The sequence below is a fragment of the Chryseolinea lacunae genome (assembly GCF_016735595.1).
Taxonomy (GTDB): domain Bacteria; phylum Bacteroidota; class Bacteroidia; order Cytophagales; family Cyclobacteriaceae; genus Chryseolinea; species Chryseolinea lacunae.
The window spans coordinates 1-57671 of the sequence record NZ_JAERRB010000011.1 but is presented as its reverse complement, the minus strand read 5'-3'; the positions used below and the strand labels follow the sequence as shown (position 1 = coordinate 57671).

The following is a 57671-nucleotide window of genomic DNA, read 5'->3' as shown; positions in this document are numbered from 1 at the left end:
AGCATTGAAGTACTTGTTTATGGAGGATGGGACGGCACAAACTATTTCGTAAAGGCCGTATATCTTGGCACCGACGCCTACGCCAACACAGGATTATCTGACATTCTCCAAGAAACGCTGACCAACTACACTAGCAATACAGCGGTGTCTGTTGATTGGGTACAATAGCCCTTAAAGAATGCTGGCGTGCTTGCCTAAGACATTATCTATAAAATAGTCTTCCGCTTTTTTTTACTGGAAGATTATTTTACAGAAGTATGTGGATGATTATTTCTTCTCCTTCTTAAACGCCACCGTCTCAATCTCCACCAGGTTAATCAGGATTCGCTAACCCCGCCACTGCAATTGAAGACTACTTCTGTTACGCTACCACCATTATTCGCAAGAATAAACGATTTAAACGCTAACGGTATTTTATGTTTTAGGCCATTTCAAATGCAGCAATATCATTTTTTTTAACCGGCGGGTAAGAGAAAATAAATGTTAATTTTTTCACAGCTTAAATATCCTGAACCATAAAAAGACTTATACAAATCACAGATCCGATGTGGATCATTTTGACAGGCCTATGTGCATTTGACTAAACGAGTTGCATTCAACTACTTTTCACGTCTCTCGGAAGACTGACCCTAACAAGAATGATTCAATTGCAAATAGCCGATACGCCTTCCTGATCCCAGGCTTCAAATTTCGCCTTCCCATCACATGCCTTAAACAAAAAAAGGAGTTCAGTTTTTTATAAATGCAGCCATTGTTCTGGTGTAATGATTGGACTCAGTGAGCACCAGGCACCGCGCCTAAGAAATAGCACAAACTGCCTTTGCGTGTTCGTTAGCCAATTCGCCGCGCCACCATCTACATACTTAAGTTGAAATACTTGAATTTATCAACAGACAACTTCTTTGCCCGAAGCGTTTGCATAAATTGGGTTGCTAAGCTTATTCACCTGGAAACTTCCTGATTGCCGCTGACTCGTTTCTGGTCAAATGGTAGAGGAATTGGGTGGTACAAGCAAGCTAAATTGATGGTCAGGGCAACACTGCAAAAGATGGACGCCCCCTTCATACATAAAACAAAATCACACGGAACCTGTAGTTTTAATGATTTATTTCCTAGCTTTTTAGAAGCAAACACCTGTATGGAAAGTGCCGACCTTGGGAATCAGTCTAGATATACCGGTATTGATGTTATCGGTAATGCACCGTGGGGTACACATTTCTGTAATTTCTTTTATTCCAAGCAAGACCTGTTGGAAACGCTGGTTCCGTACTTCAAGGCTGGTTTGGAAAACAATGAATTTTGTCTTTGGATAACAAGCGATCCTGTGTCTGTGAAGGACGCTCTGGCAAGCCTTCGCCATGGCATTCCACTTCTTGACCGATATATTACCTCCAACGCCATCGAAGTTTTGCCGCATGCAGACTGGTATTTAAAAGATGATGTATTCGACCCCGCGCGTGTCATTCACGGATGGGACGAGAAACTGAATGCTGCTTTGGCAAGAGGACACGAAGGCATGCGCGTGAATGGCAACGAAGCTTGGCTCGAGCGCCACGTCTGGAAAGATTTCATCGAGTATGAACGTGAACTTAACAATTGGATAACGGGTAAACGTATGATTGTTCTGTGCACGTACCCGCTTGACAAATGTAAGGCGGCGGATGTGCTGGATGTTGCGCATGCACATGAGATGGCTGCTACCATGAGAAATGGGAAATTGGAGATCCTTGAGAAACCAGAACTAAAACGAAGCAAAGCAGAAATTAAAAAATTAAAAGAAGAGGTTGAAAAACTTGTGGAAGAGCGAAACGGTCAACTCCTGCAAGCCCTTCAGGAGGTAAAGGTCTCTGCTGAACGCTTCTCAAGGCTATTTCATCTCAATCCATTCCTTCCAATGGTTCTCTCCGATTTTGATGATGGCAGGTACATCGATGTAAATGCCTCTTTCACAAATCTTTTTGGATTTACGTCTGATGAAGTAGTGGGCAAAACAATCAGAGATCTGGATTTCTGGCTTAACCCAGTCCAAAGAGACGCATTGGTCGAAAATATTAAGCATGGCGGAGTGGTCAATAATGAGGAAGTTAAACTTAAGGATAAGAATGGAAAGCTATTGGATGTCCGCTTCTCAATGATCGCAATCCCAATGAACGATGGCCCGAAAGTGCTGTCGATGGCACTTGACTTTACGGAACAAAAGGTTGCGGAAAGAATGCTAAAGGAAAGCGAACAAAATTTAGATGTACTGATCAATAGTTCGCCTGGCGAAATATGGCTGGCGAGCACGGATCTAAGATTAGTAAAGGCGAATCGAGCATTTTTCAAAAGCTTAAAAAAAATTACCGACTTAGAAATCGCAGAAGGCGACTCTTTGATTTTCCCAGGTCTGACTAAAAAAGCGAAAGATCTATGGGAGCGGCTTTATCGGCAGGCATTAGGGGGAGAAAACGTTGTGGATATCACCCACGTAGTAGAACCGGATGGTTCAGAATTTTATCACGAAATAAGACTGAACCCGGTCAGAAGTGAAGACAATACCATCATTGGAATCGGATGTTTTTCGAACGACATCACGGAGTTAATCCAGTTCAGGAAAGCGCTTGAAGCAAAAGTGCTTCTTCGCACGCAGGAATTACAGAAGGCATTAGAGAAGGAGCAAGAATTGACAGCATGGAAAGCCAGGTTTGGTTCGATGGTATCGCATGAATTCAGAACGCCATTGGCGGCAATAAGAAATACGGCAAACTACGTTCGAAGGTATAGAGATCGTATCGAACCGGAATCTTTAAATGATAAGATCGGAATAGTGCTTGCACAGGTTGACCTCATGAATCGAATGATGGAGGATTTGTTGGTGCTCGGCCGTGCTGATGAGAACAAGATTGCAGTGGTTAAGCGGAAAGTTGAAATCCGATCCTTTTTTGAGTCCCTGAAAAATGACCTGGAAGAAATCAGTAATGGTTCCCACTCCATCCTTTGCCAGTTTGACTTTGAAAGTAAATACATAGATGCTGACGATGACTTACTCCGCAATATATTTGTCAATCTTTTGAGCAATGCGATCAAATTCTCGCCAGGCAAGTCACAGGTTTGGGTACATGTCCACGATCTTGGCGAAAACTTACGGATTGAGATTAAAGATGAAGGCATAGGTATAAACGAAGTGGATTTAATAAAAATATTTGAGCCCTTTGAGCGAGGACAGAATACAAAAGGAATCCAGGGAACAGGATTGGGCCTTTCCATTGCGAAGAAGGCAGTCGACCTGATGGGTGGCACCATTGATGTATTGAGTAAACCGGGAAATGGTTCAGTGTTTTCGGTTACGATACCAGCGAAATGACAACTTGTAATTAAATAAAAGCTCGTGGCACGGATCAAAGTTTTACTAGTCGATGATCACACTATCGTTCGCGATTCAATCGCCATCATGTTGGCGCAGTTCGATGATATACAAATCGTTGGGTCGCTCTCAAGTGGTGAAGAACTGATCAGTAAAATGAGAGATCTTAATCCCGACGTCATCATCATGGATATACACATGAAAGGTATGACCGGAATTGAGGCAACGCGCTGGGTGAAAGAACGCAACAACAAAGTAAAAGTGATTTTACTTTCTATGGAGGTAAAGAAGGAACTTGTATCTGCCGGAATACAATCTGGCATTGACGGCTACCTTCCGAAAGATGTGCAAAAATCCACCCTCATAGAGGCCATTCGCGTTGTGAGTAAAGGCGAGAAATATTTCAATGAAGCGATCACGAGCCTGGTTTTTGAAGACTTCTATAGCAGGGAAGTTTCAGCACGCCAGACAAAACAGCACCTTGAGCTCACAAACCTGAGTAAACGCGAAATGGAAGTTCTTCAACTGGTCGCATCGGGAAAGTCCGACAAGGAAGTGGCGGACCAACTATTTATCAGTACAAAGACAGTGAATACGCATAAAATGCATATCCTTGACAAACTCGGATTAAAAAACACCGCTGAACTGGTCAAGTATGCAATCAAAAATGAATTGATTGAATTTTAAAATACCCGTTTAGCTTAATTGTAGTCTTGATCTTACTCAGATCAGATTTATCTGATGCCTCCGTCTGTCTGGCCGGATCTATTCGCCACGCAAATTTCACTCGCCCTGAACAGGATTAAGATAATTCCTGTAGCCTGCCCACGCACTTGTGCGTGTTCTTAATAGCCCAAGGCGCGATCGTCACTCGCGTCAAGGCATATAATTATCCTTGACGATTCCCATTATCTGATTTTTTGGAATCAGCTATAGCTGATTTTTCCTGCGCTTCTGAGTTGCACTTTAGCCATACTAAACAGCAAAGTTATGACAGCAAAAAGAAGACTCGAAGGCGACAGCCTCACGCGATGGCTGATTGCCATTTTGTGCTTGTTTCTATCGTTCAAGTCGTGTGTGGTAAAAGGCCAGGCACCAACGACCACTATCAAGGAGTATGGTTATACAGCAGAGTCTTACCTGCAGACCGATAGTGTCAGCAAGAGAACTAACAAACCTGTTTACCTGGGATATGAACTTGCCTTGGGCAGACCTATCTACACGCTGAAAAGTAACCTTACCGAACTTAATCACCTCCGCGTAAGCAACCTGGGCGTTATTGTTGGCGGTGTTGTCGCCAATACGTTTGGCAAACTCAAGGTTAATGCAGGGCTCTACTATTCCGATGCCTCCCTTCCTTATAGCTTCGACTTGTTTACGGGGGGCTTGTCCGCTCATGCGTACTTATTGCGAATCAGCAGTCCCAAGCATCACACTGTAGAGCCATACTTTATTGGCGGTATCTCCCAGCAGCACATTAAGTTCTATGGCAACTATCTTGATAAGAACGCCACACGCAACTTTAGTACATCCGAAGAACAGTTTCTGGGAAAAGGAATTACCACACAATTCAATGTTGGCTTGGGTGCTGAATATCAACTAGAGAACGATCATGGAGATTTCATTCATCTGTTTGCAGAAGTTGCGTGCGGTGTTCCTGTGGCAATGCATTGTACCCGCGAGGTATTTGACCACACCCGTATCATAAACCCTGTCTCGATAAGTATTGGAATCAGTTTTGGGAAAATTAAAGAACGCAGCAAATGAAACAGAAAAGCGAAAATAGAATCAAAGAAGAATTGGCACAAAGCAAAATGATCATTGAACGCTTTGCTCGCAGTTGTTCACACGATCTCCGCGGACCATTGGCTTCCATACAGGGATTAACCCAAATAGCCCGCCATGCAAATGCCGACGAGTTGAGTAATTGTCTCAACCTTATTCAATGCTGCGCGAAAAACATGCAGGAGATGATCCGCAATCTGGAAGCCTACATAACACACTCACAACGCGACCTGAGTTGTGATGAATTAGATGCCGGCAACATGGTAGATATTATCCTGAATCAGTACAAACCGGAAATCAGAGACAAAGGGCTTCAGGTTGTAGCAAGCATTGAGCAAAGTCACCAATGGGTTTCTGATCACGATTGCAATTTTCTGATCCTTAAAAATGTGATCGGAAATGCTATTCAATTTTCCGACCATGAAAAACGGGTGAGACAGGTCGATATCCGTGCAAGGTCGAATAAAAGGGGAATGCTGATCAACATTCGTGATAATGGAATCGGTATAGGCAAGGAACAGCAAACATCAATTTGTCAGCCTTTCTTTCGCGCATCGACTCAATCACAGGGTGGCCTGGGATTGTTCCTTGTAAAGACCTTGACAGAAAAACTGGGTGCTGAATTCTCCATTCATTCGCAAGAACACGAAGGGACAACGTGTTCGATCGTTATACCTAATCTGAAAAAAGCAGCATGAAGCGGAAGATACTTTTCTCGGTTCTTTTCGTGACGCCAGCATGGCTGTCGGCTCAGCACGTAGTAGTATCACCAATGGTTGAAAAAACAATCAACAACTATCAATATGGAGGTTCAATCTCACTGGAAGTTCAATCTCAATGGAGGTTTGGAGTTTTCTACCAAACCTCTTTATCAAGGCTGGAACAGACCAGACCACACGACCAATTTTGGGGCATGACCGTCTCCGCTCCGCTGATGAAAGCGGACCGAATAACATTTTACGGCAACAGTCGAGTGGGCTTCGTTAACAAATACTTCCTGGTGTTGTGCCCCGCAGTTGCTACGGAGTTGAAACTTCTAAAGCGATTTCACCTAAACGTTGCCATCAGTATCCGGAAAGGATACCTGTCAGCTCAAACATCCATGAACATTAAAATATAGACTATGAACAAGTCAAATGATTTGCTTGATCCCGGTTATCCAGAGTTGAATAAAATATGGTTTGAACAACGTATGGACCATTGCACCAGAATGATAAAATGGCTTGTCATTGTAAACATAGTTACATGGTCGGCCGTGGCATACATTGTAACTAAATCTTCGTTGGTATGATGCACAAGGGGTTTGGACTATTGGCTTCGTTAGCGCTTTTACTCGGCCAGGGTTGTGAACCTGAAGTGGAGCTCATTAGAACGTTTGTCACACGACAAGGTGAACACTATGCGCTTCCACGAGTGGTAGAAAGTCTTCAAAGCCGGACGTTAGCATTTGATGCTATGTTCAACGAAACTGCGATCTATGATTTTGGTGATCCCGCACTACAGAGTAATAAAAACAAGTTGCTTGGATTTTCAGATTGCAATTCCCTTCATCATGAGAACAGCGCACGATTTGCCTGGCAGTGGCTCAACGGAAGGCTGGAGATTTATGCCTACTGCTATGCAAACCGGGAACGTCTTGAACAATTTGTCGGTGTTGTTGATCTGAATGAATTCAATCATTACCGAATTGAGATCAGAGAAGATCACTACGCCTTCTTTCTAAATAATGACCCCCCGGTATTCATAAAGCGTGGCAACACATGTGAACGTGGTGTGTATTATATGCTTTGGCCGTATTTCGGTGGCCACATCCCTGCTCCCCACAATGTGCAGATATTCATTCGGCTCTATGAATAACCTCAAACAATATGTGCAAGTGAATCATTTTGATATTGCTCCTTGCGCCACGGACACATGATGACTATTGCCGTGCATAAGACACAAGTATTTAAATAAATAAAATGACACATGAAGAGTCGTGCAAAAATAATTTCGGGGCTTCTTTTCGTACTAGCAAACACAGTTGTGTACGGCCAGCCCGGAGTCAAGCGAGCTGAGCCTGTGCCGTTAGAAGGCACAAGTATACTCATTTTCTTGGGCGCGATTTTAGGTATCTGGTTCATCTATAGGCGCAGCAGGAAGACCATTCAATAATTTATAAACGTGATTATGAAGAGCAATTTTTATGATAATGAGGATGAAGAAGCCACTCCGTCCGAAATGAAAAGTATTGTGGCAACATTTGCTATATTGTTGGTAATCACAATTATCATTGTTGCCATTATCGTAATAGCTATTTCTCGAATGTAACGGAAATTCTTTTTTCCCTGGGCACACTACCTCAGGGGTACTCCAGGTGCCCCTTGCCAAGGACCAAGGCATTTGGTGAGTCAACTGGTCAATTTACAGATTCCCTTGCTAGACATTTTACGATGATAATTATTACATTCGAGTGTAGCTACTCAGGGAAGCTTACGCTATCAAAACCCTTCAAAAATCGCCCAAATCAAGCTCCAAATGGGGATTATTGGATGTCTTCTTGATTTCTCAATCTAAAAGTATACAAAAATTGGCTAGCACGGCATACCGCTCCTCCCGGGAACTTTGGGATTTTTGTGGGTTAAAAAAATGTAACGGCTGGCCTAAATGAACTTCACGCCCTCGCTGTGCAGCTTGCGGTATTTGTTCTTGTCGAACACATAATAGAAGGCACCTTTCTTGGACGACGCTTTTTCCTTTTCGTCGAGCTTGTTGAGAATGCCGAGGGCCAGTATTTTTTTGGTGAAGTTGCGCTTGTCCAATTCGCTTTCGTAGATGGCTTCGTAGAGGTTTTGCAATTGGGGCAGTGTGAATTTTTCGGGCAGCAACTCAAAGCCAATGGGATGGTTGGTTACTTTGGCTTGCAGGCGCGCCTTGGCCGTGGCCACCATTTCTTTGTGGTCGAACACGAGGGCTGGAATTTTATCTAACGGAAACCAACGGGCCTCGTGTTCGCTTTGCAATTGTTCGTTATAGTCTGCGATGTTGATGAGCGCAAAATAGGCAATGGAAATGACCCGGCCCGCCAGGTCGCGGTTCACATCGCTGAAGCAATAGAGCTGCTCCATATAGATGTTGTCCATGCCCGTGAGCTGGTTCAGGATTCGGATGGCCGCGTCGTCGGTGCTTTCGTCCTGGTTCACAAAGCCGCCCATGAGCGACCACTTGCCCTTCTCCGGTTCAAAACCCCGTTTGATGAGCAAGGCTTGCAGGTGCTGGCCATCGAACCCGAAGATGATGCAATCTACGGCTACCAGTATGCGATCGTGACTTTTGTATTTTCCAATATCCATTTCGCCCGACGTTGACGTTGCGCTAATATCAACATATTACCAAAACTTCACGTATAGTGCCGTCAACAATAAAAGTGTGACGATGATCAGCACCTGCGTGGTGGCGCTCACCTTAAACATGGACGCGTCGATGGCAAAGGCCTTCGGGTTTACTTTTGGCCCGGCAAGGCTCATCACAATCATCACCGCCATGGTGAAGAAGAACGACAAGCCCATGCAGATGAGAAACGGTATTTCGAACCCGCCCTTTCCATTGGGAAAGGCAGTGTAGAATAGGGTCTCATGCCCCAGCACCTCCGGTGCAAACTGGTTGAAGAACACCGACAACACAAAGCCCGTGATCACCCCCGCAATGGCCGCCGCACCCGTGGTGCGCTTCCAGAACATGCCGAGTATGAACATGGCAAACACCCCGGGACTGATAAAGCCCGTGTATTTTTGAATGAACGTGAACCCGCCTTCGCCACCAATGCCCAACAAATCTTTCCAGGTGAAGATCAAGGCCAGCACCATGGCGCCCAGCACCGTGACACGTCCAACCCAAACCATACCCGTTTCATCGGCCGATGTCTTGATGTATTTTTTGTAGATGTCGAGTGTGAAAATTGTCGAGATGCTGTTGAGCTTTCCGGCCAGCGACGCCACAATGGCCGCCGTGAGGGCCGCGATGGAGAGGCCTTTCAGACCGCTGGGCAGAAAACCAAGTATGGCCGAATAAGCGCCGTCTTTGCTTCCGCCTTCCAGTTGTGGCAGGTGGCCGTTCTTATACAACACATAGGCCGCGATGCCGGGCAACATCACAATGACGGGCATCATCAGCTTGATGAGTCCGGCGAAGAGAATGCCGGTGCGCGCCGTCTGCAGGTCGGCACCCAGCGCCCGTTGTGTGATGTATTGGTTGCATCCCCAATAGTTGAGGTTCACGATCCACTGTCCTGCGAAATACATGGCGATGCCGGGCAACACAAGGTATTTGTTGATGTACTCCTGCGACGCGTCCGGTCCCGGCTTCGAAAGGATCATGTGAAAGTGATCGGGGGCTTCTCTCATCAACACGCCAAATCCCTCGATGGCACTGGAGCCCATTCCAAATTTTTCGCTCACCATCACCAACGCCAGATAGATGGTGGCCAGCCCGCCAATGATCAACACCCCAACCTGAATCACATCGGTGTAGCCGATAACTTTCATGCCGCCCAGGGTGATGACCAACGCAAACACAGCGAGGCCAATCATGAGCATGTGCAGCGACTCCCCTCCCACCAGTCCGTTGATGGCCACGGCGCCGAGATACAAGATGGACGTGAGGTTCACGAAGATGTAGAGGAACAACCAGAACACCGCCATGATCAACGCCACCGTTTCGTTGTAGCGCGTTTTCAAAAACTGCGGCATGGTGTAGATCTTGTTCTTGAGATAAATGGGTATGAACCACACTGCGATGATGATGAGCGCGATGGCCGCAATCCATTCATAGGCCGCCACGGCAATGCCCACAAAATATCCTTCACCGCTCATGCCGATGAATTGCTCCGCCGATATATTCGACGCAATGAGCGACGCACCGATGGCCCACCATGTGAGCGACCCTTCGGCCAGGAAAAAATCCTTGGTGTCGGTCACCGCCTTTTTCTTTCGTTGGTATACCCAGTAGCCATAGCCGGCGACGATAAAAAAGTATACGACAAAGACGGCATAGTCGGCAAATACAAGCGCTTTATTCATAGGGCAAAGGTTGAGGTCTTGGTTTTGGTTTAGGGCTGTGGGTTTGGGCTCTTACTTATAATACACTTCGTTCCAGCGAAGCTCGTTTTTGAAGTCGTAGAGTTTGGTTTCTTTTCCGATGAGCACAAACTCAATGTTGGCCATCTCGGCAAAGTCCTGAAGATGCTCTGCCGTCAGGTTTTGGCTGTAGCATGTGTGGTGGGCACCGCCGGCCAGTATCCACGCGGCACAACCGGTGAGCATGTCGGGATAAGGTTTCCACAACACGCGGGCTACGGGAAGCTTGGGCAAATCGTGTAAAGGCTTCACGGCCTCCACTTCGTTCACCAGCAATCGGAAGCGGTTGCCCATGTCGATGATGGACGCGTTGAGCGCTGCACCGGGGGCGCTGTTGAACACCAGTCGCACCGGATCGGCTTTGCCACCAATGCCCAACGGGTGAATTTCGCACGACGGTTTTCCATCGGCAATCGATTCACAAATTTCCAGCATGTGTGCACCCAACACCATTTGTTGTGCCGGGTCAAAATGATAGGTGTAGTCTTCCATGAACGAGTTGCCCCCTTTCAAACCACTGCCCATCACTTTCATGGCGCGCACCAACGCGGCGGTTTTCCAATCGCCTTCGGCACCAAATCCATAGCCTTCGGCCATGAGGCGTTGCACGGCAAGGCCTGGCAACTGCACAAGGCCGTGCAGGTCTTCGAACGTGTCGGTGAAGCCTTTAAAATTTCCCTGCTTCAAAAATGTGCGCAAGCCAATTTCAATCTTCGCCGCTTCGCGCAGGGAGGCGTGTTGTTGTCCGCCCTTGCGCAAGCCTTCGGCCAACACATATTTTGATTCGTATTCTGCCATGAGCGAAGCGATGTCGCCATCCGACACGGCGTTGATCACACTCACGAGATCGCCAATGCCGTAGCCATTCACGGAGTAGCCGAACTTAATTTCTGCTTCCACTTTGTCGCCGTCGGTAACGGCCACGTAGCGCATGTTGTCGCCAAAGCGCGCAAACTTTGCGCCTTGCATGTCGTGCCATCCGCTGGCGGCGCGCATCCACACGTTCAGTTTTTCCTGCACGCCCTTGTCTTCCCAATGACCCACCACCACTTTACGGTTCAGACGCATGCGCGACATGATGAAACCAAATTCGCGATCGCCGTGCGCGCTCTGGTTCAGGTTCATGAAATCCATGTCGATGTCCTTCCAGGGAATGTCGCGGTTAAATTGTGTGTGCAGGTGCATGAGGGGCTTTTGCAAAATCTTTAACCCGCCAATCCACATTTTAGCCGGTGAAAAAGTATGCATCCAGGCCACGATGCCGATGCAGTCTTTTGCCGCGTTGGCTTCCTGGCAGAGCTGATATATTTCTTCAGGCGATTTCAACACGGGCTTGAACACCACGCGCACGGGTATGCCCGCAGCAGCATCCAATGCCTTGGCAATTTGTTGTGAATGTTCGGCTACTTTCTTCAGTGTTTCTTCGCCATACAAATGTTGACTACCGGTGACAAACCAGGCTTCGAGTTTTTTCAGATCGTTCATGATGATTCTATCGTCAGTTTTAATTTCCTGTAAAAATGTTTTGATGATTGTTATGCCTGGCCGTAATAAGAATCGGGGCCGTGCTTGCGTTCAAAATGTTTCTTGATCAGAGAGTCTTTCAATCGCGGGGCTCTCGGATTTATTTGTTCCGTCAACAACGCCATCTGCGCAACCGACTCCAGCACGGCACTGTTATACACGGCCTTTTCGGGCGTTTTGCCCCAGGTGAATGGCGCATGGTTGCCTACCAGTATCATTTCCACTTCTTCGTAGCGAAGCTTGCGGTCGTTGAGGCAGTTCATGATTTGAAAGCCGGTTTCATATTCATAGTCGCCTTGTATCATGGCATCGTCCATGGGCGGTGCGCAGGGAATGTCTACAGTGTTGTGGTCGGCGTGTGTGGTGCCGAAGATGGGGATGTCGCGCTGGGCCTGTGCCCAGGCCGTGGCATAGGTGGAGTGCGTGTGCACAATGCCACCGATGTGGGCCCAGTGGCGATAGAGCACGGCGTGCGTGCGCGTGTCGGACGAGGGCCGGAGTTTTCCTTCCACCGTTTTTCCTTCGAAGTCCACAATCACCATACTGTCGGGCGTGAGGTCTTCATAAGGAACACCGCTGGGCTTGATGGCGAAAACGCCGAGTGCGCGGTCGGCGGCACTCACATTTCCAAAAGTAAAAACCACCAGGCCTAGCTTGGGCAATTGCATGTTGGCGGCGTAGGCGGCCGCTTTGATATGATCGTAGTGACTCATGTCGTAGGTAAGTCTTGTTTACTGTGCAGCTTCGACAGAAGCTTCCTTGTTTTCGAGAACCGTGCCGAGGTCGAGATATTGCTGATAGCGTTTGGCATACAACGCCGCCGCTTTTGGCTCGGGTTTATATTCCGCATCAAACCCCTGCCCCATCGCATTCATGGCATCGGTAACAGACGGATACAACCCCGCCGCTGTCGCCGCAAACATCGCGGCACCCGCAGCACAGGTTTGCTCCGACTTGTGAATGCGCAACGGCATGTTCATTACATCGGCCATCACCTGCATGATGTAGGGCGATTTTTTTGCCACACCGCCCAGACCAATAAGGCCTTTCACGGGAACGTCTTCGTTGTTGAACCGATCCACAATGGCTTTGGCACCAAAGCATGTGGCTTCAACCCAGGCCTTAAATAATCGCGGCGCATCGGAGCCTAAACTTAAACCGGTCACGGCGCCTTTCAGCAATTGGTTTGCATCGGGTGTGCGGCGGCCGTTCAGCCAGTCGATGGCCAGCTCGTTTTCTTCCGTCAACGGCAGGGCTGCTGCCTGGCGCGAAAGTTCGGGCACCATCTTGTCGGCAATTTCGGCTTTTAGTTTTTCGGCTATCTCGGGAGAGATGAGCGTCGACGATTTCAAAAATGTTTCGGTGGGCCACAGCAGGAAATTCCGGAACCAGGCATAGGTGTCGCCAAAGGCAGACTGGCCCGCTTCAAGTCCCATCATGCCGGGAATGATCGAGCCGTTCACCTGGCCACAGATGCCGCGCACCAGTTTGCCTTCCATGTCGGCCACGGGCACCACCATCATGTCGCACGTGGATGTGCCCATCACTTTGCTGAGGTGGTAGGGTTCTATCTGTCCACCCACCGCGCCCATGTGGCAGTCGAACGCTCCCACACCCACCACAACGTTGGTGTTGAGACCGAGGCGTGTAGCCCATTCGGGGCTTAATGTTCCGGCAGGTTTGTCGGCGGTGTAGGTATCTTTGAAAAGGCGTTCGGTAAATCCTTTCAGCAACGGATCGAGCGACGAGAAAAATACGTCGGGCGGAAGGCCGTTAAATTCAGCGGCCCACAACGCTTTGTGTCCCGCCGAACAAACGCCACGCTTCATGGCGCGCACGTCGTTGCCGCCGGTGAGCAGGAAGGGAATCCAGTCGCAATGTTCCACCCACGAGTGGCATGCTTGCCGCACGTCGGCATCGGCGCGCAACACGTGGAGCAACTTTGCCCAAAACCACTCCGACGAGTAGATGCCGCCCACAAATTGCAGGTAGTTCACATCGAACTTGAGGGCATGCCGGTTGATCTCGGCTGCTTCTTTGGTGGAGGTATGGTCCTTCCACAACACAAACATGGCGTTGGGATTTTTTTCGAACCCGGGTGTGAGCGCCAGCGGTGTGCCTTTGCTATCTACGGCCACGGGTGTTGATCCGGTGGTGTCTATGGCAATGGCTTTGATGGCACTGAGAACCGAAGGGCCCGCCTGTTGCAGACACGCCTTGATGGCGGCCTCCAACCCTTCCACATAGTCGAGCGGGTGTTGGCGGAATTGATTGCGCGAAGCATCACAAAACAAACCATCGCGCCACCGCGGATAATAATAGACGGAGGAAGCTATCTCCTCCCCCGAACGGGCATCGGCAATCATGGCCCGCACCGAGTCGGTTCCATAATCCAGCCCAATCACATAAGCATCGTTCATTCCATTCAATCGTTTGAACGGTGAAGATACATATTATTTTATAAGTGTATAATAAACATTTATAAAAATATCGGGCAATTATTATTCCGGGATCAGGGTGGACAGCCGGGGGTCGGTATAGTCCTTAATAAAGAAGAGAACGTCGGGATATTGGCTGAACTCGGCTGCGGTGTGTATCGTGGTGATTGCCACGGCCTTCATGCCCGCGCGCAGGGCGGCCTCGATGCCTTTGGGAGCGTCTTCAAAAACGAGGCAGTGTTCGGGAGCTACGCCAAGTTGCTGGGCAGCTTTCAGAAAAGGCTCCGGATCGGGCTTGCTTTTTTTAACATCGGCGGCGCTCACCACGGCGCCGAACTGCTTTCGGATGTCGAGGGCATCGAGCACAAAATCAATGTTGAATGGCGGTGCAGCCGAAGCGATGCCGAGCTTGACTTGGTTGCGTGCAATGCGGTCGAGAAAAAGAGGAAGACCTTCAATGAGGCGAAGGTGCGGCCGGAAGCGCTCCTGATATTGTCGCTCCTTCATCATGGCGATGGCTTCTATTTCTTCGGGGGTGTAGCGTCCCTTTCCAAACACGCGCTCGAACAATTCGAAGTTGCTGCCATACATCTGGGCCTTCACCTGCTGCAGGGTTAGGTTGGCGCCGAGGTGGTTCACGATCACGTTATACCACTCTTCGAGGTGGAATTGCATGTCGTCGATCATGGTGCCGTTCAGGTCGAAGATGATGGCTTGGGGTGTGTTCATTTGCGTGGCTTTTGAGCGAGGCAAAAATACGCGAAGTTTTCACATGTGAAATGCAGGTTTGGGTTGGCACAGTTCTTCGATGACTCCTGGAAAGAACGCATTATGAAAATGGAAAGACCAACTGAAATTCCGGTTCCGGGAAGGGAACCTGAAATCAAGCCGGGCCCAACGCCCGAACCCACCGTGTGGCCAAAGAAGGAACCGGAGACCATTCCCGGGCACGAACCACTCACCACGCCCCCGTCGGCTCCTCCGGAAATTCCGAAACGCCCCGACGAATAGTTCCCGAATCGCCGACAAATTGTGTGACGAGGTTTCGATATACGATTGCGTGCACACCGGTGGTTGTAGACATTTCTCGTCATAACGCATCAATGTGAGCAATAGTGACACAATGCAGTCTCACACAACGCCAATCAGCCACTACAATTCGCGTGATCCTGATGTGGCACGAAATTTTGAATAGGATTAATCAAAGCCGTAAACCAAAAAAAACAAAATCGATATGAAAAAGATAATGTTATTCGCCGCCGGCATGCTGTTCGTAGGAACGGCCGCAACCTTCGCTCAAATTGATACCACCAAAACGCAACGCAACGGTGAGCCCCGCGTGCAACCTGCTCCTCCTGAACAACAGCAGCCCGCGCCTCAACAAAGCCAGAACTATTCGAACGATGCCACCAAGGGCATGACGCAAATAAAGACTGCCGAAATTCCTGCCTCGTTGCGTCAAACGTTGCAAAGCCCCGAATACAAGGGCTGGGAAACGAACTCTACGATCTACAAAAGCGACGCTAACTCCGGCTACACGGTTCAGATGATGAATCAGGGAGGACAACCACAGACCTATCGTTTCGACGACAAAGGTAAGCTGGTTCCTAATCCCAAACCGTAACGCACGTTACATTGCTTACACAGTTGACGAGTAATTGTTAGCTGTTTGAAAGCACCCCGACAAGTCGGGGTGCTTTCTTTTTTAAATAGCGTTTGACAATGTTGAATCGGAAGTGTCAACCTAAAAAACGACACGCTCCTTTTTGTCATTTCACCCACACCACTTTCTTTCCAATGGCTTTGAGTCCGTAGGTTTCCCGTTCGGCCGTCACCGTCACCAGGTGTGGGCCGGGGGAAAGGTTTTTCGGGATGGCGAATCTCCACAGGTGCTTGCTTGACGTTTGCTCGTCGGGAATGGGCGAGCCGTGTGCGGATGCAAAGCGGCCCAGTGCCTGAAGTTTCTGCAAGCGCGCAAACAACGGTGCCACGCCTTCGTGTCGTTCCATGGATTGCCATGGGCCGGCATTGTCCCATTGCAGCTTCACCGTGGTGAAGGCGTCGGCGGCATAGATGTTGGCGTATAGCGTGTCGGTGTTTAGCACGTTCAGCACCGTGTCCCATTCGTTTACTTCGGGTGCCCACAAATCCATTTGCTTTTCGGGTGCGTATGATGACGCCTTGTAGTCGAGCGTGTATGTTGATTGGTTGATGTGCATGTACCAATAACCTTTTGGTGTGCCGTCATACATCAGCGCGAATGGAATCCCCTGCACATCGTGAGGGCCTTGCCACCATGCCCCACACACGGCACCGGCCACCAGTTCGTGCACGGGCTTGCGACCCGGGCGCGCATAGTAGTTGTGGTATTGGGTGTGCGTGTGACCACTCCCCACAAACACATTCTCGCGTTCCTGCAAAAGGTCGAGCAAGGCTTGCCGGTTTTCTACAAACTCCAGGGGAATGTGAAGAAAGATGTATACGGGTTTGTCGCGACTCTCCAGCGCAAGCAGGTTTTGGATGAAGTGCATCTGCTGGTCGTCGATGCGGCCTTCATAGGCACGCGCCGAAGTGGGATAGATATCGTTGAGCACCAGGAAAAGGGATGCGCCATATTCAAACGCATAATAGGATGGTCCAAAGGCTGCTTCAAAACTGTCGTCGCGTTCGTGCAGGTGTGACTTGCCGAAGTTGAGGTCGTGATTGCCGATGGTGTAGTAGAGGGGAGAACCAACAAGACCCAGTGTCTTGGCCAGCGGATCGAACATCGACAGGTTGTCGAACGTGAGGTCGCCGAGGGGCACCATGAAATCAGGTTTGTGCAAGGCCAGCTCTTCCGTAACCAGTTTGCTCACATGATGGATGTCGTCCATGGCGTCCACTTGCGGGTCGCCCAGCAGGGCGATGGTGAAGGAATCGCCTTCTTCATTTTTGTAGAGTGGAAAGTCGACGCGTCCTTTCTGCGTTGCGATTTGTGCGGGCAGACGATAACCTTGCGGACGATGGTCGTTTGTTTGTGGCACACTATATCCGGCGGGCTTCACCACAAACACAGCGCGATCCTTGCGAAGGGAAAGACTGTAGTGTCCCTGCGGGTCGGTGCGGACAATATCTTCTCCGTTGCAAATCATCACACCAGCCAACGGTTTTTCTGAAGCTTCAAAAATGCCGTTGTGGTTGTCATCCAAAAACACACGACCGCTCACCGTTTCCCTGGAGCGTTGGCTGCTGGCACCGACAACAAAAAATGTCAGCAACAGTCCAGTCAGCAAGATCGATTTGGTCGTCATCTCTACTTGTAATATTTCTTCAACAACTCCACGATGACACGGTGGATCTCTGTGTTCTCATACACCCCTCTGAAGGCACCAGCGTGTGGTCCATAGGCAAACACTGGCACCATAATCGCCGAGTGATCGTTGGATTGAAACTGGCCGGCCACCTGGCGTTGTGCCAGGTCACCTTGCGGCAACGACAGTCCTCCTGTTTCATGATCGGCCGTCACAACGATGAGGGTTTCTCCATTGGCGTCGGCAAAGCGAAGTGCCGAGGCAAGGGCTTTGTCCATGTCGATCATTTCTTCCACCACGGTGCCCAGGTCGTTGGCATGTCCGCCCGAGTCCACTTTGGCGCCTTCCACCATCAGGAAGAAGGGTTGTTTCTTTTCCGTCAGAAACGCGAGTGTGGCGTCGACGGCTTCGGGCAAGTAGTTGTCTCTTCCGGAAGTTTTGCCGGGCAGGTCGCCCGGGGCTGCAAAAAATCCAACGCGTTTGTCGTGCGATGTGGAAATGTCTTTCAGCGAAGTTGTCAACGTAAATCCTGCATCCTGCAAGGCCTTGCGGCTCGTCGTAAAATCTTCTTCACCGGCACCCACAAACACGGTGAGGCCGCTGGTTGACAGGTCGCCTGCGATGGCTTCGGTCATGCCCCGGTCGGTTCGGTGTGCATAGAACGACGACGGTGTTGCACCTGTCACGCGGTCGGTGGTGATCACGCCGGTGTTGAATTGAAAACGGCGCACATATTCAGAAAGGTTTTCGAGACGCGTGGCGTCCGCAGCCATGCCGATGTAGCGGTTCTTTGTTTTCTTACCGGTTGATAGTGCCGTTGCTCCTGCCGCTGAGTCGGTAGTGAAATCGTCGGCCGATTGGGTTTTGCTGAGGCCGATGTTTTTCAGTTGTGTAAGCGACAATGTGTTGCCGTTGCCCACCATGCCAGCCGTTACCTGTGCGAGGCCCATGCCGTCGCCAATGAAGAGGATCACGTTCTTGATTTTCTTTTCTTTTCCGTCGGAGGCGAAGGTGGGTGTGTAGGGCGTTGTTTTTGTTTTGGCGATGTAACGCTCACGGGGCATGTTGTGCACAAAGGCTGCGGCCTGAAACAGGTGATCGGTGTTGATGAAGTCCACACCCAAGTCGGCCAGTGCGCGCCATGCAGTAGAAATGTCGGGCGTGGCCCAGAAGCGAATGGGTTTGCCGGTGGCGTGCACTTTGGTAATGATGTCTGACACGGCGTGCCTATCCGCATCGGTCATGCGGCCCAGGCCATTCCACTCCGAAAATGTTTTGAACGCAAAGCTCACCATGGCCACTTTTTGCCATGGCACATCGGCGCCGCGGTCGATGCTTTGATAGTCGAAGCGGATATAGTCGGGATAGTTCACATAGTCTTTGGGCGCGGGGCGGTTTCCGGAAATCACCACCTCCACGCCTGCGCGATCGGCAGTGCGCGTCAGGTCTTTGTAAGGCTCCAGCACCTTCACTACCTGGGCCAGGGTTTGATAGGGATCGGATTTGATATCGATTAAAAACTGCAGGTTGCGTCGCTTGCCCAGTGCGGGCGAAAAGGCTTCACGCAAGGGCGCGAGATACAAGGCTTCGAGGGTGCGCTGGGGCGAAATGCTTTCTTCTTCGTGGGCCACCACCACGGCGCCGTTGTGAAGAAACACATCGGCTTCAATGGATTCGTAGCCATTGGCAAACGCTTCCCAGAAAGGCACGGGGTGGATATAGTCATTGTGGGCGTGCATTTTCGGGGCCGCGTTTTGTGCGCCCGCGTGGCAGGCCAGCAGGATGAGGATGAGGATGAGGAGTGAATATGTTTTTTTCATGAGCAACAAAGATACAGTCGCAAGGTAAACCCCCGGCGGCTTAGATCCCGCAAAAGAATAGCTTGTGACGTCAGATTACAATGGGCTCATGTTACCTTTTTAAGACGTTTTCTTTACCTACCGATAGAGGTGCTCGGGTATCTCGGCCAGCGTGGACGCATGTACCTGTTTGCCAAGACCATAGAATTTCTGAAAGCTCATCATCAACGGTCGCCATTTGTCGGGGTCGATGCGGTTGGGTTCGCCGTCGGCAAGGATGGTGTGGTCCACGTGCACCTTCACAATGCGCAGTTCGATGGTGACGATGCGGCCGGCCTTGGCGGGATCGTCTTCGGCCAGGCCGTGCACGGTGGCCACTTCGGCTTCCAGGTGAACAGGGCATTCCTGCACGCGGGGCGACGCCACGTGCAATGAGGCTTCGGGTGTGAATCCTGCGCGCTCAAATTTGTTGCGCACAGTTTGATAGCCTTTCAGCTTTTTTCCTTCGGGCACCGGGTCGGAGCCCGTGGTGAGCGCCAGTGCGTTGACCTGGGCTGCTTCGTGCACAGAGGGCAGGTTGAGTACGCAGTGTTTTGTGCGCAACAGATTCTCTACCGTCTTCGACACCGCGCCCATGCCAATGACACAGCGCCATCCCAGCCAGAACACCGACGATATCGGCGCGAGGTTGTAGCTTCCATCTTCGTTCACGGTGCTGACCAGCACCACCGGGGTGCCAAAATAAAGAATGGCGGGTTCTGATGTGATGTGCATACCTTTTCTTTTTGTATACACAAAGCTTGTGTTTTCACCAATGGTCATCAACCTGATTCTTGCGGAAAGAAACCCGCGGCATGCTCCATAAAAAAAGCGCTGACTCTACACAAAAGTCAGCGCTTCAAAAAAACACATACAACGGTTGTTACACAACGAACAACTTGTTAACCATAAATCCGTCATCAAAAAAAGCAGCGGAGTATTCCGGGAAAACCCAAATTCCGGCTACCCCACTGCTTCAGGAATACTACATCACTATTTCATTGTCTCACAAATTTCACAGTGGCCGACCGGCTGCCATTTTCCAACAACACCAGGTAGGCACCCGGTGAAAAAGATGACACGTCGACGTCTGTTCCGGAATACTTTTCATAGACGCGCACGGTTCCCATACTGTCTACAATGCGTATTGTTCCTTTCCTATAATCATCACCCGCCTTGATGGTTAGTAGGGAACTAGCGGGGTTTGGAAAAACCTTTATGCTGTTCTCCTTTCTTTCATCGGCAGCGTCTGTCACGATAGACGAAATTTTCAGAACATCGTCAATGGCGCGGAGCAACGACCTGGTGTCTGACGAAGGTTTGTCCTGGCTCACGTTCCAGATCATGATGCCGCCCAGTTCGTGGTCTTTCACGTATTGCGCCTTTTGTTGTATGGTGGCCGTGCCGTTGTAATAGATCGTGGTGCCATTGGCCGTCACGTCGTCTTTGTTTTCGGCGCCGGGGAAGTTGTCAACAATGTAGGCATAGGTTCGCGCGGTGTTGTCGGCGCCGAAGCTGTAGCCATAGAAGGGCACACCCAGAATACATTTCGAGGGTGCCAGTCCCCTGGCCGTCCAGTAGTTCACGCTCTCCTCGGCAAAATCGAACGACGCGTGTTGTCCGGGCGATGATGGATTCCACGGACCGGTTCGGTCGTAGGCCATGATGTTCAGAAAGTCGAAACGATTCATGGCATCGGTGGGAACATTCGCGGCGCCGTTCAGGTGCGACAATGCGGCCGTCACCAGTTTGCCCTGGGGTTGAAGGGCGTTGCAGAGGGCGATCACAAACTTTCCATAGTCGGCGTTGATGGCCGCACCTTCCAGGTCCACGTCGATGCCGTCGAGGTTGTTGTTCTTCACGAAGTCGACAATCTTCTGCACAAAGCCCGCGCGGTTCGCATCGCTGATGAGGTTGAAGTAGCGGTTGCGCATGGCGGCATTTTCGGACGCCGTGCCACCGGCCAGTGAGGCCAGCACTTTGCGTCCCTGCGCGTGTGCGCTTGTCACATACTGTGTCTTCATCGGGATGGCGCTTTGTTGCCAGTTGGTGAAGCTCAGCGTTCCTGCGGCATCGGTGGGATTCACAAAGGCCATGTTCAGGTGTGTGACCCTTGAGTAGTCGACCGAAACCAGCGGATCTTCGTTGCCCACATAGCCCACCACTTTCAGTTGCGCCGAGGCCACGCCACCCAGTAGCATGAAGGCCCACAGGATGCCTGCCTTCATGATTTTAAATTTGTTTTTCATAGCGTCTTTCAAGTTATCCTGTGGTCCTGTTGCATGTTGAGCTCTAGTCATTGCCCAACGCCGTGCTCACGGCTTTCACCAACGATTTGGATTGGTCTTGTGTGTCGTTTTCAATACCCCACACCATCACACCACCCAAGCCCTGATCCAGCACATACTGCGATTTTTTCTGCGCAGCCGGATGGCCGTCATAGAAGATGCCGTCGTCTACATCCAGTTTGTTTTTCGTGTAGGCTTGTGCGTCGCGCGCCAGGATGCTCTTGTAGCTATCGTAGGAAGTATAGAGCCACATGTTGCCCCAGCCCACGGTGGTGCCGTCGTGCGGATAGATGTAGTGCAGGCCAAAGGCGGGAATGCCGTTCACGATTTTTTCCTTCGGCATGCCAAAGCTTTCCCATGTGGCGGCCAGATCAACAAAGCCGCTATAGGGTGCGTCTTCCGAAATTTCGGGTGCACCATAGCGGAAGGGATGCAGGTTTACCCAATCAATTTCTTCCACTTGCGTGATGGGCTTGAGCTCGCTGGTGAGCCATCCGCCCATGGCAGATGCCGTGTAGAAGAACTTGCCGTTTGGTCCTTCGGGCAACGCTGCGGCCACGGCCTGATAGAACGGCAACGTGATGGCGGGTTTCAGAATGCCCGCATCTTCCGACGCGTTGTTCAGATAAATGTTCACCCCGTCGAAGGCGTTGTTCTTGGCAAACTTCAGGAATGCCGCGATGGCCTTGTCGCGCTTGTCCACATCTTTGATAACGTTATAGAAACCATAGCTGGCATATTCGCCGCCGCCGGTCATGTTCACCAGTCTGCCCGTCACGTCAAGCAACACATACACGCCTTCGTTGTGTGCAGCCTTGATGATGAGCGGAATGTTGAGCGTGGTGAATGTGGTGTCTACCAATTGATCGCCAATTTCTTCCACCACGGCCGAAGAGATCACCAGGTGTGTCAGGTTTTTCAGGTTGATGGTTTCCAGCGAACCGTCGCGTGTCATGAAGCCTACCACTTTTTTGTTGTAGGTTTTTGCCACAAACGGTTTGGTCACGATGGCATCGCCCTGACGTGAGTTCTTCACACCGTTGCGGTCCACTTCAAACTTGATCCGGTAGGTTTCGGTGTCGCTGAACTTATAGCTGAAGCGGCGTTTGCTGCTCACTTCCACGTCGTTCACAAACCACTTGTAGGTGGCGCCCGCACTGGGCGAAATTTTCATGTCGATGACCAGCGAGTCTTTGATGTCGACAAAATATTTGTTGACGGTGCTCCATCCAAAGATGCGCGGTTGTTCATCGGGACCAAACGACGGGTTTTCTATAGGGTCTTCACAACCCGACAACCCCATCACCAGCGCCATCAGGCATATTCCTATATACTGTATTCTTTTCATAATCTGATTTCTTTACTGTGATTATTGTTTATCCCACCAAACCGGACTTGTCCAATCGTCTTTGCCTGCGGGCAGCAGTGCCACGGCGGCGCGCACGTTTGCCGTGTTGTAGTCAAATTCCTCCTGCGGATATTGCATTCTTCTGGGAATCTGTCCATTCGATTCGTTCACACCCGGGTCGCGGTTTGGATAGACCAGCGCGGGAAAGCCCGACCTTCTCCAGTTGGCATAAGCTTCCTGTCCGTTCAGGGCAAACTCAACCCACAACGCCGTGTTGATTTGTTTCAGCTCCTGCCCTGCTGTGAGTGCGTTGTCTGCCACAAAATCGCTGATCACGTTTTGTGCTACTTCGGGTGCGCCATACACGGTCATTTCTTTCACACCGGCTTCGAGGGCATTGGCATAGTGTTGTGCTGCGGTTGCGCCGGTGTTCCAGGTGCGGAAGGCCGCTTCGGCCAGCCACAGTTCCACTTCGGCATAGCTCATCATGATGTAGGGTGCTTCAATTTCAGAAATCCAACGCGAGGGCTGGAGGCTCTGGTATTCGCGCGTCACTTGCACGGGCGCGCCAGCCACCGTCACTTCCACAGCGCCGCCAAGCTGGTTGGCTTCGTAGGTGAAATAGCTGGGGGGCAAAGCCATGGCGTGATAACTTCCCACTTTGGCCAGCACCTGGTCGGTGATGTCGTTGGGACGCTTGGCGCCTTCCAGATAGCTGCCAGCCAGCAAGCGCAGGCGCGGGTCGCCGGTGCTCACCAGGTGATCGACAAACGTTGTGCAGATGCGGAACAAACTCTTCTCGGCATCAAGCGCCTGGTTCATGAACACATACGAAACGGCGTTGCCTCCAAACGTGCCGCCATTCCACGACACCTTGGTGTGTTTCATGGTGGCCATGTCGGCCGTGCTGGTCATCACGCCACCGGCAATGGCGGCTTCGGCTTCGGTCTTGGCTTTGCCTTCGTCTCTTTTGGTGAGGCGCAGGGCCAGACGCAGACGCAGGGAGTTTCCGAATTTCTTCCACTTGGCAAGGTCGCCTTCAAAATAGTAGTCGCTCGTCACTTTGTCTTTGGTGGCGTCGATGGCTTTGGTGGCTTCGTCAAGCTCTTTGAAAAAATCGTTGTAGATCGCTTCCTGGCTGTCGTATTCCGGCGCGTAGGTTCCGGTGTAATATCCCTTGGCTGCATTGAAGTAGGGAATGTCGCCATACAAATCGGTGAGCCGCGAGAAGATGTACACCTTCATGATGCGCGACACCGAGTTGATGTTCACTCTGGCCGCGTCGCCCCGGGTGCTTTCCACCATGTCGACGATGTTCTTGATTTCGCGGGAATATTGTGTTACCCACAACGCGCTCATGTAGGCTTCGTTGCGTATACACTTTCCGCCATATTCGGTAGACGAGTATTCACCCGTCCATTGTTGCATCCAGTGACCGGAATAGATGAAGCCGTTGCGTAGCGCTTCAAATTGCGAACCCGACAACTGCAGCTGTATGGTAGACAGCATGATGTTGGGGTCCATGTTGGTTGATGTGGTGGGGTTCTGATTCATTTCATCAAAGCTCTCGCACCGCATCAGCAACACAACGGTGAGGGCCACCGCGATCCATTTTGTATATCGATTTGTTTTCATAGTTCGTTGCATGGTGTTGTTAAAATTTAGCGTTCAGGCTCAAACCATAGCTTCTGCGCGAAGGCAATGATCCATATTCAAAACCTTGTCCGTTGCCGTTGTTATAGCCCGACTCCGGATCGATGTTCGGAATGTTGCTATAGAGGATGAACAGGTTACGCGCCACAAACGACAGCGAGATGTTTTGGAAAGGCGACTTGCCCAGAATGCGCGACGGGAAATTGTAGGAGAAAACAACTTCGCGCAGTTTTGCATAGGTGGCGTCGTAGATGAATGTCTCGGGAGAGTTCTGCAGAAAATTCTGCCAGTAGTCCTGAGGATTTACGGGTGTTGTGTTGGGCGTGTACACCGGGTTGTCGCTGGTGCCGGTGTTCACCACACCTTTGCCAATGTAACCGCCCGTAGGTGTCCATGCGCCTTCGGCAACACCGGCGGCCTGACGTGCTTCTTCGGATGCATACCATGCGGCACGACCTTCGAGCGTTTCAGTAGCCGTTCCGTTTTGATAGGCCAACGCGTTGCTCATGGAATAGATGTCGGCGCCAACCTTCACATCCACCAGTGCACTCAGCGTCATGTTTTTGTAGGTGAAGGTGTTGCTGATACCCGACATCCATTTGTAAACACCATTGCCCAGTATGGTCTGATCAGACTCGTCTGTAGCCACCGGCAAACCTGCGGCCGTGTGGATGATGTTTCCGTTGGGATCGCGTTTCAGCTTCTTGCCCACAATCACACCATAAGCAGCACCTTCGCGCGCCTGAATAACAGCACCTGCCCAGCGGGCCGCCGACAGTTCAACCGATTTGATCTGTTCGTGCAGCGACACCACTTTGTTGACGTTGCGTGTGAAGTTCACGCCCACATCCCACTTGAAGCCGCTCGCGGTTGACACGGGTGTGCCCGACAAAGCAATCTCGAAACCTTTGTTGGTGATTTCGCCCGCGTTGATCACGGCGGCTTCATAGCCACCGGTGCGGGGAATCTTGAGACCGAGAATCTGGTTCACCGTCTTTGCGCTGTAGTAAGCAAGGTCTAACCGGATTCTTCCTTCGTAGAATTGCAGGTCGGTGCCCACTTCCCACGAAAGGGTTTCGGTGGGCTTCAGCTTGGCGTTGGGAATTTGTGTGTTCGAAATCTGACCCAGTGGTTTGCCAAGGTGTGTGAAGTCCTGAAGACCATAGGTCATCGTGAGGCGATAAGGATCGGTGTCGCCACCCACTTGTGCCACCGAAGCGCGCACTTTGCCAAACGACAATGCTTTGCTGTCGGGCAGCACGTTCGAGAACACAAAGCTTCCCGAAACGGCAGGATAAAAATAGGAACGGTTTGCATCCGGCAACGTCGATGCCCAGTCGTTGCGGAAGGTGGCATCGAGGAAATACGTTTCCTTATAACCGATTTGCGCCGAACCAAACACAGAGTTTACCTGCTTCTGGAAATAGGCATACGAAGGACGTATGGTCTTGAAGTTGTTGATCGGATGAATGTCTTCCAGGATAATGTCCTGCCCCAGCAAGCCGAAGTTCTCGCGTTTGTAACTCATGATGTTGCCACCCACGAACGCGCCCAACGTGATGTCTTCCGAAAATTTCTTATCGAATCGCAGCATGGCTTCGTAGTTGTTCTCCGTCACATCGGTTGATTGTTCCTCAATCTGACCTAACTCAACCGTGGGTGTTCCCTTGGGCGAATAGTTGGTGTAGCGAAAGCGTGTGTTGTCTGTGCCCGCGCGGGCTTGCAGGCTGAGCCAGTCGGTGAACTTGTAGTTCAATTGCAGGTAGCCCATCAAACGGTTTTTGGACGACTCGTTTTGCAATTCATTAATGGTCCAATAGGGATTGATGCGGTAGATGTTGCCACCGTTCCAGTCTTCATAGCGTCCCTGATCGTCTTTGTAGTTTTCGCCCAGCCAATGCTGATCGAAGTTGGGCGCGATGCCCAGCAAGGCAAGCCCCACGTTGTTGGGATTGTCGGAAAGCGCCGGACGGTTCTTCACTTTCTCTACCACATAGTTGGCTTTGCCGGAGAGCGTGAGTTTTTCGCCGAGTGTAACCGACGTGTTCACCAGAAACGTGTTCCGGTTCAATCCTGTGCTGGGCACAATGTCGCGGTTGCGCATGTCGGATGCCGACACCAGAATTTTTGCTTTGTCTGTGCCACCCGAAACCGACACCGTGTTCGTAGCCGTGGTGCCCGTGCGGAAGAAACTCAGTATGTTGTTGTCTACAACACCGTAAGGTTTTTGTTGTCCGTTATAGATGCTCACGTTTTGAGTGGGGTCAAGCTTTGCGCCCCACGCCACCTGCGTGCTCTGTGCATTGTTTTCCAAAGGCAATTCGCCGTTGCGGCCCATGCCATATTCGGTTTGATAGTCGTCGAACTTCGACAGCACTTTCTCTACCGTGAAGTTGCTGGTGAACTCCACACCCAGGCCCTTCTGTGCTTTGCCCGATTTGGTGGTGATGAGGATGACACCGTTCGATGCACGCGATCCATAGAGCGCCGAAGCAGACGCGCCCTTCAACACCGAAATGGTTTCGATGTCTTTCGGGTTCAGGTTCGAAATGCCGTTGCCCAGATCATAGCCGCCCCAGTTGGTGGCGTCGGAACCCATATCGGAGTTGTCCATGGGCACACCGTCAATAACATAGAGCGGTTGGTTTTTGGTGTCGAGGCGTGTGGCGCCGCGAATCACCACGCGGGTGGAGCCCGTGGGGCCAGCCGTGTTGGTGGAGATGTCGACACCGGCCACTTTTCCCGAAAGGGAGTTGACGGCGTTCACTTCCACAGCGGTAGACAATTGCGAGCCCGACAGTTCGGACACGGAATAGCCAATCGCTTTTTTCTCACGCTTAATGCCCAGGGCCGTCACCACCACTTCATCGAGGTTGGTAATGTCGGTGATCAGGGCGATGTCGATTTGGGTTTGTGTGTCTACGGTGACCTCCTGTGTCTTGGTTCCAAGAAAGGAAAAGACGAGGGTGCTTCCACGCCGCACTTCCAGCGTGTAGTTGCCGGCCGAGTTGGTGACCGTGCCCGACGACGTGCCCTTGATGACGATGGAAACTCCCGGCAATGGCGTCTTGTCTTCTGCAGACGTGACCACCCCGGAAAGAACGACGGATTGCGCATGAACCTGTCGGCTCCAGCACAACACGAACAGCAGCAACAGGGCTGTCATCCCGATTTTTGTAAAGTTGTTCTTCATGTAGGTTAGGGTTAATAAAAATTTACGAATAGGGCGTATTGGCGATACAATATTCCCTTAACAACCCAAAACCCGAAACTTTATGGGGCTACAATAAAACCTACCAAGCCCATTTTTGGGGCTACAATGATGAGATAAATGTGGATTTTGAGACGACTACGCGGATTTAGTGGGCTACAGGGGAGTGTATGGGTTTGGCTGGACGGGCGAATTGGAGGAGATGAGAGATGCAACCGATTTCAAGGGCTGTGGGTGGGTTCTTATGCCATATCCTCTATCATGAACAGCACCCACGATGTCCAAAACGAACAACGCCGAATCGGCACGTGAAGTGGTTTTACCCCTTTGGAGGCCGTTAACTTTAGTTCCCGCAAGGATTTGGGGTGATGGATTTGTAGGATACATATTTCCGATTCAGAAAAGCAAAAGAGTCAATTCTAACATTTCAATACTCCAAAGCTTCGTGGATCTTGACGGTTGTATAAACCTGCATTTTCGATACCGAGCAATTGTCGCGCAATGTCTCATTCTCTTTAAATCGATAGGTTCGTTAAATGGCTCCAGGGAATGCAGACTTGAAATCTGCTTTTTAATGCTGCAACTCATGGCATTAAAAAAATAATTCTAACTCGAATTATTTGACTCACTGGCTAACGGTTCGGTAGCAAATATGAACATATCGCTAGCGAATCTATGGTATTCGTCGAAAGAACGGTCACGTCGTTTTCTCTTGATTCGGGCCACCACGCCTGAGCGTTTGCTTTTTGAACACGAAAGCCCTTATTTAAAAGGCGAACTAAAATAAACTCAGCCGTTTCTTCCAGAAAATTAAGATCAGATGCATCGTATATTTGAAGAACCTGTGAAGCCAATATATCCGTATCAAGTCAACACTTTACACTTCGAAGACAAAAGAATTGTGTTTAATAATACTATTTCTGCACCTGTGTCATACGACGAAGAAACGGGCCACTTCATTATATCCTATCCTCCCTTTAACATCACTGCATGGGGACAAGATCGAAAAGAAGCAGAGGAAGCATTTAGTTTCACCTTTATCTCCTTCATCGAATCGATCTATCTGGAAGATGATAAAAATCTTACTACGGAAGCCATCGCCGTGAAGCAGGCATTACAAAATATTATCAAATCCGTTAACCAAAATGAAACCTAGGAAAACAAGAGACATCGAAAAAGCACTCTTAAAGAAGGGCTTCGAGAAGATTTCGGGCAAACAAAAAAGCCACCACGAATATTTCCACCTGAAAGTTGAGGGGAAGAAATCACAAGTTTTCATATACCTCAGTCACGGAGCCATTGAATACGATAAAAACTTAATGGCTCGCATCAAAACACAACTCTACTTCACCAACAGCCACGACGCAGAGAATTTCTTCGATTGTCCTCTAACAAAAGAAGGATACATTGAATTATTAAGACGATCGGGTGTAATTCAAAAGGCGGACGGATCAAATACTTCGAAAGCTGATTAGGGAATCTAAGATATCGCGCGAATCAAATTTCAGGTAAAATATCTTCCTTCTATCAGAGTGTTTCATCCTTACTTTATTATCCTTCATGATATCTGTTCAGCGGCCTACCTCACCGCTACGTTGAACACAAGGCATCTCCCGTCATTGCTATTCAATATCTCTTACTCGATATTTTGAAGAAACACCTGAATATCCTCGTCCGGCAAAAGCTGTAGTTTTTTGCGCAGGCGGTAGCGGGCCATTTTCACGCTGGTTTGGGAGATGCCCATGGCTTCGGCGATGTCGCGGGTGGGGATGCCGATGCGGTAGAGGGTGCAGAGTTTAATGTCGTTGCCGGTGAGGTCGGGGAAGCGGGTGCGTAGTTTGTCGCTGAAGCCTTCGTGCAGGCGGTTGAAGTTCTCGTCGAAGTCGCGCCACTCTTTTTCGGAACTGAAGTTGAGGCTGATCATTTGCACCAGCTGGCGGAAGTCGCGCAGGTTGGATGAACCGGGGTGGCGTATAAATTCTTTCAGCTTGCCTTTGAGCTCGTCGAGCAGGCGGTTTTTCTGAATGATGAGCAGGGTGTAGTTGGTCAGTTCCTTGCTGCGCGACGAGAGTTCGTCGTTCAGCTTCTGGTTCATGAGCTGCGCGTTTTGCTTTTCGGTTTCCAGGAGCAGATTGTTTTTCTCTTCGATCTCGGCGGTGCGCACAGCCACGAGCGATGCCAGCAGTTCCTTCTGCTTTTTGATCTGGCTAATTTTGCGACGGTAGGCCACATACAACGCCATGGCCAGCATGCCCACCACCAGCATGCGGAACCACCACGTGCTCCAGTAGGGCGGCCGTATCACAATGGTTAGTGTGCGGAAGGTTTCGTTCCACACGCCGTCGTTGTTGGAGCCTTTCACTTTAAAGGTGTAGGTGCCCGGATCCAGGTTGGTGTAGGTTGCTGTGTGCGTGTTGTTGGTGCGTATCCATTCCTTGTCAAAGGGTTCGAGCTGATATTCAAACTGGTTTTTGTCGGCGTGGGTGAAGTTGAGCGCGGCAAACCGGATGCTGAACACCGACTGCGAATGGTCAAGCACAATCTCATGCGTCTCGTCGATGGCAGCAGTTAGTGGCGAGTTTTCGCCAACGCTCACGGGTTTGTTGAACAGGTAAAAATCTGTGAACACAATGGGAGGCACAAATGCATTTTGGCGGATGTTGTGCGGATAGAAGAATGTGACGCCTTCGATGTTGCCGAAATACATTCTGCCGTCGCTCTGCTTGAAGTAGGCACCCGTGTTGAACTGCGAACTCTCCAGGCCGCTCTTGGTGTCGAAGTTTTTGAACTCCTTGCGTTCGATGTCAAATTTCGAAATGCCTTTGTCGGTGCTCACCCACAGGTTGCCCTGGCCGTCTTCGAGAATGCCATACACGATGTTTCCGGCCAGCCCATCTTTTTCCTGCCAGCGCTCAAACTCATTGGTGCGATAGTTATAGCGGTTGATGCCGCCACCATGTGTGCCAAACCACACGTTGCGCCGGGAGTCTTCATAGATGCAGAGCACGTTGGCATCGCTGATGGTGTTTCCTTCGCGATGAAAGAACGACGAGAACGTGCTGTCTTTTTCGTTCAGCACATTCAACCCCGACACGGTGCCCACCCAAAGTTTGCTTCGGCTGTCTTTATAGATGCAGCGGATGGTGTTGGAGCTGATGCTGCTTTTGTCTTTGAGCGTGTTGGTGAAGTAGCGGAAACGTTTTGTTTTCTTATTAAAGAGGTTGAGGCCGCCTCGGTTTGTCCCGATCCACACATGGTCGCCATCGTGAAACACGGTCCACACGCTGTTGTCGTTGAGGCCGTTTGTTTGATTGTAGGTGGTGAATTTGTTTGTGGTTCGGTCAAACACCGAAAGGCCGTCGGCATAGGTGCCCAGATATAACAGTCCAGCCTTGTCCTTCGAGATGCTCAGCACCGTGTTGCCTGCGAGACTGTTCTTGCCGGGTTCGTTCCGGAAGTACGTTACCAAACCGTCGCGCCGGCGCACCAGGCCGCCGCCGTCTGTGCCGAGCCACACTTCTTTTCCTTCGGTGAACACCGCCAGCACCGAGTTGCTTTCGTTGGCGTGTTTCACTTCGGGATAGGGACTGAAGTGATTGAACGTGGTGTCGATTTTATCAAACAGATAGGCGCCGCCATGATACGTGCCCAGCCACATGTCGCCCTTGGCGTCGTTGAAAAAAGACAGCACCACGTTGGTTCCGTTCTCCTGTTTGTCGGGCAGGCCAATGAAGCAATTGCTGTCCTGGTTCAGCAGAAACACGCCGCCTTTGTCGGTGCCGATCCAGATTCTTCCTTCGTGATCTTCGGTGATGACACGGATGGGATATTTGCCTTTGAGCGCATTCAGTTCCTGCAGCGTGCCTTCGCCCGGGTTGTACTTTAACAACGAACCATCTTCGCGCGCCATCCAGATAAACCCTTCGGAGTCTTCCATGATGGACGTGACGTCGTGCATGTGGTGGGCCACGGCTGCATTCACATCCATGAACGACGACGTGGCCTTGTCGAACACGCGCACTTTGCCAATGGTGGGACAAACCCAAAGCTTGCCACTGCGGTCGCGGCAGATGGCGCGGATGGAGTTCGCGTTCTGCAAGCTGTCGTTGATCTTGAAGTGCCTGAATTTTTGGGTGACGGTGTTAAACTGAAAGAGTCCGCCCGATGCGCCCAGCCACAGGTCGTCGTCGGTGGCTGCACCGGCCATGCACCACACGGGGCGCATGGCAAATTCGTTTTGGGCATCGTCTTCCAGGTTCAGAAAACGATCGAGGTCGCGGTTGTATTTCGAGAGGCCCGCGCGGGTGCCGATCCAGAGTGTGCCGCGACGGTCTTCGTGCATGGCGTAGATGTCGCTGCTGGCAATGCTGGTAGAATCTTCGGGCGAATGTTTGAAGACGAGAAAGTTGGAGGCGTCATAGCGGTTCAGTCCGTTTTGTGTGCCAAACCACATATAGCCGCGGCTGTCCTGAAAAATGGTGTTGACGGTGTTTTGTGAAAGCCCCTCCTCCACCGAAATGTGCTGAAGGCGGCTACGCTTCTGCGCAACACCACCCTGGAATATCCCACACAACAACACGATCGGAAGAAGCCATTTCAACATTTTCACAGGGCAAATCAAGGTCAGGAAGTGTAAATATAAAAAATGTTTGAAAAGAAGCCCGGAGCTGATACACCAGCCAAAGCTGAATGGGGATTTTGTATCTGGAAAAACGTGGCCGACATGAAAACTGACAGGGAGATTTTAGCGTCAGGAAAGGTAGTGGTTTCAAAACAACATGGTCCCCAAAGCGGGAGACTATATAGTGATAGTCACCCTATTTAAATATTACCTTAAGCATGTTGTCGAAGCCAAGTCTCCCGCCCCGGGACTTGGCGCATTCCGAAGTAGAAACGCCGGTCGTTAAACCAGTTGTTCAATCACAAAAAACTTGTATACTTAAACACGCAACGACACATACCGTGCGTTTATCGCTTACCCCTAAATGGGTGCCTCATTCTACTTCTCTAAAACTTTGTACCTACCCTCCTGTTATGAAAAAAGTTAGTTTCGCATTGATCGCCCTGCTGTGTGGGTTCACGGCATTTAGTCAGCAACCCATTGTTCTCAAACCGAAAATCCAGGAAGTTGTCGTTTACCTGAGCGGCGCCGAAATTCAGTTTGTGGAATCTGTGTCGTTAAAAAAAGGAACCAACGTGGTTCACTTCAAAGGCCTGTCGCCAGCGCTGGAACAAAACAGCGTGCAGGTGGTGGTGGGCAGCACGGTGGATGTGGTTTCGGTGTCTACCGAAACACAAACGTTGAACGCGCAAGACATCAACCCGCGTGTGAAAGCGCTCACCGACACCACGGCGTTGCTGGCCGATAACATCGCCCTTGTCAACAATCAGATTGACGCCTACCAGGTGGAGAAAAAAATGCTGGAGCAGAATCAACACCTCGGCGGCGCGCAGGCTGCCGTGTCGCTAGTGGAACTGACAAAAGCCGCAGACTTTTTTCGCGAACGAACGCTGAAAATTAATCAGGCTCTTTTTGGATTGACAAAAACGCAGAGCAAACTCACGCAACTGCTCCAGCAAAAAACCAACGAGCTTACGGCCGAAAGTCAAAAGACCAACCCCTTGCGCTACACGGTGGTGGTAACCGTGAACTCAAAAACCGATCAAGCAGTTGAGTTCCGCCTGCGCCACCTCGTGAACGACTGCGGATGGGAAGCTTCCTACGACATTGTTGCTCCCGAAATCGGCAAGCCTGTCACACTGAAATACAAAGCCGACATCTATAACGAAACCCACATCGACTGGCGTGACGTGAAACTGTCTCTCTCCACCGGCGATATCTCCCAAAATGCTACCCGCCCCTACCTCACCACCTGGATTCTTAACTACACCTCGCAAGCCAACGAAGGAACGTTGAACGCGACCGCCCAAAACCTATCGCAAGACAAAAGCGTTGCCTCAGCCGAAACAGAAGAACGAACCGTGTCTGAACTAAACACTTCATTCGTGTTGGACCAGCACCACACCATTGCCGCGAACGGTCAACCCTACCACATCACCCTGCAAGACGAATCGCTTCAGGCATCTTTCGAATACATCACACTCCCGAAACTTGAGATGAGCGCCTTCCTGCTGGCCAAAGTCACCGGCTGGGAAAAACTGAACCTGATGGACGGCACGGCCAAAGTCTATTTCGGCAATGCCTATGTGGGCGAGTCGAACATCAACACACGCCTCATCGGCGACACACTCGAACTTTCCTTGGGCCGCGACAACCAGATTGTGGTGAGCCGCAGCAAAGTGGAAGACACCGGCAACACACCGTCTATTGGCGGCAAACGGAGCGAATCGTTTGTCTATGAAATTCAGCTGCGCAACAATAGAAAGGTGCCTGTCTCTATTCGCGTGCAGGATCAAATTCCTGTGTCGCAGGAAAAGGACATCACCGTAGAGACCTCAGAACTTTCCGGCGCAAACCTCAACGCTCCTTCGGGCCGTCTTCAATGGGTGAAGACGCTGGGTTCGGGTGAGACGTCGAAGTTTAAGATTGCGTTCACCGTGCGTTATCCCAAAAACAAAACGGTGAGCATTCGCAAGAGCCGAACCGTGCGATCGCCGCGATACAGGCATTGATGCACATCGTTCGTCGGGTGGAACCCGACGAATTTCAATGTCATGTTCTTGCATTCTTTACTGCTATTACGATCAAAATAAAAGGCCCGGTTCATCGCCGGGCCTTTCGTTTACCTAAACTACTCTTCGTCTAAACTTACTACTCAACACAATCACCACCCCGGCAACTCATCAAGCGTCTTCACATATAAACCTTTATACAACGCCTTTATCTCTTCATTTGAATTACTATCAAACGTTAATTCCGACCAGCTCATGAAGAAGGACCACTTGGGTTGGGCGATCAATTGAGCGACGGTGGGAAGCTTCTGGCATTCGCCGATGGCAATGGGTTTGCCTTTGGCGGCGTTCACAATGGTGGTGTATTTTAGTGTTGAGTAGCCGCTGCCGTTGTCGTAGAAGTCGAGGGCCAGCACGTCCCAGTATTCGTCGCCGGGGTTGTAGCTGGTTACGTCGCTGGTCAGGGTTTCGAAGTCTTGCACATCCCAGACCCAGATCAGGTTGGTGAGGCCTTTGGTGTTTTTAAAGTAGTCGTGTGTGAGTTGATAGAGTTTGCGTGTGCCGTTGGCGCCGGGGCGACCTCCCCACCAAAAAGCGCCCTGGTTCATTTCGTGAAGAGGGCGCCACAACACTTCCACCTTGTTGTCTTCGAGGAATTGCAGGTAGGTGGCCACTTCGTCCATCATCGCTTTCCATTTGGTGTTGATGGGGGTTCCGTCGGTGAGGAGTTCGGTCCATTGGGCGTCGGTCATTTTGCTGAGCACACCGTCGGTGTTCCACTCGCAGGGTTGCGAGAGCGCGGGGTTGCATGCGTGCCACATCAGGTTCACGACAGCGCCTTTCCTCCATTGCTTCAATGCTTCTTCCACCATGATCTGGCGGTTGTTGATGTTGTCTTGCTGGAACAAAAAGTCGCCGCTCCACAGGGCAGGATATTTTCCTGTGGTGTTAAAAATTTCGTTGGTCCACTTTGCCGGTGCGCTGTTGGGCTCGCGGTTGTGAATGCCCGACAGCGTAGACGATCCCGAAATCTTGTAGAGATAGTTCAGGGTTTTGAAGCCCGTGTCGGGATGTATGGTTGTGGTGTCTCCGGGCACAATGGTAACGGGGTCAGTTTCTTTTTCACAGTGAATCAGCGTTCCACATGACAGTACCGTTAGGAACAGGAATATATGCATGCTACGTTTTTTAATATTTACCATAAGGCGTTAGATAGTCAACCGGTTCAAAGCCGCAAGCGCGTTGACAATCCCGCAGGATCGCCAACGCCTCGCCAGCCTAACCCAGCTGTTGCTTTGTGTTAGTGTTGTTATTCCAATCTCTCCTGCCGGTTGCGCGGTGGAGATCCCGAACGTGAACGAGCATCATTGCTTCTTCACGTCAATCCAGAAGCGTCGTGGCTTCTTCACAATCTTGTCGTAGTCGGAATAGATGTTTCCCCAGTCGTCGGTGCCGTTCAGGATGAAGTCGAAGGCTTTGTCGGCAATGGTTTTGGAAAGGCCGTTGCCGAGGTCGATGGTCTTCGCGTCAGAGACTGAGCCGGTGGTTGTGGTGCCGTCGGCAAACTTGAACGTGATGGTTTGTTTGCTGTAGTCGCGTTCCCATGTGCCTTCGCCTTTGGGAATTTTGCGATAGAACTTGTTCACGTCTGTGGGAACCTTGTCTATGAATTGATAGTCGGCATAGAGACCGTCGGTTCCGGCGGTGTTGCTCACGGCGCCAAACGTGTGGCCTTCAGGAGTCACGCCTTTGAATTCGAACGTGAGTATGTTGTCATCTTCTGCCGCCGGGCCACCCGTTGCGGGCCATACCCACGATTTATCAGTGAGTTTCATCACACCGCCGCCGCCATACTCGGGCCCGGTGCCGCCATACAAAACTTGTCCGGTGATTTTGTAGGTGCCCGGAAGTGTTTCGGTGAAGGGCACCAACTCAATCACCCACTCGCGTGTCTGGCCCGATTGCGCCGTTACCGTGTAGGTATATTGGTTGTTGCTTGCCTCAAAATTTACCGGCTCACCCGATGCGGGAAATGTGGTGGCGTGATAGGATGCCTGCAAAATGGGCGACACGTTGTCGAGCTTGGTGTTGGCTTCCATCAACACCTGCACCGATACTTTTCCCGCTTCGCGATCCACAATGGCGGGACCAACCTGCGTTAGTCCTCCACCCAAAGTCACCGCTTCGATGGAGCGTTCGTTGCTCACCACATCGTTATAGGGATCTTTCAGACACGAGCTGCACAGCAATAGCGCCGCGATCACAAAACTATATTGAATACTGATTCTCATCTTCATGGTTCGAATGTTTAAGGCTTCATTAAAGGATTGGTGTCAATTTCCCGTTGGGGTATGGGAAAGAAATAGGCGCCGCTGGTGATGGTCTTGCCATACTTGTTCACCAACACTTCTTCCATGCTGTTTGTCCGACGCAAGTCGAAGAGGCGATTGCCTTCAAAGGCCAGCTCGTTGGCGCGTTCTTCTACCACCGCCTTGCGGAAGGCGTCAACGCTAAGTCCCGGGGCCAGGTCGCCCACACCGGCACGTGCGCGAATTTTGTTGATGGCCGCATAACCTTCGGTTGTGGGTCCAACGCCTTCTGCATACACCAATAAAATATCAGAGTAGCGAACGATGGGTGTGTTGCAGCTGCTGGCGTCGCCGATGCGCAGGGGATCGATATACTTGCGCGTGAACGGGCGCGAGCTGCTGGTGATGTCGAGGTTGTATTCTGTTCCGGCGTTCCAGTATTTGGACACGATCAAGTCGGTCTTGCGCTTGTCGTCGTCGGCATAGTTGTTATAGAGGTTCGCTTCTGTTCTGAAGTGACTCCAGCCCTGACCGATGTTGATCTTTGCGCTGGCCGGATCGCTGGGGTTATACACGATCTCCATGGGCCTGTCGGCCGGAAGAAACATGTTGGGCAGTTTGGAGAAACTTCCTTCGCGGTCGCCACTGCGATCGACGGCCGCATCGAAGATGTGTTCGCTCACGGCGGCTTTCTTGTAGATCTCGGTGTTCCAGATGTCTACCAGGTTGTCGGTGAAGGCAAAGGTGGTTTGTTCGTTCACCACTTTGCCTGCGTAGGCAGCGGCTTGTGTATACATTTCGTCGGCATTGCTAACAAACTCATAGCCTGGTGAGGCTGAGCTTTTGGATGACGCCAGGTGCAGATACACTTTCGCCAGCAAACCTTGTGCGGCCACTTTGTTGGCGCGGCCTTCGCTGATGCGGGGCACCGTGATGAGTTGTTCCGATTGTTTCAGGTCTGCAATGATGAGGTCATACACATCTTTCACCGGCGACTTTGCCAGGGGAATTTGCGTTGGCGTATCGATGGTCTGCAACCGAATGGGCACTTCACCAAACATACGCACGAGGTTAAAGTAGTGCAGGGCGCGCAGGAAGTAGGCTTCACCCACAATCTGATCGCGTGTGGTCTGGTTCATGGCAATGTTGGGCACGTTGGTGATGACACCGTTGGCGCGCGATATGCCGCGATAGATGTAGGTCCACATATCGTCCAGGTTGGAGTTGGTGGCTGTGGTGCGCAACTCGTCCAATTCAAAGTTCGACGTGCCTGCGTCGCCTTTCTGCGTGAGGTTTTCGGTGGGCAACTCCGTCACAATGGTGTAGCCTCTGGAATAGTAGCCCACTTCGGGCAAAATCGAATAGCAATACACAATGGCCGACTCGGCATCCTCCGGTGTTTTATAGAACGTGGTGGAGTTGATGATGCCATAGGGTTGCTCTTCCATGTCGGAGCAACTGAGCAGTGCGGCCGTGAGGAAGGTTCCGTATAAATATTTTCTGTAGTTCATGTTCAGCATTTTTTAATACATGTTAGAGACCAATGTTCAACCCGAGTGTGAAGGCACGCGGTCTGGGGTAGCTGCCGTTGTTGATGCTCAGCTCTCCCACTTCCGGATCAAACCCGCCGTGAAAGCCGGTGAAGGTGTAGAGGTTGTTGCCTGAGAAAAACACACGCAGGCTCTTCACACCTTTGATGGTTTCGGAGGGCAGGTTGTAGCCCACCGTCACGTTCTGCAAGCGCAGAAACGAACCGTCGGTCAGGAAAAAGTCGGAGGCACGATAACCTCGCGAGTTGTTGGCGCGGGGATAGTCGTTGCTGGGGTTGTCGAGTGTCCAGCGCTGCAGCTGGCGGCTGGGCGACATCTTTTGAAAATCGAACACGTCGTTGCCTTGCACGCCATAGAGCTGTGCCGAGAAATCGAATTGTTTGTAGCGCACATTGGTGTTGAAGCTGTAGATGAAATTCGGATTGGGATTGCCAATGATGGTGCGATCCAATTCGTTCACCACGCCATCGGGTTTGCCTTCGGGACCGGAGATGTCGAGGTATTTTATTTCACCAGGTTCTGCGTCGCGACCCGTCAGGCCTGCCTTGATGCCTTCTTCCAACGTCTGAATGATGCCGTCGGTTTTGTAGCCATAGAACGCATACATCGGTTGGTTCACGGTGTAGGTGCTGATCTGTTGGCGCACCGATTCATACAGTGTTCCGATAAGCACCCTGTCGCTCTCGCCCATCGACACCACGCGGTTGCGGTTCATGGTGAAGTTTGCACCCACGGTCCATGTCAACGCATCGGTTGTCAACACTTCTGCGTTGAGGCCCAACTCCACACCACGGTTGCTGATCTCGCCGTCGTTGATCCACTGGCGATCGAAGCCCGATGACGGGGCGATGGTTTGAAGACGCAACAGGTCCGATGTGTTCTTGATGTAATAGTCGGCGGTGAGCGTGAAGCGTTGATCGAGGATGCCGATGTCCAGGCCCACATCAAACGACTTGGTGGTTTCCCACTTCAGCTTGCTGTTGCCAAGGCCCGACACCACGGTGCGTCCCTGCTCGTCGTTGGCGCCGGCAAAGCCAGGACCAAAACCGGTTTTGAAACCGGTGCCCACATAATATTTGTAAGAACCAAAACGATCCTGTGTTTGATACGGCGCAATGCCCTGATTACCGGTGAGGCCATAGCTGGCGCGCAGTTTCAAATCAGACACGGCCGGAATGGCTTGCATGAAATTTTCTTCGTGAATCTTCCACGCCACGGCGCCCGAAGGGAAGAACGCCCACTTGTTGTCGGCACCAAACTTTGTGGAACCATCGGCACGACCCGTCAACGTGAACAGGTAACGATCTTTCAGCACATAGTTGGCGCGACCATACCACGACTGCAATCCAAAACGTTGCAGATCGTTCGAGATGAGCATAGTGCCGGCCGACCCCAGGTTTTCATTCTGCAACACGTCGTTCACAAAATTCTGACCGGTGAGTGTGCTGAAGCGGTTCGTGGTTTTCTGAATGGAGAAACCTCCCGTGAGCGTGATCACATGCACATCGCCAAACGTCTTGTTGATGGTGAAATAATTTTCGTTCAGCAAGTCGTTGTAGTTGCCGTTAACAATGGAGCCGTAGCTGCCTTTGTTGTCAAGTGCGCGTTGTGTGCTGTTGATGGGATCGTATTGATCCTGCACCGAGTTGCCAAACTTTGTGTTAAGCGTGGTGCGGAACTGCAGCCAATCTGTGATCTTGATGTTGGCATACACACTGGCCAGCAGGTCGAATGTTTTTGTTTTATTATACAACTCATTCGCCAGGGCAATGGGGTTTCCAAAATCGGTGGCGCTGGTTTTGAAGTAGTCGCCGTTGGCATCATAGACCGGCCAGATGGGCGAGCGCCCGGCGCCGAGCTGTTGACCACGGCTGTTGGTGTAGGCGAGAATCACATTTGTTCCCACCGTCACCGCGTTGGTGAGCTTTTGGTCGAGGTTCATGCGCCCGGTGTATTTGTCGTAGCCGTTGGCGATGACAAGACCGTCTTCTTTATAGTAGTTGCCCGAAATAGAATATTTTGTTTTATCCGAACCACCATCGGCCGTGAGTGTGTAGCTCTGCGAATGTGGATTGCGATATACAAGGTCAACCCAATCGGTGTTGTATGGCCATTGTGGTTTGTTGGGATCAAGGCCACGCAGCTCGGCTATAGATGGATAATAAACGCCGCCGCGTGTGGTGCCGATGAACGGAATGTCGGCAGGTGATGAGCCGCCTGTTGTGGCCGCCTCGTTATCGTAGGTCGCTTGCTCAACCGGATCGCGCCAAACGTCGGGCTTCACAGCAAGTGTAGATACGGTTTGCAGCGTGTTGAACGTGATGCGGGGCGAGCCCGAACGACCTTTGCGCGTGGTGACGAGGATGACACCGTTGGCACCGCGCGATCCATAGATGGCGGCAGCCGATGCATCTTTCAACACTTCAATCGATTCAATATCGTCGGGGTTGATCTGTTTCAAGTTACCGGCATCACCCCAGGGGTACCCGTCAACCACAACCAGTGGATCTTTCGAGCCGTTGAGTGAGCTGGCACCGCGAATACGGATGGTGGCACCCGACCCCGGCTGACCACCGTTGGTGATGACTTGCACGCCAGCAATTTTTCCTTGCAGCAATTGGTCCATCGACGACGCCGGTGTTTTGTTGAGGTTGTCACCTTTCAATGTGGCCACCGAACCGGTGAGATCGCTCTTTTTCATTTCGCCATAGCCCACCACCACAACCTCTTGCAAGGTGCTGATGTCTTCGGTGAGCACGATGTTGAATTCGGTTTGCGAACCCACTTTAGCTTCCTGCGATTGGAAGCCGACAAACGAGAACACCAGTGTGGCGTCGGCACTTCCGACCTGAAGTTTGAACTTGCCGTCGGCGTCGGTGGTGGTGCCGGTGGACGTTCCCTTAACCATGATAGAGACACCGGGCAAGGGCTGGCTTTGGCCGTCCTTTACTGTGCCTGTGACTAACCCATCGGACTGTGCTTGCACAACCCAGGGGACTAAAAAGAATAGCACCGTCAGGTAATAGAGTAGTCGTCGTTTTATCATAAATGATGTTTTTAGTTGAATAATGGGCCTAAAAGTAGCGGCGACGCTGCTCGGACTCTTGTACAATAGTCCGGATTCCTAAAAATTTCATTCGATTGAACCGTTCAAAAAATCGAATGCGCCATCTGCCTGCAAAACTTGCTAATTTTGAAGGGCGCCAATCTCCTTATTATATAGAAGGCACGAGCGGCTTGCGATTTTGACCGGAGGAAGGTTTATGAGAAGATTCAGCATCACCGCAATTTTAGTGTTGACAACCCTGCTCGCGTTTGCACAACGCGGCAACTATAACATCTATAATCTATCGAGCGAAAACGGTCTGCCTACCAGCGACTTCCAGTTTGTGTATCAGGATTCGTATGGTTTTTTATGGCTCGCTTCTTATGATGGACTCTTTCGCTGGGACGGCTATGCATTCAAAAAATATTATCACAACGAAAAAGATCCCAACAGCCTGAATCACAACATCGTTTATTCGGTGTTTGAGGACAGCCAACGTCACCTCTGGATCGGCACCATAGAAGGCCTGAACCTCTACGACCGCGCCATCGACGGTTTTATTAAATGCACCATCGGCCAACAGGGCCAGAAAATTCCCGTCAACGCCATTCTCGAAGATTCTAAACACAGACTTTGGCTGGGCACTTCGTTCGGGCTTTGCACCTACGACCACACGCGCGGCACATCGGAGTGGCACAACAACCAAAGCAGCGACGACATCATCTTTGCCCTGGCCGTAGACGCCAGCGACAACATCTGGGCAGGCACCTTCAACGACGGCCTGCGCATGTTCTCGCCCGAAACCAAAACGTTCACCAGCTTTCGCCACACCAAAAACGATGCGCGCACCATTGCCAGCGACAAAATAAAAAGTCTGCTCATCGACCACGAAAACAAAATCTGGGTGGGCACGGCCGACAACGGTGTGTCGGTAGTGAACACGCATGGGAAAGTTTTGAAACACTATCCGCACTTCACCAAAGATCAGTCGGCCATTCAAGGCACCATCAATTGCATCTATGAAGACAAGCGCAAAACCATTTGGATTGGCGTGGGCCGCGAGTCTTTATTCTATATGGACGGCGACCATCCCGAACCACTCACCGAAACGCTGAACGACAACAATCAAAATCAATTTCTCTCTGTCAGTTCGATTTGTGAAGACAGCTTTGGCAACATCTGGTTTGCCACCAACGGCAACGGCCTGTTCTATACCAACGCCACCAAAAACGTTTTTGAAAACTACCTGCGCACTACGGGCAATGTGAAAGGACTGGAGTCGAACACCGTGACGTGCTTCTATGAAGACACGAACCAAAACATCTGGATCGGCACCGACGGCGGCGGGCTGCTGAAGTTTGATCCACGCAACAAATCGTTCGCACGCTTCACGGCGGCCACCCATAAATTCAGCAGCAACGCCATCAGCGACATCAAAGGCGATGCGCACGGCAACCTGTGGCTCACCACCTGGCACGGTGGTGTTATTCAATTCGATCCGCAAACCAATCGCGTCGCCAACTTTGTGAACGACCCGGCCAACGAGAACTCCTTAATATATAACGACGCCAAAACGCTGCTGGTAGACGACACCATTCTCTGGATCGGAACACACGGGAAAGGGCTGACGGCCTATGACTTTAAACGCCGCGCGTTTATCCATCACAAAAACAACACCGTCTTCCCCTTCAACCTGAACCTGCCCGCGTGGATAAACCACCTGTATAAAGATTCGAAACAACGTCTCTGGATCAGCACCTATGGCGGCCTGTTCGTGTTCGATGGCAAACGCCTGGACCACTACACGCACTCCACCGACACCCTCACCATCAGCAGCAACTCCGTGAACATGGTGACGGAAGACAACACCGGAAGGATTTGGGTGATCAGTGAATCGGGCGGACTGGACCGCTACGACGAACGCGCCAACAACTTTGTGCGCCTCAGCGAAAAGTTTCACCTGCCCGAAACCATGAAGGCTATTGTGGCCGACGAGCGCAACACGCTATGGATCACTTCTAACGAAGGTATCATCTCTTTTAATGAAGACACCCACACGCTGAAACGCTACGACGCTTCGGAAGGCTTGCAGGGCAACACCTTCTTTCACAAAGCCGCGCTGCGTGCAAAGAACGGCAAACTCTACCTGGGTGGTCCGCGAGGTTTCAACGCATTTCATCCCGACAGCCTCAAGGCCTTGCCCATCCCCTCGCACTTCTATTTGACAGACCTCTATATCTACAATCAAAAGCAAACACCCAACAGCAGCACGTCGCCGCTCAAAAAAGTGTTGTCGCTCACCGATCAGCTCACACTCACCCATGAGCAGTCGTTCTTCTCTATTGAGTTTGCTGCCGTTAATTTTTATTCGCCCACAAAGACGCAGTATGCCTACATCCTGGAAGGGCTGCACGACCAATGGATCGATCTGCAAAAAGAAAGAAAGGTGTCGTTCACCAACCTTGATCCGGGAACCTACACACTCCGCGTTCGCTACACGGACATTGCAGGCGCGTGGGACAAGGCTGAAAACAAATTCAGCATCGTTATTCTGCCCCCGTGGTGGAAGACGTTGTGGTTTAAGTTCGCAGTAGTTATTCTGGCCATCACAGTCATCAGTGGTGTATTCTACATCAGAGTGAATGCCATCAAAAAACGAAACGAGTTTCTGAAAGACGAAGTGCAACGGCGCACACACGAGCTGAGCGAAGCCAATGAATTTCTGATCGAACGAAATGAAGAGATCAATCTACAGAAAGAACGCCTCGAAGAATTTAACGAAGAGATCCTGCGGCAGTCCGACAAAATTCTTGATCAGCAAATGCACATCTCCGGTCAAAACCAAAAGCTGGAGCATCACGTGGATGAACTGCAGAAGCTGAACAAAACCAAAGATCACTTCTTCTCCATCCTGGCCCACGACCTGAAGAACCCCATCTCAGCCCTGACGGGTATTTCTGATTTTGTGAAGAACAATTTCACCAAGCTGGAAAAGAAGGATGCACAGGAATATCTGAACAGCATCTACAAATCGTCGAACGCCATCTACGATTTGCTGATCAACTTACTAAACTGGTCGCAGACGCAATCGAAGAGCATTGAATATTCGCCCGTGACTGTGAGCGTGAAGGAGCTCGTGCAAGAGAATGCCACACTGCTCGAACAACAGTTCACGAACAAACACATCACTTTGCAAATTAACGTAAACCCCGAGCACTTCATTTTCGCGGACTATAACATGACCAACACCGTGATCCGGAACATTCTGAGCAACAGCGTCAAGTTCACCGAATACAATGGCACCGTCACCATCACCTCACACGAACACGACGACGAAATTATTCTCAGCCTGTCCGACACCGGCGTGGGCATGACACGCGACCAACTGCAAGCCCTGTTCAAGCTCGACAAAAGCAACATCTCCGTAGGCACCGCCGGCGAACGCGGCACCGGCCTGGGACTGATCGTGTCGAAAGAGTTTATCGAAATAAACAAAGGTCGCATCGAGGTGCAGAGCGAAGCAGGCAAGGGCACCACGTTCCTCATCACCCTGCCGAAAGCCGTGGCCGCCACGAAAGGAAAAACAAAGCTCACAAAGATGACGGTGGCCAACGACTCGCTTGCCCTCGGTTTCTGGGAAGCATTCCCCATGGAAAAGCTCACCAAAATCAAAGGCAAGAAAATCCTGATCGTCGACGACAACCGCGAGCTGCGCACCTACCTGAAGCTGCTCATCTCCGAAACATTCGAAATCTTTGAAGCCGAGAATGGCAAAGAAGGATTGGCGCTGGCCCTTGAAGTTCAACCCACCGCCATCATCTCCGACATCATCATGCCCCAGATGAACGGCATCGAGTTTTGCAAAGAAATAAAAGGCAACACCTCTACCAGCCACATTCCCGTGATCCTGCTCACCAGCCAATCGGAAGAGCGAAGTCAGCTGTCGGGCTATGAAGCGGGCGCCGATGCGTATCTGACCAAGCCCGTTAAAAAAGAAATTCTCATCCAGGTGATCCTGAACCTCATCCAAAACCAGGAAAAAGTGCGCGAACGCATGCGCGACAACATCCTCGGCGACAACACCACCCATTCCGAAAACATTGTGGTGAACAAACGCGACGAAGAATTCCTGAACCGCCTCATCGAGTTCATCAACCAAAACCTGAGCGACACCACGCTTGATGCCCGCATTCTTGGCGAAGAGTTCGGCATCAGCCGCAGCATCCTCTATACAAAAATAAAAACGCTCACCGGCCAGAGTGTGCATGAGTTTATCAAGTCCATTCGTCTCAAGCAGAGTTTGAAACTTTTGCTGGAAGGCAGGCTCACGATCAGCCAGGTCGCGTTGGAAGTTGGCTTTAACAGTCACTCCTACTTTGACAAGTGTTTTATCAAGCAGTTTGGTATGGGACCGAAGGAATATGTGAATAAGCGGAAGGGAAGCAAAGTGTAGAGGCCTTTGCAACAAAAGATGCTGTCAACACAAAAAATTCAAGCAGAGACGGATCTGAAACACGACATCACGTCGTCACTCATCCTATTCAATCCAACGTGGTGAGGCCTCGCACAAACGTTTCAAAGTCTTTGGCCACAAACGTCACCTTATAGTCCGACTCCTGATCCACATGCACTACCTGCGGCTCACCGTCTTTGCCGCACTGCGAATAGTCGAGCAGCACCATGTCGTGCCCGGCCGAGGGGCTTGTGCAGATGTAGACGCCGAGCGCCGGATAACCCCAGTCGTCGATCATGAATTTGCTTCCCGAGTGGCCGCACACCGAATAGGCTTTGGTGCGACCAAGGCCCAAGATGCCGGCAATTTCAATATGTTTGCCTCCCCAGGTAGTCACTTCAGTTGTACGAAATCCATTGTGAACAGGAATGCCGCCATTTTGCGAGTGCATCAATTCTATATAGGACGCTGGCAGCTTGTAGCCCAACTCCTGCTCAATCCCGGCAATGAGATCGTCGGTGAGGGGTTCGCTGATGTAGCGCTTGCGGGCATAGTCGCTGTCTTTCCAGAAGGCGGTCAAATCAAAATCGTGAAATATCTTCTTTTCCATAGCGGGCGAAAAGATAGGGTTCGAAAAGGATGCGTCATAAGGGTTGGGATGATTTTTATTTTAGTGGCGACCAGAATTAACCCGCTGGCGTCAACACCTAAATCCCCTGGAGCATGAAGAAATTTTTCCCGATACCGTAAACAATCACGTTGCTTGGCTACGTTTGTGTTTATGATGCAGCCGAAAAGCTTCCTGAAATTCATAGTTCTGACTTTGCCTCTCTTCGCGACGGCGGTTCCTTCATGGGGACAAGTCGTCAAAAAAATCATTCTCACCAGCCAAATGGTCGACGAACCCCCAACAAAAGAAGGTCGCCGCCCACTTTATGCACTGGAATTTAAGAAAGACGAGAATGGCGATTTCGTGGCCTCAACAATGCATAAGGACAAAAAAGAAATCGCGCTACGCGAAACGGCCATGTTAACTAAAGACAGCGTTGCGAGAGTTCTCCAATGGAAAACGGCCGGGAAAAATCTTTTCACCCCTGACGAACTTGGCCTGGACTACAACACCTTAAAAACCGCAGCCAAAGCCAGCCGCTACGACCTGAACTTTGAACTTCCGCGTGACTTTGTTATCCGCATCGATTCTTTCAACTTTTGCTTTCCTTACAAGACAACGTATACCATCTCCATCGGCGGCATCACGCTAGCAATGCAGGTGCTTTATGAATCCGGACCACCGTTGGAGCTTATTCTCAATTCTTACGACACGGACACTAACAAGTCCAACCTTATCAATTATTTCATTTGCAGTACTTTATTTAGAAATCACCTGCCGAGTGAGTTTCCTCACAATAATTTCCTTTCTGAATATGAGTCGATTGAGATGGTGCTGTATTATCAGAAAACTATTGAGTGCGAGGGTTTCTACTACAAAGAGTTCATCGATCAACATCCCACCATGACCGCGAAGGAAAAGAGAATGAAGGCGAATTGGGATTTCGGGGTGTATTTGAAGCAGCGGAAGAGGAAAAAGTAACGTGTGTCTTTTGATGTCGTGGCGAAGTTTAACATTTGTTCTAACCCCAACGTCAAAGGCAAGTCTCCCGTCTCGGGGACTTGGCGCATTCCGAAGCTGTAATTCATTCGTAAGAACATTTGTCGTTCCAAAACAACATAGTCCCCGAAGCGGGAGACTATGTTGGGACACTCGTCAAAGGCAAGTCTCCCGCCTCCTTTAGACTTGTATTCACAATAAGACATCACTTCACCATCATCATAGTGATTTTTTCTTTTTTGGTTCTTTTTTCTTTTGTTGAAGGATGTGAATTTGTGGATAACGTTAACAACTGACTGAGGTGACTTAATCTCGCCGCAAGGCTTTTCGGCCTATTCCTCGATTTAATCCTCAGTCAGTTTTTCTAAACAAGCATCAAATAGAAATTTAGGTTAGCAGGCCTATTATTAAGGTTTTGATAGTGTTTAGAAGCGTTAACGGATACATTAATTATCAAAAGACTAATTTATGAAAACTGTTTATTTTTTAGGGATAGACATCGCAAAGAAAAAATTCGATGGTGCCCTCACCGTGGATGGCAAGAATTTCCACCCGATTGAAGCCGAAAATGCAAGCAAGCCAATCCAGGCCTTGTTTAGTGATCTAAAGAAGAAGTTTTCAATTTCGTACGATCAACTTGTTGTGTGTATGGAGCACACGGGGATTTATTGTCGGCCGTTGCTTGAGTTTCTGATCGGAAATCAGATTCAGGTATGTGTTGAATCCGCATTTCAAATAAAGCAATCCCAGGGCCTTGTGCGTGGAAAGACTGACAAAATTGATGCTCAGCGTATCGCGCTATACGCTTACAAAAACCGCGAAAGTCTCAAATTCTGGACTCCTCAGAGATTGATTATCCAGAAACTAAAAGCCCTGTTGGTAACCCGAGAACGCCTGGTGAAAGTCAAAACTGAACTGCAGGGACCAATAAAAGAATGCGAGGAATTTATCGAAGAGTCATTATACAAAGCGATAGCGAAGAGTTGTCAAAGTTCGATTAAAAGCCTGAAAAATGATATTCAAAAGATTGAGAAGACAATAGATGCTCTGGTCAAAAGCGACACTGAAATAGATCGACAATATCAATTGGTAACCTCGGTCACCGGGCTGGGCAAGATCACAGGATTGAATATAATTGTCTCCACAGCAGAATTCACTCGTATCAAGGATGCAAAGAAGTTTGCCTGTTACTCGGGAGTGGCCCCGTTTGAACACAGTTCAGGAAGTTCTGTTAGAGGAAAGACACGGGTATCCAAAATGGCCAATATGACCCTCAAGAAATTGTTGCATATGGCAGCCATGACAGCTATGGTCCACGACGACGACTTAAAAACATACTATCACAGGAAAGTATTAGAGGGTAAAAACAAAATGAGTGTTATCAACGCTGTGCGTAATAAGTTGATAAGTCGCGTTTTTGCTTGCGTCAACAACAACAGACTATATCAAAAAAATTACCAAAATGCCCTTGCTTGAAACATAGAAATCGGGGACTTGGCGTATTCCGAAGCCAAACGTTGATCGCAAAGGACATTGCTCATTTAAAACGCATAGTCACGAAGCGCAGACTATGCTACGACCTCCAATTGTACAATGTGTTAACTCACCTATGTTTTTATCAAAGCATTGCTACTGCCCCGTCAACGTCACCGCCAAATTTGCAAACGTCCGGTTCTGGTCGCCGTTTACGGTTATGGTTTCGAATGAGGTTTCGTTGAATGCGAGGGAGCGGGATTGTTTGAAGGAGGTGGAGTCGAAGCTGAGGGTGCCGCCCTGGTGATTGGTGAATTGATAGTTGACGATGGGTGATGAATTTATGTTGATTGTGGTGACGGTGGTATCTTCGAAAATCAAGGTGTTGCACGAGGAGAAGCCGGCGGTCACGGTTTGATAGGGGCCAATAAGCCTAAGGCTGTTTATGAACACGACACTGGTTAGCGAAACCGTGTTTATTTGGTTTGTTGCTACGACCTCAACGGTTTGGATCGAGCAGTCGTTGAGCGACACCGAATTGACATTGCCGTCAACCGTTAACGTCGTGGACTGGCCCATGCCCGAGAGTGACAGGCTTCCTATGGAGGCGTCGTCTTCGATGCAGAGCAACGAGAAGTTGGTGTTCTGACCTACCAAAACTAATGACGGGATCTGCGTCAGCGTGCCCGCGATGGTGAGCGATTGCACGGGCGACTCGTTTAGCGCAAGCATGGGTATCTCGCAATTGAGGATGATGACGGGGTTCTGGAAATTCTGCATCATGGCTTCAACGTTGCCGGTCACACTCATATTTTCGATGACGCCACCGGTCATCATGAGCTGAAGAAAATCCTGGGGTGAGATGGGGTTCATATATAAAGGGGGTTACGTGACAACATAAAAAACAACAAAGCCCTTCCAACAACCTTGCCAGTGTTGGATGGGCTCCATAATTTCGAATGTACCAAACGCATCTTGCTCTTCCTACCGATGACACCAAAATGGTGCACCCCCATAAACAGTGGTCATCACAAACCAGCCAGCGGCGATAATCCTGTTTCTTGGTTGTCTTCAGCCTTGGATGCTTGTTGGCATATCACAGAAAACAATGATGCCGTTTGTGCCCGTGCCTTCAGTCACGAGCGTAACTTTTCATGATACTCTTCCCTGTTGAGACCGTTGGAGAATCACATCACTGTCTTAAAAAATGCGCGTGTGGGGCGCGAGCTCTACATAGAAAAAAAACATTCATCACCCCTACCCCACCCGCGTCTCTTCAATCGCCTTCAAAATATTATTCAACCCCTTGCTCAGTTTTTCAGACGTGTCCCAGCTGTAGCCAATGCGTAAATATCGGGGGTCTTCCTCAAACCAATGGCCGCGGCCCACATAGGTGGCATAGGTGTGGAGCAGTGTATGGTGAAAGGCGTCGGTGTTGATGGCGACGTTTTGTTTTATGCGGGGGAAGCATACGCAGCCGCCCTGGGGTTCAACCCATTCCAGCACGTGTTGATGGGCCATGAAGGTTTTGAGGATGTTGAAGTTTTTCAGAATGGTGGCTTGCACGGGGGCGAAGAGGGCGTCTTTGCGTTGAAGGTATTGATAGGCAATTTCTTCGTCGACTACCGAGTTGGTGATGCAGATTTGTTCTTTGGCTGCGAGAAAAGTTTCCATCAGCGTTTTGTTTGTGGAGAGTAGCCACCCGATGCGGATGCCGGGAAGGCCAAACGATTTTGACATCGACGAGATGCTGATGACGCGATCGGACAACGTGGCCGCCACTGGCAATTTGTCTACGAACGACATTTCGCGATAGGTCTCGTCCAGCAACACATAACATCCTTTGCGTTCGGCCAATGCCACAACAGCCTTCAGCTTGGCCAGGTCGATCATCACGCCTGTGGGGTTGTGTGGGTAGGTGATGCTGATCAGTTTTGTTTGCGGGGTGATCAATGCTTCGAGGGCGGCCAGGTCGAGCGCGAAGTTGTTTTCGAACAGCATGGGGAGATAAGAAACCTTTGCCCCGATGGCGCGGGGTGTTTCGATGTTGGTGGCGTAGTTTGATTTGGCCACCACCATGTGATCGCCCGCACTGAGCAGCGACGTGGCCACAATGAACAAAGCCGTAGCGGCGCCCGACGTGACGAGCACGTGATCGGGCAACAGGTTTGCAGCGGCGGCAATGCATTCGCGCAACGCGGGCTTGCCCAGGTGGTCGCCATAGAACAAGGTGAGGTTGTCGATGGAAATGCCCAGGTCGCTTAGCTTCTGATCGGTGAAGGAGCTTTCGGACAGATTGCAATCAATGTTCTCATATCCGAAACCTTCGGGGGCTTCTATCTCGATGGGCATTCGTCGGTAGTGCATGGTGCGCGGGGTGTTGTTGAACTAAAGATCCGTTTGCCGAATGGAAAAACTATTCCGACAGCGGTCGTTCTAAAATACAACTATTTCCCGGCACCAGGCCTCGAATGCCGCGTCAGAGTTTTTCGTACCAATCCAGAATGTAGTCCGCTACTTTTTCCCAGCCCGGTTCGCCACATATAAAGTGGCTCTTGCCTTCGAAGATGTTCAGGTTTACCCGGCTGTTTTTGTCTTTGTATTTGCCGGCCAGGGTTCGGGTGAGAGACGGCGGGAATATGTTGTCGCTTCCGCCACCAATAAACAACACGGGGTCGTGAGGTTTGCCGAAATCAATATTCGAATAAGAATTTAACACCAGTTCGCGGCTCACTTTATAACTTTCGGGCACGGCAACGCTTTCAAACGCCGGACCTCTTTCTGTTTCGGGCAAGGTGTTGAAAAAACATTTGTCGTACCATTCACGACTCCCCATGAAGTAGGGTTTCGACGAAAAGAAACCAAATGCAGGCAACACTGCTTTTAGTGTTGTGAAGGGAGGAAACACATTCTTTGGCGGCGCACCGTCAATGCTCACCGCCGCCGCAGTTTTTCCCAGCTCCAACAACTTCATAGCGGCCATGCCCGCCATGGAATGACCAATGACCAATGGCTTCTCAGGCAAGGTGTCGATGAGTCGGGAGATGTTGTTGACTACATCTATAAATCCTGTTTTGGTGAGGTTGGGATGAACCTTGCTTCGCAGGTCGGCGGGCTTCCCATCGTGACCGGGGTTTGCCGGGGTGTGAACGCTATAGCCTTTTTGTTCATAGTAGGTTTTCCACTTTGCCCAACTAATGTTGTTCACAAAGTTTCCGTGGATAAGGATAATCGATTTTGATTTTGACATGGGTAGGGGTTTAAGTGACAGTATAAAGATAGGGAATATGGTTTTTTGTGTAAAAGGCGGTATGGCATAATCGCATGTACATATCGCAACTGCTAACGATTACGCTGGGGTTGGATATAGAATTTGTGCATTTTCTAAACTCCTTTCGGATTTTGAAACGTGGAGTAGGCGAAGGATTTACCTGAAAAAACTGGCGATGAATAATAGGCTATCCGAATGAAGGGAGGGTAATGTACAGGGCAAACACAATGCAAATTTGTCGACTGACCGAATCCGCATTTTGCATACTGAAGAATAATTTCAGTGTGATCATGTACTATTACCTAAAGAAATCACGGCGCCCTGAATTATCAACTATATTCAGAACACTTGCCTAAGCTTGCTTCAACCTAAACACAAACTATATGCTTTCCTACATCGTGGCAGGCCTGACCATATTGGTGATTGGACTAATCATTAAATATTCAAAAATCGATCGAAACTATTGGCTCGGCTACAGGACACCACGGTCCATGAAATCGCCGGCGCACTGGACCTTTGCCAACCAGCGCATGGCACTCCACGCGGTCATCATCGGCGTCCTCTCTACGGTGGCTGGCGTTGTCTTTTGCTATGGCAAGGTGAACAGTATCTATTTGATGATTTTCACGCTGTCACTATTATTGATTTCAATTGTTGATGTGGAAACTGCACTCCGTCGCTTTGATCGAGACAAGAAGGATTAGTCAGGCCTGAAGAAAGATTTTAAAGGTTATGGGCTTCGCCGACAATGCAACCCGTGCGAAAACAAAACCAACATCCCGCCGATCAACCAGAACAACGATGCCGGTATTCCAAACTCCAACGTTGGTATTCCTCTGAAACGGCGTGCCTTCTGACCGATCTATTGCATGCCGAACTCACATTACCGTTCAGGCTAATCGCTGCCATAAATCCAACCAAAACCTAATACAGAACAAACATTTTAGGGCGCCAAAACAAAATCAGGGTAGATTATTTATTATCTTAACTTCTGGCAACTTCATCCTCACCCTATCCCCTATCGGTATGAACATGATTCGAAACTACGTCGTCATTGCCTTCCGGAATTTTGGGAGGGAGAAAGTCTATACGGTGTTGAATGTGATTGGGCTGTCGCTGGGCATGGCGGCTTGCCTGCTCATTGTGCAGTATGTGGCGTACGAGAAAAGTTTCGACACGTTTCATTCGCGCGCGGGCGACATCTATCGTCTTCAATATAACAATTGGCAAAACGGGCAGCTTAGCTTCGAGAGTGCCGTGGCCGTGCCCGCTGCGGGTGCTGCGCTGAAACAGAATTTTCCGGAAGTGGAAGCCCACACGCGCTTTCTTCCCAGCGACGGTGTGGTGAAATATGAAGCGCCCGGACAGGAGCCCATCGCGTTCCGCGAAGAGCGCATTCACTTTGCCGACACCTCGCTCTTCACTGTGTTCGACTTCAAGCTTTTGTCGGGCAATGCCAAAACGTGTTTGAAGGCCCTGAACACCGTGATCGTTTCCAAAAGCACCGCCAAAAAATATTTCAAGAGCGACGACCCCATCGGCAAGCGCCTGCAATACAATGGCGACATGCCCCTGGAAGTGACCGGTGTGTTTGACGACGTGCCTGAAAACTCGCACATCAAATTCGACTTCCTCATTTCATACGCCACCCTGAACGCGCTCACTAAAAACAGCTCGGAAACCTCGTGGGGATGGTATGATTTCTATTGCTTTGTGTTGCTCAAGCCCGGCACCGATGTGAAGGCCCTGCAGGCAAAGTGGGATGCCTACCTCGCCCGTGTGCGCAAAGACGACTGGGAAAAACAAAATGAAAAGCAGGCGTTTATTCTTCGCCCCCTCACCGACATTCACCTCTACTCGAACCTGCTCTACGAAACGTCGCCACAAGACCTTCGCGATGGCGACTCGGTGCATGCGCTCAGCATCATTGCCCTCTTCATCATGTTCATTGCCTGGGTCAACTATGTGAACCTGGCCACGGCACGGTCGCTGAAGAGAGCGGGCGAAGTGGGCGTCAGAAAAGTGGTGGGTGCTTTTCGCGGCCAGCTCATCACTCAATTTCTTACCGAGTCGCTGCTGCTCAACCTCATTGCTGTGGGGCTGGCGCTGGCCATTGTGCGTGGGTCGTGGCCGTCGTTTGCGGCACTCACCGGCTGGAACATTCCGCTCGACTTTTTCTATACACGAAACTTCTGGCTCCTGGTGGCTGCGTTGTTTGTGATGGGCGCCGTTTGCTCGGGCTTTTATCCGGCCATTGTGCTCTCGTCGTTCAAACCCATTTCGGTGTTGAAAGGAAAATTTATTTCGTCTACCCGTGGCAACTACTTGCGAAAGGGGTTGGTCGTTTTTCAATTCGCAGCTTCGGTGTTTCTCATCAGCGGTTCGTTGATTGTTTACCAGCAGCTGCAATACATGAAGACGCTCGACCTGGGCGTGAACATTGACCAGACGCTGGTGCTGAAAGGACCGAGTGTGACCGACTCGTTGTATCTGAAAAACTACGAGACATTCAAGACCGAAGTGCTGCGCATCAAAGGCGTGAAAGGCATCAGCGCGTCGTCGAGCATTCCCGGCGAAGAAAACTATTGGACCGGCGGCATCACGCGACTCTCGGGCGGACCGGAAGGCGCCCTCACTGTGACCACCGTGGCCCTCGACCAGGAACACATTCCGCAGTATGGCATCACCGTTGTGGCCGGTAGAAATTTTGACCGCAGGTTCATTAGCGACAACAAAAAAGTTTTGATAAACGAATCGCTGGCGAAGGCGCTGGCGTTCAAGGACCCTGCCGCCGCCGTGGACGAATGGGTTAGGTTGGGCAGAGACACCTTTCAAATTGCAGGTGTGCTGGAAGACTATCACCAGATGTCGCTCAAGGCGAAAGTGATTCCCGTGGTGTTTCGCTTCGCGCCCTCGGCAGCTTTCTATTCGCTGAAGCTCGAAACCGATAACTATCACGATGTGCTCCAGGCGCTCGATGTTCCCTGGAAACAAACCTTTCCCGGCAACCCCATGGACTATTTTTTTCTCGACCAGTTCTTTAACCGGCAATACGACCGCGACGATCGCTTCGGCCAGGTGTTCACACTCTTCACCGCCCTCGCCATCTTCATTGCCTCGCTCGGTCTGCTCGGCCTCGCCTCGTTCATGACGCTGCAACGCACCAAAGAAATCGGCATCCGCAAAGTGCTCGGCTCTACCGTGCCGGGCATCATCGTGCTGCTCTCCAAAGGGTTTCTCCAACCCGTGATGATCGCCATTGTGCTGGCCTGCCCCCTGGGCTGGTGGCTGATGCACCACTGGCTCGAATCATTTCCTTACCACACCCACATCAGCCTCTGGACCTTTGCCATTTCCGGAGCCATTGTGCTGATGATTGCATTTGTGTCGGTGATCTCACAAACCTTAAAGGCCGCGTTGACAAAACCGGCAGAGACGTTGAAGTGTGAGTGAGGCAACGCGTCCCGGCCCGCTCAAAACCAACATCCCGCCGATCAACCAGAACACCGATGCCGGTATTCAGAACACCGACGTTGGCATTCAGAACTCCGATGCCGGTGTTCCGAGCACCGATGTCGCACTTCTACACTTCGCGTGTCAGGTTCCGAGAGGAAAATTTGTCATGTGTCGGTGCTCAACTACTCAGCGTCCTCACTTCAAGTAGCAACATCGCAGTTCTACATATCAACGTCGGAGCTGTACATATCAACGTCGATAGGTAGACCTCCGACGTTGTCATGTTTTTGTGGAGATTCCGGCTGAAAAGCTGCAACATTGTCACTTTACTATCCAACGCCGGCGAAAAAAGCTGCGACGTCGGTATGCAAAGTATCAACGTCGCAGCTCGCGATGCCGACGTCGGAGAAAAAAGTGTGACTTCTTCGCCAAAAACATGACAACGTTGCTACTTCAACATCCGTCACTGATATGTGGATATGCAACGTCGCAGGTTTCTGCTCCGATGTCGCATAGTAAACTGACAACGTCGGAGTTCTACATATCGACGTCGCATAGTAAAGTGCCGACGTTGACACTTTTTTGTGAAACTTTCGGGCTTTTTTTGCGGTGATTGTCACCTAAATCAAGGATGTTGCCCGGCGATGTGCGGCGGCTGGGTGTTTATTGGGGATCGTTGCGTGTTTTTTCTCCGGTGTTGTATGTTTGAACGCAAACATCGGCGGGTGGAGTGCCGACGTTGGGGTGAAGAACATCGCCTTTGCAGCCCCGGGCTGCGGACTCGGGACTGCAGACAGGAAACACGCCAACCGGCGGATTTTAAAGGCCATTCTGAAAGGCAACATCCCCGCCCCCTCACCCACTGTTTTTGAACACCACCAGGGCTGTGCAAAATGCGAGGGCTTCTTTGGCGAGCGATTCGTTGGTGAGGTGCACCACTTCGGTGTGGTGGGCGAGCAGCTCCACATAGCGTTCGAACATGGCGTCGCTGCCTTGCAGGCCCAGGCAGGCGAAGATGATGGGCGCGAGGTCGAGCTGGTGGGGCGAATGGTTTTCGAGACCCAGGTTGTAGAGGTCGGTGAAGAAGCGACTCATTTTGAGTTCTTCGCGAAGCAGGCACACCGCCAGCTCGGTGTGCGTAGGAAGTTTGAAGAGCGGGTTCATGGTGTTGAAACAAGTTTTGGTAGTGGTGAAAATGTTCATCAGCATGAGGGTCAAAAAAATAATTGGACGAAGGGCTAACGTGTGGGTGGTGCGTTGGGCATGGCGATTGTTTTTTTGTTGTGACGAAGTAAGCCACGCGCAGCAGCATGCGCAAATCGGCTATAGGGCGGTGCATGTATCTGTAGGCGCGGCTAAACCACCACCTCTGCCCCACCCGGCACGACACCGATTGGTGCACGGCGCCCTGTTTGAGAAATTCTAAAATGACCTATCTTTGTTTCTATGACCACGCAACCCGACCAACCCGCACGCGCCCGCCACCTGGGCCAGAACGTGCGCCGCTTCCGCGAACGCAACAAGCTGAAACAAGAAGACCTCGCCGCCCTGCTCGGCGACCCATGGACGCAGAAGAAGATTTCTCAACTGGAAGCAAGAGAGACGATCGATCCGGATGTGCTGGCGGAAGTGGCGAAGGCGTTGAATGTTTCGGCTGACGAAATTAAAAGTTATAGTGAAGAAACGGTATTCTATAACATTCAGAATAATTATGAGGGTTCAAATAATCAAGGCCCGAACATAGAGAACTATCATTGCACGTTCAATCCTTTGGATAAGTTGATTGAAGCTCATGATGAGATTAAGAAATTGAATGCGGCATTATTGAAGGAGAAGGATGAGAAGATTGCATTGTTGGAGAGAATTTTGGGTGAGAAAAAATAAAAATTTAAAAAAATTCACTGACAACACTCACGTAAATTGTAATAGCTAGTACTTGATCTGACAGTTGAGCTAGGGATTCCTTCCTACTAGGCAAAGGTAGCCACCGCTCCAAATAAGTCAAGGGCTTCGCGAGTGGCCGCGCAGAATCCTTCGCA

Annotated in this window: 41 protein-coding genes (1 of these 41 running past the window's edge); 18 read left to right on the top strand and 23 right to left on the bottom strand. The window is 50.5% G+C overall.

Going from position 1 to position 57671, the window contains the following annotated elements:
* The 7 genes from JI741_RS24660 to JI741_RS24630 form a co-directional block, all read left to right on the top strand.
* A protein-coding gene (locus JI741_RS24660; RefSeq protein ID WP_202014108.1) for a hypothetical protein crosses the window boundary here: on the top strand, positions 1–168 show its 3' portion. 750 nt of this gene lie to the left of the window's left edge; 168 of the gene's 918 nt are visible here — the last part of the coding sequence; its start codon lies off the left edge, out of view; the stop codon is at positions 166–168.
* An 880-nt stretch (positions 169–1048) separates the two neighbouring features.
* Positions 1049–3343: an MEDS domain-containing protein gene (locus JI741_RS24655; RefSeq protein WP_202014107.1), complete on the top strand. Its 2295-nt coding sequence runs from the start codon at positions 1049–1051 to the stop codon at positions 3341–3343.
* A 24-nt stretch (positions 3344–3367) separates the two neighbouring features.
* Positions 3368–4030 (top strand): response regulator transcription factor, encoded by a 663-nt coding sequence (locus JI741_RS33120; RefSeq protein ID WP_202014106.1) that lies wholly within the window; start codon positions 3368–3370, stop codon positions 4028–4030.
* 303 nt (positions 4031–4333) lie between these two features.
* Complete coding sequence (locus tag JI741_RS24645; protein ID WP_202014105.1) at positions 4334–5110, top strand: hypothetical protein; 777 nt, start codon at positions 4334–4336, stop codon at positions 5108–5110.
* A complete protein-coding gene (locus JI741_RS24640) occupies positions 5107–5826 on the top strand; it encodes a sensor histidine kinase (RefSeq protein WP_202014104.1) in 720 nt (239 codons plus the stop codon). The genes JI741_RS24645 and JI741_RS24640 overlap by 4 nt, the downstream gene beginning before the upstream one ends.
* Entirely contained in the window at positions 5823–6248 is a 426-nt protein-coding gene (locus tag JI741_RS24635) for a hypothetical protein (RefSeq protein WP_202014103.1), read from the top strand. Before JI741_RS24640 ends, JI741_RS24635 begins: the two co-directional genes overlap by 4 nt.
* 167 nt (positions 6249–6415) lie before the next feature.
* Entirely contained in the window at positions 6416–6985 is a 570-nt protein-coding gene (locus JI741_RS24630; protein WP_202014102.1) for a hypothetical protein, read from the top strand.
* Positions 6986–7770: 785 nt separating this feature from the next.
* On the opposite strand, the gene JI741_RS24625 is transcribed toward JI741_RS24630, so the two are convergent.
* The 6 genes from JI741_RS24625 to JI741_RS24600 all read right to left on the bottom strand — a co-directional run bounded on the left by JI741_RS24625 (position 7771) and on the right by JI741_RS24600 (position 14933).
* A complete protein-coding gene (locus tag JI741_RS24625; RefSeq protein WP_202014101.1) occupies positions 7771–8460 on the bottom strand; it encodes an NUDIX hydrolase in 690 nt (229 codons plus the stop codon).
* A gap of 36 nt (positions 8461–8496) precedes the next feature.
* The gene (locus JI741_RS24620; RefSeq protein WP_202014100.1) at positions 8497–10185 is read right to left on the bottom strand and encodes a sodium:solute symporter family transporter; all 1689 of its coding nucleotides are present in this window, start codon (positions 10183–10185) and stop codon (positions 8497–8499) included.
* 51 nt (positions 10186–10236) lie between these two features.
* Positions 10237–11727, bottom strand: coding sequence for an L-arabinose isomerase (gene araA, locus JI741_RS24615; RefSeq protein WP_202014099.1), 1491 nt, complete (start codon positions 11725–11727; stop codon positions 10237–10239).
* A 50-nt stretch (positions 11728–11777) separates the two neighbouring features.
* A complete protein-coding gene (locus JI741_RS24610) occupies positions 11778–12479 on the bottom strand; it encodes an L-ribulose-5-phosphate 4-epimerase (protein WP_202014098.1) in 702 nt (233 codons plus the stop codon).
* An 18-nt stretch (positions 12480–12497) separates the two neighbouring features.
* Positions 12498–14186: a ribulokinase gene (locus tag JI741_RS24605; protein WP_202014097.1), complete on the bottom strand. Its 1689-nt coding sequence runs from the start codon at positions 14184–14186 to the stop codon at positions 12498–12500.
* Between the two features lie 81 nt (positions 14187–14267).
* On the bottom strand, positions 14268–14933 hold the full coding sequence (locus tag JI741_RS24600) for an HAD family hydrolase (RefSeq protein ID WP_202014096.1): 666 nt from the start codon (positions 14931–14933) through the stop codon (positions 14268–14270).
* A 108-nt stretch (positions 14934–15041) separates the two neighbouring features.
* On the opposite strand from JI741_RS24600, the gene JI741_RS24595 reads away from it, so the two are divergent.
* Entirely contained in the window at positions 15042–15215 is a 174-nt protein-coding gene (locus JI741_RS24595; RefSeq protein WP_202014095.1) for a hypothetical protein, read from the top strand.
* A 223-nt stretch (positions 15216–15438) separates the two neighbouring features.
* A complete protein-coding gene (locus tag JI741_RS24590; protein WP_202014094.1) occupies positions 15439–15828 on the top strand; it encodes a hypothetical protein in 390 nt (129 codons plus the stop codon).
* 145 nt (positions 15829–15973) lie between these two features.
* On the opposite strand, the gene JI741_RS24585 is transcribed toward JI741_RS24590, so the two are convergent.
* From JI741_RS24585 to JI741_RS24555, 7 genes are all read right to left on the bottom strand, one after another.
* Positions 15974–17494, bottom strand: a complete 1521-nt coding sequence (locus JI741_RS24585) for a calcineurin-like phosphoesterase C-terminal domain-containing protein (protein WP_202014093.1) — start codon at positions 17492–17494, stop codon at positions 15974–15976.
* 2 nt (positions 17495–17496) lie between these two features.
* Positions 17497–19314, bottom strand: a complete 1818-nt coding sequence (locus JI741_RS24580; protein WP_236676262.1) for an alkaline phosphatase — start codon at positions 19312–19314, stop codon at positions 17497–17499.
* A 117-nt stretch (positions 19315–19431) separates the two neighbouring features.
* On the bottom strand, positions 19432–20067 hold the full coding sequence (locus JI741_RS24575; RefSeq protein ID WP_236676261.1) for a flavin reductase family protein: 636 nt from the start codon (positions 20065–20067) through the stop codon (positions 19432–19434).
* A gap of 263 nt (positions 20068–20330) precedes the next feature.
* Positions 20331–21581: a glycosyl hydrolase family 18 protein gene (locus JI741_RS24570; protein ID WP_202014090.1), complete on the bottom strand. Its 1251-nt coding sequence runs from the start codon at positions 21579–21581 to the stop codon at positions 20331–20333.
* 43 nt (positions 21582–21624) lie between these two features.
* On the bottom strand, positions 21625–22968 hold the full coding sequence (locus tag JI741_RS24565; RefSeq protein WP_202014089.1) for a glycosyl hydrolase family 18 protein: 1344 nt from the start codon (positions 22966–22968) through the stop codon (positions 21625–21627).
* 21 nt (positions 22969–22989) lie between these two features.
* Entirely contained in the window at positions 22990–24603 is a 1614-nt protein-coding gene (locus JI741_RS24560) for a SusD/RagB family nutrient-binding outer membrane lipoprotein (RefSeq protein WP_202014088.1), read from the bottom strand.
* 19 nt (positions 24604–24622) lie between these two features.
* On the bottom strand, positions 24623–27814 hold the full coding sequence (locus JI741_RS24555) for a SusC/RagA family TonB-linked outer membrane protein (RefSeq protein ID WP_202014087.1): 3192 nt from the start codon (positions 27812–27814) through the stop codon (positions 24623–24625).
* An 838-nt stretch (positions 27815–28652) separates the two neighbouring features.
* Between JI741_RS24555 and JI741_RS24550 the strand changes: the two genes are divergently transcribed.
* Positions 28653–28988 (top strand): hypothetical protein, encoded by a 336-nt coding sequence (locus JI741_RS24550; RefSeq protein WP_202014086.1) that lies wholly within the window; start codon positions 28653–28655, stop codon positions 28986–28988.
* Entirely contained in the window at positions 28978–29307 is a 330-nt protein-coding gene (locus JI741_RS24545; protein WP_202014085.1) for a type II toxin-antitoxin system HicA family toxin, read from the top strand. Before JI741_RS24550 ends, JI741_RS24545 begins: the two co-directional genes overlap by 11 nt.
* 161 nt (positions 29308–29468) lie before the next feature.
* Here JI741_RS24545 and JI741_RS24540 read toward each other — a convergent pair whose 3' ends face one another.
* Complete coding sequence (locus JI741_RS24540; protein ID WP_202014084.1) at positions 29469–32435, bottom strand: two-component regulator propeller domain-containing protein; 2967 nt, start codon at positions 32433–32435, stop codon at positions 29469–29471.
* A 431-nt stretch (positions 32436–32866) separates the two neighbouring features.
* Here JI741_RS24540 and JI741_RS24535 point away from each other — a divergent pair, with 431 nt between their 5' ends.
* Positions 32867–34465 carry a DUF4139 domain-containing protein gene (locus JI741_RS24535; protein ID WP_202014083.1) on the top strand — a complete coding sequence of 533 codons (1599 nt, stop codon included), beginning with the start codon at positions 32867–32869 and terminating at the stop codon, positions 34463–34465.
* A 152-nt stretch (positions 34466–34617) separates the two neighbouring features.
* On the opposite strand, the gene JI741_RS24530 is transcribed toward JI741_RS24535, so the two are convergent.
* The 4 genes from JI741_RS24530 to JI741_RS24515 all read right to left on the bottom strand — a co-directional run bounded on the left by JI741_RS24530 (position 34618) and on the right by JI741_RS24515 (position 41370).
* On the bottom strand, positions 34618–35643 hold the full coding sequence (locus JI741_RS24530; protein ID WP_202014082.1) for a glycoside hydrolase family 26 protein: 1026 nt from the start codon (positions 35641–35643) through the stop codon (positions 34618–34620).
* Positions 35644–35829: 186 nt separating this feature from the next.
* A complete protein-coding gene (locus tag JI741_RS24525; protein WP_202014081.1) occupies positions 35830–36762 on the bottom strand; it encodes an SGBP N-terminal domain-containing protein in 933 nt (310 codons plus the stop codon).
* Positions 36763–36773: 11 nt separating this feature from the next.
* Positions 36774–38285 (bottom strand): RagB/SusD family nutrient uptake outer membrane protein, encoded by a 1512-nt coding sequence (locus JI741_RS24520; protein ID WP_202014080.1) that lies wholly within the window; start codon positions 38283–38285, stop codon positions 36774–36776.
* A gap of 22 nt (positions 38286–38307) precedes the next feature.
* Positions 38308–41370, bottom strand: a complete 3063-nt coding sequence (locus tag JI741_RS24515; protein ID WP_202014079.1) for a SusC/RagA family TonB-linked outer membrane protein — start codon at positions 41368–41370, stop codon at positions 38308–38310.
* Between the two features lie 217 nt (positions 41371–41587).
* Between JI741_RS24515 and JI741_RS24510 the strand changes: the two genes are divergently transcribed.
* Complete coding sequence (locus tag JI741_RS24510) at positions 41588–45823, top strand: hybrid sensor histidine kinase/response regulator transcription factor (RefSeq protein ID WP_202014078.1); 4236 nt, start codon at positions 41588–41590, stop codon at positions 45821–45823.
* 88 nt (positions 45824–45911) lie between these two features.
* On the opposite strand, the gene JI741_RS24505 is transcribed toward JI741_RS24510, so the two are convergent.
* Positions 45912–46433, bottom strand: a complete 522-nt coding sequence (locus JI741_RS24505) for an SMI1/KNR4 family protein (RefSeq protein WP_202014077.1) — start codon at positions 46431–46433, stop codon at positions 45912–45914.
* 171 nt (positions 46434–46604) lie between these two features.
* Here JI741_RS24505 and JI741_RS24500 point away from each other — a divergent pair, with 171 nt between their 5' ends.
* The gene (locus JI741_RS24500) at positions 46605–47414 is read left to right on the top strand and encodes a hypothetical protein (RefSeq protein ID WP_202014076.1); all 810 of its coding nucleotides are present in this window, start codon (positions 46605–46607) and stop codon (positions 47412–47414) included.
* A gap of 486 nt (positions 47415–47900) precedes the next feature.
* On the top strand, positions 47901–48908 hold the full coding sequence (locus JI741_RS24495; RefSeq protein WP_202014075.1) for an IS110 family RNA-guided transposase: 1008 nt from the start codon (positions 47901–47903) through the stop codon (positions 48906–48908).
* 153 nt (positions 48909–49061) lie between these two features.
* On the opposite strand, the gene JI741_RS24490 is transcribed toward JI741_RS24495, so the two are convergent.
* From JI741_RS24490 to JI741_RS24480, 3 genes are all read right to left on the bottom strand, one after another.
* Positions 49062–49778 (bottom strand): hypothetical protein, encoded by a 717-nt coding sequence (locus tag JI741_RS24490; protein WP_202014074.1) that lies wholly within the window; start codon positions 49776–49778, stop codon positions 49062–49064.
* 384 nt (positions 49779–50162) lie between these two features.
* Positions 50163–51272, bottom strand: a complete 1110-nt coding sequence (locus tag JI741_RS24485) for a pyridoxal phosphate-dependent aminotransferase (protein ID WP_202014073.1) — start codon at positions 51270–51272, stop codon at positions 50163–50165.
* 112 nt (positions 51273–51384) lie between these two features.
* A complete protein-coding gene (locus JI741_RS24480; protein ID WP_202014072.1) occupies positions 51385–52155 on the bottom strand; it encodes an alpha/beta hydrolase in 771 nt (256 codons plus the stop codon).
* A gap of 404 nt (positions 52156–52559) precedes the next feature.
* Here JI741_RS24480 and JI741_RS24475 point away from each other — a divergent pair, with 404 nt between their 5' ends.
* Positions 52560–52880, top strand: coding sequence for an SdpI family protein (locus JI741_RS24475; protein WP_202014071.1), 321 nt, complete (start codon positions 52560–52562; stop codon positions 52878–52880).
* A 322-nt stretch (positions 52881–53202) separates the two neighbouring features.
* The gene (locus JI741_RS24470) at positions 53203–55629 is read left to right on the top strand and encodes an ABC transporter permease (RefSeq protein WP_236676260.1); all 2427 of its coding nucleotides are present in this window, start codon (positions 53203–53205) and stop codon (positions 55627–55629) included.
* An 858-nt stretch (positions 55630–56487) separates the two neighbouring features.
* On the opposite strand, the gene JI741_RS24465 is transcribed toward JI741_RS24470, so the two are convergent.
* A complete protein-coding gene (locus JI741_RS24465; protein ID WP_202014070.1) occupies positions 56488–56841 on the bottom strand; it encodes a hypothetical protein in 354 nt (117 codons plus the stop codon).
* 237 nt (positions 56842–57078) lie between these two features.
* Between JI741_RS24465 and JI741_RS24460 the strand changes: the two genes are divergently transcribed.
* Positions 57079–57516 (top strand): helix-turn-helix domain-containing protein, encoded by a 438-nt coding sequence (locus tag JI741_RS24460; RefSeq protein WP_202014069.1) that lies wholly within the window; start codon positions 57079–57081, stop codon positions 57514–57516.
* Positions 57517–57671: the final 155 nt, after the last annotated feature.

Bases quoted from the DNA above. Each gene is read 5' to 3' on its own strand.
- JI741_RS24655 (WP_202014107.1), top strand. From the start codon at position 1,049: ATGGACGCCCCCTTCATACATAAAACAAAATCACACGGAACCTGTAGT.
- JI741_RS24645 (WP_202014105.1), top strand. From the start codon at position 4,334: ATGACAGCAAAAAGAAGACTCGAAGGCGACAGCCTCACGCGATGGCTG.
- JI741_RS24640 (WP_202014104.1), top strand. From the start codon at position 5,107: ATGAAACAGAAAAGCGAAAATAGAATCAAAGAAGAATTGGCACAAAGC.
- JI741_RS24635 (WP_202014103.1), top strand. From the start codon at position 5,823: ATGAAGCGGAAGATACTTTTCTCGGTTCTTTTCGTGACGCCAGCATGG.
- JI741_RS24630 (WP_202014102.1), top strand. From the start codon at position 6,416: ATGATGCACAAGGGGTTTGGACTATTGGCTTCGTTAGCGCTTTTACTC.
- JI741_RS24625 (WP_202014101.1), bottom strand. From the start codon at position 8,460: ATGGATATTGGAAAATACAAAAGTCACGATCGCATACTGGTAGCCGTA.
- JI741_RS24620 (WP_202014100.1), bottom strand. From the start codon at position 10,185: ATGAATAAAGCGCTTGTATTTGCCGACTATGCCGTCTTTGTCGTATAC.
- araA (WP_202014099.1), bottom strand. From the start codon at position 11,727: ATGAACGATCTGAAAAAACTCGAAGCCTGGTTTGTCACCGGTAGTCAA.
- JI741_RS24610 (WP_202014098.1), bottom strand. From the start codon at position 12,479: ATGAGTCACTACGATCATATCAAAGCGGCCGCCTACGCCGCCAACATG.
- JI741_RS24605 (WP_202014097.1), bottom strand. From the start codon at position 14,186: ATGAACGATGCTTATGTGATTGGGCTGGATTATGGAACCGACTCGGTG.
- JI741_RS24600 (WP_202014096.1), bottom strand. From the start codon at position 14,933: ATGAACACACCCCAAGCCATCATCTTCGACCTGAACGGCACCATGATC.
- JI741_RS24595 (WP_202014095.1), top strand. From the start codon at position 15,042: ATGGAAAGACCAACTGAAATTCCGGTTCCGGGAAGGGAACCTGAAATC.
- JI741_RS24590 (WP_202014094.1), top strand. From the start codon at position 15,439: ATGAAAAAGATAATGTTATTCGCCGCCGGCATGCTGTTCGTAGGAACG.
- JI741_RS24585 (WP_202014093.1), bottom strand. From the start codon at position 17,494: ATGACGACCAAATCGATCTTGCTGACTGGACTGTTGCTGACATTTTTT.
- JI741_RS24580 (WP_236676262.1), bottom strand. From the start codon at position 19,314: ATGAAAAAAACATATTCACTCCTCATCCTCATCCTCATCCTGCTGGCC.
- JI741_RS24575 (WP_236676261.1), bottom strand. From the start codon at position 20,067: ATGCACATCACATCAGAACCCGCCATTCTTTATTTTGGCACCCCGGTG.
- JI741_RS24570 (WP_202014090.1), bottom strand. From the start codon at position 21,581: ATGAAAAACAAATTTAAAATCATGAAGGCAGGCATCCTGTGGGCCTTC.
- JI741_RS24565 (WP_202014089.1), bottom strand. From the start codon at position 22,968: ATGAAAAGAATACAGTATATAGGAATATGCCTGATGGCGCTGGTGATG.
- JI741_RS24560 (WP_202014088.1), bottom strand. From the start codon at position 24,603: ATGAAAACAAATCGATATACAAAATGGATCGCGGTGGCCCTCACCGTT.
- JI741_RS24555 (WP_202014087.1), bottom strand. From the start codon at position 27,814: ATGAAGAACAACTTTACAAAAATCGGGATGACAGCCCTGTTGCTGCTG.
- JI741_RS24550 (WP_202014086.1), top strand. From the start codon at position 28,653: ATGCATCGTATATTTGAAGAACCTGTGAAGCCAATATATCCGTATCAA.
- JI741_RS24545 (WP_202014085.1), top strand. From the start codon at position 28,978: ATGAAACCTAGGAAAACAAGAGACATCGAAAAAGCACTCTTAAAGAAG.
- JI741_RS24540 (WP_202014084.1), bottom strand. From the start codon at position 32,435: ATGTTGAAATGGCTTCTTCCGATCGTGTTGTTGTGTGGGATATTCCAG.
- JI741_RS24535 (WP_202014083.1), top strand. From the start codon at position 32,867: ATGAAAAAAGTTAGTTTCGCATTGATCGCCCTGCTGTGTGGGTTCACG.
- JI741_RS24530 (WP_202014082.1), bottom strand. From the start codon at position 35,643: ATGCATATATTCCTGTTCCTAACGGTACTGTCATGTGGAACGCTGATT.
- JI741_RS24525 (WP_202014081.1), bottom strand. From the start codon at position 36,762: ATGAAGATGAGAATCAGTATTCAATATAGTTTTGTGATCGCGGCGCTA.
- JI741_RS24520 (WP_202014080.1), bottom strand. From the start codon at position 38,285: ATGAACTACAGAAAATATTTATACGGAACCTTCCTCACGGCCGCACTG.
- JI741_RS24515 (WP_202014079.1), bottom strand. From the start codon at position 41,370: ATGATAAAACGACGACTACTCTATTACCTGACGGTGCTATTCTTTTTA.
- JI741_RS24510 (WP_202014078.1), top strand. From the start codon at position 41,588: ATGAGAAGATTCAGCATCACCGCAATTTTAGTGTTGACAACCCTGCTC.
- JI741_RS24505 (WP_202014077.1), bottom strand. From the start codon at position 46,433: ATGGAAAAGAAGATATTTCACGATTTTGATTTGACCGCCTTCTGGAAA.
- JI741_RS24500 (WP_202014076.1), top strand. From the start codon at position 46,605: ATGATGCAGCCGAAAAGCTTCCTGAAATTCATAGTTCTGACTTTGCCT.
- JI741_RS24495 (WP_202014075.1), top strand. From the start codon at position 47,901: ATGAAAACTGTTTATTTTTTAGGGATAGACATCGCAAAGAAAAAATTC.
- JI741_RS24490 (WP_202014074.1), bottom strand. From the start codon at position 49,778: ATGAACCCCATCTCACCCCAGGATTTTCTTCAGCTCATGATGACCGGT.
- JI741_RS24485 (WP_202014073.1), bottom strand. From the start codon at position 51,272: ATGCACTACCGACGAATGCCCATCGAGATAGAAGCCCCCGAAGGTTTC.
- JI741_RS24480 (WP_202014072.1), bottom strand. From the start codon at position 52,155: ATGTCAAAATCAAAATCGATTATCCTTATCCACGGAAACTTTGTGAAC.
- JI741_RS24475 (WP_202014071.1), top strand. From the start codon at position 52,560: ATGCTTTCCTACATCGTGGCAGGCCTGACCATATTGGTGATTGGACTA.
- JI741_RS24470 (WP_236676260.1), top strand. From the start codon at position 53,203: ATGAACATGATTCGAAACTACGTCGTCATTGCCTTCCGGAATTTTGGG.
- JI741_RS24465 (WP_202014070.1), bottom strand. From the start codon at position 56,841: ATGCTGATGAACATTTTCACCACTACCAAAACTTGTTTCAACACCATG.
- JI741_RS24460 (WP_202014069.1), top strand. From the start codon at position 57,079: ATGACCACGCAACCCGACCAACCCGCACGCGCCCGCCACCTGGGCCAG.